The organism is Azospirillum sp. INR13 (assembly GCF_015390205.1).
GTDB lineage: Bacteria > Pseudomonadota > Alphaproteobacteria > Azospirillales > Azospirillaceae > Azospirillum.
On sequence record NZ_VUOI01000023.1, the window covers coordinates 1 to 56,722 of the forward strand.

Consider the following 56,722-nt stretch of genomic DNA (forward strand, 5'->3'; position numbering starts at 1 on the left):
AGCCGGAAGAACTGTTCATGGCATGACCAAGACGACCTGTTCCGCATCGCGGAGATGGTGTCCTGGGCATCGTCGCCTGCTGATCATCCTGCTGGTCATCCGCCCCCTGATCTCCCCGCCTTCGAGAAGCGGAGATGCAGTGAGGAGGACGAATGGACCGCCTGCTGACCATCAGGCCGGCATGCCGGCCGCACTCGCCGCCCCCACCGGCGCGCTGCCCAGGATCTGGCGTTGGAAGCGGCGCAGGCCGACGAGGAGCTGGAGCAGATGATCGACATCAACCGGGTGGAAGGCCGCGTCGCGCGTCGTCCCCTGCGCAAGGTCGGCGAGATCGTCGACAAAGCATCCCGAAGAAGCGTCTCGAATCCTGCGCAACTGGCTGTACCAGGAGAGCTGAGCCATGCCGCCTCCGTTGACATACCGTCTTTCGAGGGGGGTGCGGCGATGAGCGTGCGCAAATTCTCTCTTCGACGAGTCCTTCGACGTGGACGCCGTGCCCCGCATGACCCATGTGGAGGACGACGATCTGCTGCCGGAGGACGAGTTCGCCCTGCCGCCCGAGCCGGAGCCGGAACCGGAGTTGCCGCCCGCACCGACCTTCGGCGAGGAGGAGTTGGCCGCCGCCCGCGCCCAGGGCTACGAGGAGGGTCTGGCCGCCGGCAAGTCGGAGGGCACGGCCGCGGGATACGGCAAGGGCTTCACCGACGGCATGGCCGCCGGTCAGAACACCGGGTACGAGCGCGGCAAGGCGGAGGTCCAGGCGACGTGGACAACCGCATCGCCAACGCGCTCTCCCAGATCGCCGACGGGGTTTCCCGCCTGCTGGCGGAGCACGAGGCGGGCAGCGCCGCGCGCACGGAACAGCCGGTCCATCTGGCGCTGGCCATCGTCCGCAAGCTGCTGCCCGAATGGGCGCGGCGCGGCGGGATGGCCGAGGTGGAGGCGATGGTCCGCAACTGCCTGACCGACCTGATCGACGAGCCGCGGCTGGTCATCCGGGTGGCGGAGGATACGATGGGGCTGGTGCGCGACCATCTGGACCGGACGGTCGGAGCGAGCGGATTCGGTGCCAAACTGATGGTGATCGGCGACCCGTCGATCGCGCCCGGCGGCTGCCGCATCGAATGGGCCGAAGGCGGCATGGAGCGGGACACCGCCCAGCTGCTTGCCGAGATCGAGCGCCGTGCCGCGCACATGCTGGAGGCTCCGGCCCCCGTCTAAGGGGTGACCGGATTGAAGGAGGTCCGAGACCGACATGCCGAGCGACAATTTCTCGCTGAACGACCTGCACGGCGGCGATGGCGACGACTACGCCAGCCCCGGAATCGCCAAGGATCTGGAGGCGGTGTACGACATTCCCGTCCAGATCTCCGCGGTGCTGGGCAAGTCGACCATGCAGGTGGCGCAGCTGCTGAAGCTGGGCCGCGGCGCCGTGGTGGAGCTGGACCGCAAGGTCGGCGAAGCCATCGACATCTACGTCAACAACCGTTTGGTCGCCCGCGGCGAGGTGGTGGTGGTGGAAGACCGGCTGGGCGTGACCATGACGGAAATCATCAAGTCGGACCGGGGCTGATGGCGATTTCGTCCGACAGCACCGCATCCCGCGCCAAGACGGCCCAGCCGCAGCCGGCAGCACCCGCCGCCGCACCGGTGCGGGGCGTGCGGCTGCGCGGCGGGCTGGACGTGGCGACCCTGGTCGGGCTTGCCGCGGCGGCGGCGGTGATCCTGCTGGCGATCACCACCGGCGGCTCGGCGCGTGCCTTCCTCGACCCGCCGTCGCTGCTGATCGTGCTGGGCGGAACGCTGGCGGTCACCACCGCCTCCTTCTCGCTGGGCGACGTGGCGGTGGCGTGGCGGAGCGCGGCGGCGGTGCTGGTCCACCAGACGCTGGACCCCAAGGGCGTGGCGCGGCAGGTGATCCTGCTGGCGGAGGCCGCCCGCCGGGCCGGGCCGGAGACCCTGCGCAACGTCCTGCCGGAACTGCGCGGCGAGCCCTTCCTGCACCGCAGCGTCACCCTGATCACCGAAGGGCATCCGCCCGACACCATCGAGCAGATGCTGACCGGCGAGGTCGAGGCGACCGCGGGCGCCCTGGGCAAGAGCGCCGGCGTGCTGCGCCGCGCGTCGGAAGTGGCCCCGGCCATGGGGCTGATCGGCACGCTGGTCGGCCTCGTGCAGATGCTGGGCAGCCTGAGCGACCCATCGGCCATCGGGCCGGCGATGGCGCTGGCCTTGCTGACGACCTTCTACGGGGCCGTGCTCGGCAACGTCGTCCTTTCCCCGCTCGCCGCCAAGGTGGAGCGGTCGGCGGAGGAGGACGCGCTGGTCAAGACCCTCTTTACCATCGGCGCCGTATCCATCGCGCGCCAGGAGAACCCGCGGCGTCTGGAGATGCTCCTGAACGCCGTCCTGCCGCCTGGAAAGCGGATCCAGTATTTCGACCGGGAAGCCCCGAGAGTGGGAGCGTAAGGCTATGCGTCTGCTGATCGTTGGAACGTTGGAAGGCTACATCACCGCCGCCGGCAAGATCGCCATGAAGCGCGGGGCCAAGGTGTCGCACACCGACAGCATCGAAGGGGCGCTGAACGCCTTGCGTGCCGCCGCCGGTGCCGATCTGGTGATGATCGACGTCAAGCTGGACATCGCGACCTTCATCGACAGCCTGAAGTCGGAGCGGATCACCATCCCGGTGGTCGCCTGCGGCATCGGCACCGATGCGGCCGCCGCCGTGCGCGCCATCCGCGCCGGCGCCAAGGAATATCTGCCGCTGCCGCCCAACGCCGAGCTGATCGCCGCGGTGCTGGAGGCGGTGGCCGAGGAAAGCCATTCCATCGTCTGCAGCGATCCGGCCATGCTGGCCACCCTGCGGCTGGCCGAGCAGGTGGCGCCCAGCGACGCGTCGGTGATGATCACCGGCGAGAGCGGCACCGGCAAGGAGCTGATGGCCCGCTTCATCCACCGCAAGAGCCGACGGGCCAACGAGGCCTTCGTCGCGGTGAACTGCGCCGCCATCCCGGAAAACCTGCTGGAATCGGAGCTGTTCGGACACGAGAAGGGCGCCTTCACCGGCGCGGTGGCCCGGCGCCTGGGCAAGTTCGAGGAGGCCAACAACGGCACCCTCCTGCTGGACGAGCTGTCGGAGATGCATCCGCGCCTGCAGGCCAAGCTGCTGCGCGCCATCCAGGAGAAGGAGATCGACCGCATCGGCTCCAGCCAGCCGGTGAAGGTCAATGTCCGCCTGATCGCCACCTCCAACCGCAATCTGGAGGCGGAGGTCCGCTCCGGCAATTTCCGCGAGGATCTGTATTTCCGCCTGAACGTGTTCAGCGTGGCGATCCCGTCTTTGCGCGAACGCCCGGCCGACATCCCGATGATCGCCGAGCATTTCCTGAAGAAATACGCGGAGGCCAACGGGCTGGGCGACAAGCGCCTGACCGAGGACGCCCTGCTGATGCTGAAGACCCATCACTGGCGCGGCAACGTGCGCGAGCTGGAAAACACCATGCATCGTGCCGTCCTGCTGTCGCGGGGCGAAGAGGTCGGGCCGGAAGCCATCATGCTGACCAGCAAGCTGCTGGCGCCGGAAGGCAGCGCCCAGGCCTCCATCCCCGCCGACTCGCCGGTCGCCAACCCGTTCGCCGGCCCCGGCGGCACCGTGCCGGCCGCGCAACCGCAGCAGCCGTCCGCCCCGCTGGTGGTTCAGCCGCCGGGGTCGCTGCCGACCAGCTATGGCCCGCCGAAGGGCGGCAAGTCCGGACCCTATGGCATGGCCGCCAACAGCAGCGCGGCTGCCGCCGCCAGCGCCGGGACCAGCGGTGCCGGTCTGGCGGCGCTGATCGGCCGCACGGTGGCCGACGTGGAGCGTGACCTGATCCTGGAGACGCTGACCCACTGCCTGGGCAACCGAACCCATGCCGCCAATATCCTGGGCATCTCGATCCGCACGCTGCGCAACAAGCTGAAGCAGTACGGCGACGAGGGCCGCAGCGTGCCCGCGCCGGGCAACGACGAACGGGCGACGGCCTGACGGCCGGTCCGGGACCGGGCCCTGAGCGGCGGGAGCATCCATGGCGCTGACGGAACAGAATAACGGTGGAGGCGGCGGGGGCGGCGGTCCCGGCAACATGGCCGCCTTCGGCGAGATGTGGTCGGTCGCCAAGTCGTCGCTGAAGCGCGGCGACGTGGCGATGGCCATCGGCATCCTGATCGTCGTGGTCGGGCTGATCATGCCGCTGCCCAGCGTCATGCTCGACATGATGCTCGGGCTGAACATCACCATCTCCATCCTGATCCTGATGGTGGTGCTGTTCATCGAAAAGCCGCTGGAGCTGTCGTCCTACCCGACGATCCTGCTGATCACCACGCTGCTGCGCCTGTCCTTGAACATGGCCTCCACGCGCCTGATCCTGACGCAGGGGCATGAGGGCACATCCGCCGCCGGCCATGTGATCGAGGCCTTCGCCAGCCTGGTCATGGGCGGCGATTTCGTCATCGGCGTGATCATCTACGCCATCCTGACAATCGTGAACTTCAAGGTCATCACCGCCGGTTCGGGCCGCATCGCCGAAGTGGCGGCGCGCTTCACCCTCGACGCCATGCCCGGCAAGCAGATGGCGATCGACGCCGACCTGTCGGCCGGCATGATCGACGAAGGCACGGCGCGCGCGCGGCGCAAGGAGCTGGAGGACGAAAGCGCCTTCTTCGGCTCCATGGACGGTGCGTCGAAGTTCGTCAAGGGCGACGCGGTCGCCGGTTTGATGATCATGTTCATCAACATCATCGGCGGCGTCACCATCGCGGTGCTGCGCCACGACATGCCGGTGATGACGGCGCTGGACACCTTCACCAAGCTGACCATCGGCGACGGCCTCGTCTCCCAGATCCCGGCGCTGGTCATCTCGATTTCCGCCGGCTTCCTGGTGTCGAAGGCCGGCATGGGCGGCTCGACCGACAAGGCGGTGGTGGGACAGCTGACCGGCCACAGCCAGGCGCTGGCCCTGTCGGCCGGCGCCGTCGCCGTTCTTGCCCTGCTGCCGGGCATGCCGATCGTGACGCTGGCCCCGGTCATCGGCGCCGTGGGCTTCGCCGCCTGGTACATGCCGCGCCTGCGCGCCAAGAAGGAGGCCGAGGAGGCCGCCGCGGCGGAGGAGGCAGCGGCCGGCGCCGGGCCGGGCGGCATGCCCGGTGCCGGACCGGCTCCGGACGAACCGATCGCCACGGCACTCGCCATCGACCTGATCCGGCTGGAGCTGGGCTACGGCCTGCTGTCGCTCATCAACCAGCCGCAGGCGGGCAGCCACCGGCTGACCGACCAGATCAAGGGCCTGCGCCGGCAGATCGCCGGCGAGGTCGGCTTCGTCATGCCGGCGGTGCGCATCCAGGACAACCTGCAGCTTCCGCCCAACACCTACATCATCCGCGTGAAGGAGATCGAGGCCGGGCGCGGCGACATCCGGCCCAACATGCTGTTGGTGATGGACCCGCGCGGCGACGCCATGAGCCTGCCCGGCGAACAGACGGTGGAGCCGACCTTCGGCCTGCCCGCCATCTGGATCGAGCCGGGATACCGTGAGGAGGCTCTGTTCAAGGGCTACACCGTGGTCGACCCGTCGACCGTGGTCACCACCCACCTGACCGAGCTGATCAAGGACAACATGCAAGAGCTGCTGTCCTTCACCGAGACGCAGAAGCTGCTGGACGAGACCGACAAGGAACACCAGAAGCTGATCGCCGACGTGGTGCCGAATCAGATCACTGTGGGCGGATTGCAACGGGTGTTGCAGAATCTCCTTGCCGAACGCGTCTCGATCCGGGATCTTCCCACCATATTGGAAGGGGTATCCGAAGCGACCAGCCAGACCCGCAGCATCACCCAGATCACCGAGCATGTGCGGTCCCGCCTTGCCCGGCAGATCTGCGACGCGAACACGAACGAGATGGGCTTCATCCCGCTCGTCACCCTGTCTCCCGAATGGGAACAGGCGTTCGCCGAGTCTTTGGTGGGCGACGGGGACGACCGGCAGCTGACGATGGCCCCGTCCCGCCTGCAGCAGTTCATCACCTCCGTCCGCCAAACCTTCGAGCGACATGCCATGATGGGCGAGAGCCCCGTTCTGTTGACCAGCCCGCTGATCCGGCCGTTCGTCCGCTCCATCGTCGAGCGGTTCCGGCCGGCTACCGTGGTCATGTCCCAGAACGAGATCCACCCGAAGGCCCGCATCAAGACCCTAGGGCAGATCTGATGGTGCGCGCCGCTCTCTCCCCCCTGCCTGACGGAAGGCACCGCCGATGCGGCTGAAGTCCTTCCACGCCAAGACCATGTCCGACGCCATGCGGATGGTGCGCCAGTCGCTGGGCGACGACGCCATCATCGTCGCCACGCGCGAGGAGGAAGGCGGCGGCGTGCGCGTCACGGCGGCGGTGGAAGAGGACGACCTGCCGGCCGCCCCCGTCTCCGGCGGTGCGCGCGGCGGCCGGGCGAAGGCCCCGCCGAAGCCGGTCGAACCCGAGATCGACGTGGGCGAGGTGGTGGCCGACGCCCTGCAGCGCCACGGCGTCCCCGCCACCCTGGCCGAGCAGTTGATCGACGCCGCGTCGGGCCTCGACACCGAGGATCCGCGGCTGGCGCTGGGCTCGGCGCTCGATTCCTATTTCACCTTCAATCCGCTGCCGGACGGGCGCAGTCCGGTGAAGCCGCTGGCGCTGGTCGGGCCGCCTGGATCGGGCAAGACGCTGGTCGCGGCCAAGCTGGCGGCCCGCGCCGTCTTCAAGAAGCGGTCGGTCGGCGTCATCACCACCGACACGGTGCGCGCAGGCGGCGTGGACCAGTTGGCCGCCTTCACCCGGCTGATGAAGCTGAAGCTGGCGACGGTGGAAGACCCCGACGCGCTGGCCGGCGCCTTCGAAGTGCACCGAAAGACCGACCTCGTTCTGGTCGACACCGCCGGCCGCAACCCCTTCGACGCCGAGGACATGCAGGATCTCCGCGCCCTGCTCGGCGCCGGGGAGGTGGAGCCGGTGCTGGTCCTGCCCGCCGGGCTGGACGCGCTGGAGGCCGCCGACATGGCGCTGGCCTTCAAGGCGGTGGGCGTGCGGCGGATGCTGGTCACCCGGCTGGACATGACCCGCCGGCTGGGTAGCCTGCTGGCGATCGTCGCCCGCGCCCGGCTGTCCTTCTGCGACGCCAGCGTATCGTCCAAGGTGGCGGAGGGGCTGACCGCCCTGAACCCGCTGGCGCTCGCCCGCATGATGATCCCGGCCGAGGAGAAGGCGCCCGCCACCAAGGAGTCGGCGCCACGCCGCTCCGCCCGCACCGCGGACTGGGAAGAGGAAGACGACGGGCAGCCGGATCATGAGCCGGACCATACGCCCATGCGCAAACCGACCTTCGGGCGGGGCTATGAGCCGGAGGACGACGAGGCGGAGATCGAGCCGGCGCCGCCACCCCCGCCACCACGCAGGGCCACCGCCGCCAAGCCAACGAAACCCGCAACCGCAAAATCCGCAACCAAGGCAAAAGCCTCCAGTTCCCCCTCGTCGAGGACCCTGCCATGACCGATCCGGTGTTCCCGGCCGCCCTCAAGAACGTTCGCCCGCTGCGCGGCGCCAACGTCATCGCCGTGGCCAGCGGGAAGGGCGGCGTCGGCAAGACGTGGTTCTCCATCACGCTCAGCCACGCCCTCACCAAGGCGGGAATGAACACCCTGCTGTTCGACGGCGACCTCGGCCTCGCCAACGTCGACATCCAGCTGGGCTTTTCGCCCAAGAACGATCTGGGCGCCGTCATCAACGGCGAGGTGACGCTGGCCAAGGCGGCGCAGCGCTTCCCCGACACCGGGTTCGACATCATCGCCGGACGGTCGGGATCGGGCACGCTGGCGCAGTTGCCGAGCCAGCGGCTGTCCGGCCTGCGCAACGACCTGCTGGAACTGGCCAGAAGCTATGACCGGGTGGTGATGGACATGGGCGCCGGCGTCGACCGCACGGTGCGCACGCTCTCGGGTCCGGCCGGCACCACGCTGGTGGTGACGACGGACGAGCCGACCTCGCTGACCGACGCCTATGCCTTCATCAAGCTGACCCATGCCACCAATCCGTCGGCCGACCTGCGGATCGTGGTGAACATGGCGCAGAGCGTGAAGGACGGCGAACGCACCTACGGCACCATCCTGAAGGCCTGCCAGAACTTCCTGAAATACAAGCCGGCGCTGGCGGGCATCATCCGCCGCGACCTGAAGGTGCGCGACGCCATCCGCAACCAGACCCCGCTGCTGACCCGCTCGCCCGCCTGCGACGCGGCGCGCGACGTCGAGGCGATCGTGCAGCGGCTGCTGGCCGGCTCCAAGTAGCGGAACCGATGGGCGGGGCTCTCCCACCATCGGTCACGCCCGCTGCCGCCACCGCCGTGGCGGCCCCCGCCACGCCCGCACCCGTCACGGCCGAGGCCACGGTCGTCCGATTGCCCGAGCGGCTGCCGGAGGTGACCCGCCCGGTGGTGCTGACCGGCACGGTCGCCGGCCAGACGCCGGAAGGGCTGACCCGCGTGCGCACGTCGGCGGGCGAACTGCTGCTCGACAGCAAGGCTGAACTGCCGCCCGACAAGCCGGTCACCGTCCAGATCACACCTGGCGCCAGCACGCCAACGCCCACCACACCCGCGACGATCCCGGCCAAGCCCACGGCGCTGATCTTGCTGCAGGCGCTGGGGACGCCAACCGGCACGACGGGGGCCGGCACGGCGGCGGGCGGGACGGCCGCAGCCCCGCCCGCAGGCAGTCCGGCACCCGGAAACGTCGCGACTCCCGCCATCCTGCTGCCGACCCCCATCCCGGGCACGGTGCCGGCCCTGCCGCCTCTGCTGCCCGGCACGGTGGTGCCGGCGCTGGTGATCGCCGGCGGATCGGGCGCCAAGCCAATGCCGGCGACACCGGCCGGCGGCGCCGCACCGCAACCGGCACCCCCACCCCAGCCGGCGCCAACCCGGTCGGACCGGCCAAACCCGACGCTGCGGCACCCGCCACACCAGCACCCGCCACCCCTCCATGCCGGCACCGCCAATGGGCGGGGGAAGCGCGACCTTCGGCACACCGGTCCAGTTGGGCGGCGATGCGGCGCACCCCGGTGCCGGGTCTCCGGCGACATCGGACCGCCCCGCCGCCCCCGTCGCCGGTTCCTCTGCCGAGCCGCCCGACCTGCCACGCGGCGCCACGGTGGCGTTGAAGATTTTGACCGTCACACCGCCTCCGCAACAACCGCCACCGCTCGGGCCCCCCGAGGCCGGGGGACGAACCGGGCCAGGCGGAAACCAGACCGGCGCTCAGGCCGGCGGCCAACCCGCTCCGGAAGCGGCGGATCCCAACCTTCCGCCCGACACCCCGGTCCTGCGCGGCACGATCGCCGGCAGCACGCCGCAGGGTCAGCCGATCCTGGCGACCAAGCAGGGCATGCTGGCCCTCAACGTCCCGGCCAGCCTGCCGCCGGGCGCCAAGGTCACCGCGGCGCTCACCGACCTCGCCCAGGCGACCCAGGCGGCGGCACCCACCCTGCCCGGCCCGCCGGGGCCGCTCGGCGAGCGCGACTGGCCGGCGATGCGGCAGCTGATGGCGACGCTGGCGGCGTCGGACCCGGCACTCGCCAAGTCGATGCTGGCGACCATGCCGCAGCCGAACCGCAAGCTGACCGCGGCGCTGGGCTTCTTCCTGGCGGCGATGCGCGGCGGCGACGCCCGCGGCTGGCTGGGCGACGATGCCTCGTCCGCGCTGGACAAGGCCGGGCGGCGCGACCTGCTGGACCGGCTGGACAAGGATTTCGAGGGACTGCGCCGCGAGGCCGCGGAACCGCTGCCGGGCGACTGGCGCAGCTACACCATCCCGCTGATGGATTCGACCGGCCCGAAGCCGATCAGGCTGCATGTCCATCCCCTGAAGGAGGACGAGGAGGGCGACGGCAGGCCGCGCGGCAAGCCCGGAAGCCGCTTCCTCATCGATCTGGACCTCAGCCGCTTCGGGCCGATGCAGCTCGACGGGCTGGTGCGGCCGAACCATTTCGACCTGATCCTGCGCAGCCACGCCGCCCTGCCGCCGGAGCTGCGGGTGGAACTGATCCAGGTCTTCGCCGACAGCGTGCGGGCAGTGGGCTACAGCGGCGGGCTGTCCTTCCAGTCGGGTGCCCGCAGCTGGGTGAAGCTGACCCGCGCCGGGCAGGCCGGGCTTGGAGTTTCCGCATGAGACGAGAGCGCCTGACCACCCGCCCCTCCCCCGACGCCCGCCACGACTATCTGGTGGAACTGCGCGGCGAGCCGATGGCCGGCACGCGCCTGACCCTGCGTCTGGTGCCCGACCGGCTGGTGCCGGACCCGGCCTCCGTCGCCGCCTATCTGGCGGATTTCGCCGGTTTTGCGGAGGGGCTGGAGGCGCTGGCGCTCACCATTTTGGACGATCTCAACAACGAGCTGGTGCCGCGCTGGGTCGAAGTGGTGCTGGAGAGCGACACGCCGCTGCCCCATCGCGTGGCGATCGAGGACCGGCAGCCGACCTGGGACAATCCGCAACTGATGGGGCGGCTGCGGCGGATCTGAGGAAGCCCGGTCAATCCGAAGGCGGTGGCGGCACCTCGTCGCTTCCCTCCGTGCGGTCGCGGTAAAGGGCGGCACGGGCCAGCAGCATCAGGGTGATCGGCGTGGTGACCACCATCAGGGCGGTGATCAGCAGCTCGTGGATGATCGCTCGCGATTCCAGGACGGAGAAGAACAGCATCGAGGCCAGCAGGATGCAGCCGATGCCCAGCGTCGCACCCAGCGTCGGGGCGTGGACCCGCTGGTAGAAACTGTCGAAGCGCAGCAGGCCGACCGTCCCGATCAGCGTCAGGACGGCGCCGGTCAGCAGCAGCACCGCGGTCAGGACCGCCGCCCAGGCGGGAATTTCGGCCAGATGGGTCATTCGATCACCTCCCCGCGCATCAGGAACTTCGCCAGCGCCGCCGTCGACACGAATCCCAGCAGGGCGATGATCAGCGCCGCCTCGAAATACAGGATGCTGCCGGTGCGGATGCCGAAGGTCAGCAGCAGCATGGTCGCCGTGACATAGAGGGTGTCCATTCCCAGCACACGGTCCTGCGCCCGCGGCCCGCGCAGCACCCGGAAGGCCGCGAAGGCCATGGCGGTCACCAGCAGGATCTGGGTCAGAAAGATCGTTCCCATCAGAAGTTTGACGATCATTCGAACAGCTCCATCAACCGTGTCTCGTACCGCCCCTTGATGAGGTCGATCCACTCCTGCTCGTCCACAAGGTCGAGGATGTGCAGCAGGATGGTGTTGCGCGACCGGTCATAGGCGACCCACACCGTGCCGGGGGTGGCGGTCAGGATGCAGGCCAGCGTCGCCAGCCCGTAGGGTGCCCGTAGGTCGAGCGGTATGCGCAGGAAACCCGACACCCGCTCTCCCTTGCCCGGCCGCAGGATGATCTTCGCGACGGCGATGTTGGAGCGGACGATGTCCACCAGCACCAGCAGCAGGAGCGACACGGCGGCCCGCGGCCGGCGGAGCCGTCCTCCCGGAAGGCCGAGCGTGTTCAGCGTCGCGGCGGTCGCCAGCGACAGCACGCCGCCGAGGATGATCGTGCCCGGAGCCACGCTTTCGTTCAGCAGCAGCCAGACCCCCAGCAGGGTCGCGGTCATCATGGGGTAGGGAAGCCATCTGCTCATCGCCGGTCTCACTGGGTGCCTCCGGTCGTTCCGGGTGTGCGGGCAACGGACATCACGGCGCCGTTGTAGTCGCGCGGAGCATGCAGCGACCTCGCGGTGTCCTCCATGTAGCGCATCGCCGGCCCGGCCTGGACGGTCAGCGCCACATTGAGGGCGAGCAGAAGCAGGACCGGCGCGATCTCCGCCAGCCGCACGCGCGGCGCCTCCTCGGAGGGGGAGGCCCAGAAGGCATCGATGCCGGCACGCGTCATCGCCACCACCGTCGCCAGCCCGGACAGGACCAGCGCCGCCATCAGCACCCAGGTGGTCACCGGCACGTCCGGGCCGGCGGCCAGCAGCGGCGACAGGATGGCGAACTTGGCGAGGAAGCCCGAGAGCGGCGGCAGGCCGGCGAGCAGCAGCGCGCTGGACATGAAGCCGATGCCGAGGATCGCCATCGTCGCCGGAATGGCGACGCCGGCACCGCCGTCGTCGGAGTCCTCGTCATCGCCCTCGCCGTACGCCTCGCGGGTCACCGCCAGCACGTCGGCACCGACGGCGCGTCCGCGCTCCACCAGCTCCACCACCAGGAAGAAGCCGGCGACCGCAAGAACCGAACTGGCGAGATAGAACAGGGCGCCGCCGGTCACCGACAGCTGCCCGGCGCCGATGGCGGCCAGCAGGGTGCCGGACGACACCAGCACGCTCGCCCCGGCCAACCGCGCCATGTTCTGCGTCGCCAGCACGGCGATCGACCCGAAGCCGATGGTCAGCAGCCCGCCGACCAGCAGGACATTGCCGCCGAAGCCGGAGGAGGCGCCGGCCCCGTCGCCGAACACCAGCAGCCACAGCCGCAGCACGGCATAGACGCCGACCTTGCTGAGGATGGAGACGATGGCGGCAGAGGCAGCACCCAGGGTGGCATAGGTGTTGGGCAGCCAGAAGCCCAGCGGCCACATCCCCGCCTTGATCAGGAAGGCGACGCCCAGAATGGCCGCCCCGGCCTCCAGCAGTCCGCGATCCTCCGCCGCCAGCCCGGCGACCCGTCCGGCCAGATCGGCCATGTTGAGGGTGCCGGAGATGCCGTAGATCATACTGACGCCGATCAGGAACAGCAGCGACGCCACGAGATTGATAGCGATGTAGTGCAGGCCCGCCCGCACCCGTGCAAGGCCCGAGCCGTGCAGGGCCAGCCCGTAGGAGGCGGCCAGCATGATCTCGAAGAAGACGAACAGGTTGAACAGGTCGCCGGTCAGGAAGGCGCCGTTCAGCCCCATCAGCTGGAACTGGAACAGCGAATGGAAATGCGCGCCGGCCTTCTGCCAGCGCGGCAGCGAGAACAGCAGGGCGGCCACCCCCAGGATGCCGGTCAGCACCAGCATCAGCCCGGCGAAGCGGTCCAGAACCAGCACGATGCCGAAATTCGCCGGCCAGTCGCCCAGCCGGTAGACGCGGACACCGGCCGCGCCCTGGTCCGCGACCGTCATCGCCAGGACGGCCAGCCCCAGCAGCGCCAGCGCCGACGCCATGCCGATCACGGCCTTCAGCGTGCGCTGCCGCTCGTCGATCAGCATCATCACCGCACCGCCAGCATGGGCAGGACGATGGGCGCGATGGTCAGGTGATCCATCCAGCCGGTCACCGGCTCTTCTCCTTTCCGTCGACATGGTCGGTCCCGGTCAGGCCGCGGGCCGCAAGCAGCAGGACGAGGAACAGTGCGGTGGTGGCGAATCCGATGACGATGGCGGTCAGCACCAGGGCTTGCGGCACCGGATCGGCATGCATGGCGAGGTTGCCGGCCCGGCCGCCCTCCAGGATCGGTTCGGCGCCGGTGCGCAGGCCGCCGGTGGAGAAGATGAACAGGTTGACGGCATAGGACAGCAGCGACAGGCCGATGATCACCTGGAAGGTGCGGGGCCGCAGCAGCAGCCACACGCCGGAGCCGGTCAGCACGCCGATGCCGAGCGAAAGGATCAGTTCCATGTCAATCGTCTCCCACGGCGGTCGGCACCGGCCCGGATTGCACCGGTTCAGGCACGGCCGGCATCTCCGCCGGCCGCGGCGCCGCGGCACGATGGCCGCGCAGCGACTGGCGGGCCAGCGCGATCAGGATCAGGATGGTGGCGCCCACCACCAGGGCGAAGACGCCGATGTCGAACAGCAGGGCGCTCGCCACCGGGATCTTCCCCAGCACCGGCAGCTCGGCGTAGGCGAAATAACTGGTCAGGAAGGGCCGGCCGAAGATCCAGGCGCCGAGACCGGTGCCGGCGGCCAGCAGGATCCCGACTCCCATCCAGCGCATCGGCAGGACGCGCAGCCGCGCCTCCACCCACTGGGTACCGCCGAACATGTATTGCAGGATCATGGCGATCGCCACGGTCAGACCGGCCGCGAAGCCGCCGCCCGGCAGATCGTGGGCCGCGCAGGAGCAGGAACAGCGCCACCATCAGGATCAGCGGAAACAGAAGCCGCGCGATCAGCGTCGGGATGAACAGCCATTCCGCCGCCGTATCGCCCTCCTTGCGGTCGGCTGGGAAGCGTCGAAGGCGCTCTGGTCGCGCTGCTGTTCGGGAACGTCGACGCTGTCCGGCGCCGGGCGGAAGCGGCGCAGCAGGGCATAGGCGGTCAGCGCCACGGCGCCGAGCACGGTGATCTCCCCCATGGTGTCGAAGCCGCGGAAATCCACCAGGATGACGTTGACGACGTTGGTGCCGCCGCCCTCGCTGTAGGCGAGCTCCAGGAAATGCTGGGCCAGCAGTTCCGGCGGGAAGCGGGTCATCACGCCGAAGGAGAGACCGGCCATGCCGGCCCCGGCGGCGATGGCGATGCCGAGGTCGCGCAGGCGGCGGCCCAGGGTGACCGCCTCCGACCCGCGGGCGCCGGGAACGTCCAGCCGCTTGGGCAGCCAGCGCAGGCCCAGCAGAAGCAGGATGGTGGTGACGACCTCCACCAGCAGCTGGGTGAGCGCGAGGTCGGGGGCGGAGAACCAGACGAAGGTGACACAGACGACCAGACCGGCACCGCCCAGCAGGATCAGCGCCGCCAGCCGGTGGAACTTCGCCTGCCAGGCGGCGCCCAGCGCGAAGGCGGCGCCCAGCGCCCAGATCAGCGCCAGCACCGGATCGATGCCCCGACGGCACCAGGTTGCCCGGCCCCACCCCGCGCAGCCAGACCGTCCAGCCGGCGGCCAGCACCGCCACGCACGCCACCAGGCGGAGCTGCGGCTGCAGGCGGCGGGTGCCGACCAGCCCCTCCGCCGTGCGGGCGAGGCGCCAGGACAGGAAGACCATCGTCCGCTCGAACATGCGCCGCCCTTCCAGGCTGCGGATCAGCGGCGGCCCTTCGATCCCCTTGGCGAGATGGTCCTGGAGCAGGCGGTAGAGGCCGAGCCCGGCGGCAAAGGCGATCATGCTCATCAGCAGCGGCCGGTTGAAGCCGTGCCAGACCGCGAGGCTGTATTCGGGCGTCGCCGCTCCCAGCGCCGCGCGGGCGGCCATGTCGAGGTAGGGTCCCACGGTGGCCGCCGGCAGGATGCCGATGACGATGCACGCCAGCACCAGGATCTCCACCGGGAAGCGCATCCAGGCCGGCGGCTCGTGCGGCTTCATCGGCAAATCCACCGGGTCCGGCCCGAAAAAGGCGCCATGGATGAAGCGCAACGAATAGGCGACGCTGAAGGCGCTCGCCACCATCGCGGCGACCGGCAGCACGTCGAAGAAGACCGGCAGCGGCTCCTTGGCCGACAATGCCTCGGCGAAGAACATCTCCTTGGACAGGAAGCCGTTCAGCAGCGGCACGCCCGCCATGGCCCCGGCGGCGATCAGGGCGAGGCGGGCGGTGAAGGGCATGAAGCGGTTCAGGCCGGACAGGCGCCGGATGTCGCGCGTCCCCGTCTCGTGGTCGATGATGCCGGCGGCCATGAACAGCGAGGCCTTGAAGGTCGCATGGTTGATGACGTGGAAGATCGCCGCCACCAGCGCCAGTTCGCTGTTCAGCCCCAGCAGCAGGGTGATGAGGCCGAGGTGGCTGATGGTCGAATAGGCCAGCAGCCCCTTCAGGTCGTGCTGGAAGATGGCGACATAGGCGCCGAGCAGCAGGGTGGCGAGGCCGGCGGACCCGACGATCCAGAACCACGCCTCCGTCCCCGCCAGCACCGGCCACAGCCGCGCCATCAGGAAGACGCCCGCCTTCACCAGCGTCGCCGAATGCAGATAGGCTGACACCGGGGTCGGCGCCGCCATGGCGTGCGGCAGCCAGAAATGGAAGGGGAACTGCGCGCTCTTGGTCAGGGCGCCGAGCAGGATCAGCACCAATGCCGGCAGATAGAGCGGATGTGCGCGGATGCGGTCGCCCGCCGCCAGCACGGCGTCCAGCTCGTAGCTGCCGACGATGTGGCCCAGGATCAGGACGCCCGCGAACAGGCAGAGGCCGCCCGTCGCCGTGACGGTCAACGCCATGCGCGCACCGTCGCGCGCGGCGGCGGTGTGGTGCCAATAGCCGATCAGCAGGAAGGAGAAGAGGCTGGTCAGTTCCCAGAAGAAGGCGAGCTGGATCAGGTTGCCCGACAGCACCACCCCGGTCATCGACCCCATGAAGGCGAGGAGGAAGGCGAAGAAGCGCGGCACCGGGTCCTCGGCCGCCATGTAATAGCGGGCATAGACCACCACCAGCGTGCCGACGCCGAACACCAGCCCGGCGAACAGCCAGGCGAAGCCGTCCATGCGCAAGGAAAAGTCCAGCCCCAGCATCGGCATCCATTCCGCCGAATAGCGGACCACGCCGCCCGCCGACACCGTCGGATAGGCCGACCACACCATCGCCAGCCCGACCAGCGCCACGCCGCGGCCAGCCACGCCGCCGCATTGCGCGCGTGCGTGGGCAGCAGCCCGGCGACGAGCGCACCGGCGAACGGGAATGCAACGGCGATCAGGAGCAGCAGTGCGTCGGGCATGAAGTCCTACGGTCGAATGGATCGGCGGAGACGGGCGGGGTCAGAGGCCGGGCGGCGGGTCGTCGGGATCCTTGACGAGGTCCGGGTCAGCCGCGTCCCGCGCGACGGCCTGCAGGACGATCCGGGCGACGTCGTCGGGCGTCGCGGCACCGCGCAGCCGGCGCAGCACCTGCGGATCGCGCAACGCCCCGCAGATCTCCGCCATGGCGGCCAACAGCCCCTTGCGGTTCGATGCCGGCCACAGGGCCAGGAAGACGAGATCGACCGGCTCGTCGTCGCGCGCGTCGAAATCGACCGCACGCTGGAGCCGGGCGAACAGGACGACGGGCTCCGCCAGTTCGGCAAGTTCGGTATGGGGAAGCGCCACGCCCTTGCCGAGCGCGGTCGAGCCGATCTTCTCCCGCGCCTGCAGGGCGTCCAGGATTTCCGGCGCCGGCCGGGCGCTGCGCGCCGCTGCCGCCTCCGCAAGCAGGTCGAGCAGCGCCGCCTTGTTGGCGGGGGCGGCGTCGAGGACGACATCGGCTGTGGAAAAAAGCTCAGTAATGGCCATCCGGTTCTCCGCCATCTGGTTCTCCAATTTGGCCAAGGGACGTTGCCGACGGTGAAGACCGGCCGGGAACGGTGCCGCCGACCAGGACATCGCAGGGCAGTGCCTCGATCACCTCCGAGGCCGTGCTGCCCAGCAAGGCACGGGAGATGCCGCTGCGCCGGGCCGAACCCAGCGCAACCAGATCGTACCGCCCTTCCCGCGCCAGCTCGACGATCCGCCGCCCCGGAGAGCCGGCAAGGACGATCGTCTCGACCTCCGGCCCGCCGGCCGAGTTGCCGAGGACTTTCCGGAAATCGTGCGCGAAGTGCGCCGTGTCCAGTACCGGCATATCCGGGCCCGACATCGACCGGCCCGCAATTCCCGGCAGATCGACGACATGCAGCAGGTGGATGCTTCCCTCCCGCATCAGCATCCGCACGCCGTCCACCGAAGGGCGCGAGCGCTCGGAGAAGTCGACCGGCACCAGCGCCCGCAGATAGGGCTGGAGCGGCTTGTCGCGCACGATCAGCATCGGCGTCCCATCGGCGATGGCGATGCGCTCGACGGTGGAGGCCAGGAACAGGTCCGCCACCCGGTCGCGCTGGTGCAGTCCCACCACCAGAAGGTCGGGCAACCACAGCCCGGCATAGCCGGCGACCCGGTGTTCGACGGCCTCGCCGCGCACCGCGACCGCCTGGGACCGGATGTCCGCCCCGCCCGGCACGGCCAGGATGTGGCGCTGGAGTTCCGCTTCCACATGGTGCAGCGGCAGGCAGCCATAGGGACCGCCGGTGCCGTCGACGACATGCAGCGCCGTCAACTCCGCGTCGAACCGGCGGGCGAGTTGGACGGCACGCTCCAACGCGCGGTCCGATTTCGGTTCCAGGTCGGTTGCCAGCAGAATGCGCCGAAGGCTCGCCATCGGGACTTTCGATTAACTTGCAGGGACACCTTGATGATCGGAAGTCGGATGCAGTCTGTCCATGCCGGGAAATACGGACCTGAAAGGGTCGCGTGACACCCTGCCGAATGTCCGTAGTAATACGGGGCCGATCATTTCACTTGATGCGGTGGGCGCCGGTTGGCGATACCATCGGTCCATGCCACAGACTGTCCGCCGCCGATGGATGTTCATTCCGGCCTATCTGGCCGCCCATATGTTCCTGGATTGGATCAGCTTCATCCATGCGGTGTCGTCGATCAACATCACGCCGTGGAATCCGCCGGCCGGCCTGATGATGGGTCTGTCGGTGCTGCTGGGCCTGCGCGCGGTGCCGCTGGTCTGGCTGGGGCTGACCGCCGCCGACATCGTGGTCCGCGACCTCCCGGTCGCCCTGGGAACGGCCCTGCTGGCGAACGGAATCGTCGCCCTGGGCTATGGGGCGGCGGGTGGGATGCTGCGCAAGGTCATCGATCCGGGACTGTCCAGCCTGCGTGACATCGTCCTGTTGCTCGGCGGCAGTGCTGCGGCAGTTCTGGTCATCGGCTTGGGCTTCATCGCCGTCCACACGGCGGCCGGGCTGTTCGACTGGGCGCGCTTTCCGGAGGTGCTGCTGCGCTTCTGGACCGGCGAGATCATCGGCATCGCCGTCCTGACCCCCATGGTGCTGATGGCACGGCGCATGCCGGCGCTGCGCTGGTCCTGGGGCGGTGCCGCCGAGATTCTGGCCCAGGGCGCGCTGATCGGTTTCACCCTATGGCTCGATTTCGGTCCGCTGGCCTCGTCGCAGTACGAGCATTTCTACCTGCTGTTCCTGCCGGCCATCGCGGTCGCGGTGCGGCACGGGCTGGGAGGGGCGGTGCTGGCCTCGGCCGCCACACAGGCCGGCCTGATCGCCGCCATCCAGGTGGCCGGCGTCGACACCGCGCGCATGGCGCATTTCCAGCTTCTGATGCTGACGCTCGCCATCACCATCCTGCTGCTGGGCGCCGTGGTCAGCGAACGCCGCCGGGTGGAGGACAGGCTGCGGGTGCGGCAGTCCGACCTCGCCCACGCTTCCCGCCTGATCGAGGCGGGGGAAATGGCGGCGGCGCTGGCCCATGAACTGAACCAGCCGCTGGCGGCGACGATGGGCTATGCCCGCGCCGCCCGCAAGATCGCGCGCCTGGAGGAGGCGTCCCCCCGCCTGACCGAGATCCTCGACAAGACGGTCACCCAGGCGGAGCGGGCCGACCGCGTCATCCGCAGCCTGCGCGACTTCGTGCGCAAGGGCGACCGCGACCGCGCGCCGCTGCCGGTCGCCACGCTGATCGCCGACTGCCTGACGCTGGCCGGCCCGCTCGCCAGCCGGCATGCGGTGGAGATCGCGGCGGAGGTCGCCCCCGCCCTGCCGGCCATCGCAGGCGATGCGGTCCAATTGCAGCAGGCGATCCTGAACCTCGTCCGCAATGCGGCGGAGGCGATGACGCCCGACGCCACCCGGCCGGAGGAACAGCCGGGCCGTGAACAGTCAGGGCGGCGCCGCATCGTGATCTTCGCCTGTCCGGCGGCCCAGCCCGGTTTCGTCGCCATCGGCGTGCGCGACACCGGACCCGGCCTTGCCGAGGTGGTGGAGCGCAACCTGTTCGCGCCCTTCGTCACCACCAAGCCGACCGGCATGGGGCTGGGGCTGTCCATCGTGCGCACCATCGTCGATTCCCATGGCGGCACTTTGACGGCGCGCAGTGGCGGTGGCGGTAGCGGTGGCGCCGCGAATGGCGCAGAAGGCGGAACCGTGTTCCAGTTCACCATTCCCGTGCATGCGAAGGACAGGGAAGGAGAGTCTGCATGACGACCGAGAAACCCGTCGCCTTCGTGGTGGACGACGACGAGGCGGTGCGCGATGCCCTGGCGCTTCACCTGGATCTGGCCGGGCTGTCGGTGCGCTGCTGCGCCTCGGCGGCGGAGTTCCTGGATGCCGCGTCGCCCGACCAGCCCGGCTGCGCGATCCTCGACATCCGCATGCCGGGCATGGACGGGCTGGATCTGCAGCAGGAGATGGTCCGCCGCGGCCTGACCCTGCCGGTCATCATCATCACCGGCCATGGCGATGTGACCGCCGCCGTCCGCGCGTTCCGCGCCGGGGCGGTGGATTTCCTGCAGAAGCCCTTCGACGAGGATCTGCTGATCGAACGGGTGCAGGAAGCCTTCGAGCGCGATCTCGCCGCCCGCCGCGCCGATGTGGAGGCCGGAGAGATCCGCCGCCGGCTCGCCCTGCTCAGCCCGCGCGAACTGGAAGTGATGGAAATGGTCGCCGAGGGCCTGCCCAACAAGACGATCGCCCAGCGGCTTTCCATCGGCATCCGCACGGTGGAGACCCACCGCGCCCGCGTGCTGGAAAAGATGGAGGCGCGCAACGCCCCGGAACTGGCAAGGATGCAGATGCTGCTGGGCGGGCGGCGGGAGTAGGCGGATGCCTTACTCGCCGACCTCGGCCACCTGGGTCTCGGCCGGGCTGGTCCGCTCGGCCGGGGCGGGCGGATAGCGGTAGAAGGAATGGTCGCCGATGGAGGCGGTGCGCAGCCGCGCCTTTGCCCAGTCCGGCTTCTGGCGCCCGAGCGCCGCCTGGGTCGGCGGGCTGTAGAACAGCGAGGCGCGCGCGGTCGGATCGGGCATCTCGTCATCGTTCAGGCTCCAGGCGAGGCCGCGGGCGATACGCAACGCCTCCTGGTCGGGCGCCGTGCGCGGCTTCGGCCAGGACGGCATGCCGCCCGCCCGGATCACCTGCGCCTGACGGCGAATCTCCGCCAGGACGCGCCGGGCCTCCGCCCGGTTGGTGACGCGGGGGTCCTCCGCAACCTGTTGGGACTCTGCCTGCTTCCCGCGGGATTTCGCCGCCTTGACCGGCTTGCGGCGCTTCTGCGGCTCCACCTTCGCGGGCGGAGAGAAGGGTTCGAACTGGCCGGCGGCGACCACGACCCGGCAGGGCAGCGACGGCTGCGACGCCGATGCGGCCCGGTTGGCGACCACCCACATGACGGCGGCCATGGCGTCGGCGCCCTCGCCCCGCGCTTCGGCCCAGCCGGCCAGCGCGAGGCAGCGGCGCTCACGCTCCGCCTGCCAGGGGGTCAGCATGTAGACCGAAGAGCCGATGATCACCGGCTGCTTCGCCCCGCCCCGCTTCGGCAGGGCTCCCTTGGAATCGCCGACGAAGCGGGCGCAGCCGTCGTCGCCGGGCCGGCAGACCGGCCGGTCGGCCTGGAAGCCGGAATTGATGAGAGCACCGATGTCGGCACCGGTTTCCTGTGCGCCTGCGCCGACGGGAGCCATGACGGTCGCGAACAGCAGGGCGAGGAGGGAGTGGCGCATCCCGGTCTCTCCGGTCTGGGAAGGGGACTTCCTTCGACAGGAGGGACGGACTGCAAGTTCCGTGATTCGTCCACTTCCCTGACGGCTTAAGCCTGAGGGCGGCGGATGTAACCCGGTGGTGTCCCGAATGGGCTTTCCGGCGGCTTCGGGTGTCGGGTTCGGGCATGAACTCGATGGCGCAACCATGTCCAGGAATGGTCAAGCTATTGTTTTAGCTAAAACTTTCCGTCATCCCCGCGAAGGCGGGGATCCAGGGTTCCCGATGGAGGCTCTTATGGAAAGGCCTGGATTCCCGCCTTCGCGGGAATGACGGTCGAATTGACTTTCCAGTCCCAGGGTTCGGACTGATGCGGGGGCACGCATCGCGCAGTGTACTCATGCGAGCGGGCCGGCAAGCCTTCGGATCCCTCCGGCTTCCAGCCCGATCGGCAGAATGGGTGTTGTGGCGGAAAAGCCGGGGGCGTCAGCCGGGCTGGCGGCCCTCGTCCGGTTTGCCGCCCTCGCCGGTCCAGTCGTCGGTCAGATAGTCCTGGGAGCGGCTGATCTCCTCGACCTCCGCGCGGGAGGGAGGTTTCGGCACCTGGTCCTGACCGGACTTGCGGTCGTCACTGTCGTCAAAGCCTTCAGGCTTGCGGGGCATCGGTTCCTCCTGGATCGCCGGGGACTTCCCAGCAAACAGGAGTTGGCCTGCAAGATCACGAAACGGAGGAGCGGTCGAAGGAAACCCGCTCCCCCGGCCACATCAGTTGGCGGCGTCGGCCACCGTCACCGGCACGGTGCGCACCATTTCCAGGGCGACGGCGGCGCGGACTTCGTCGGCGGCCAGGACGGCGGGCGAATTCACGTTGGCGATGCCGGCGACGGCCGCGATCAGCAGGGCGCGATGACGAAGCGGACGACGGCGAACTTGGCGGCAAACTCGGCGTTGGCGGCGGCGAATTCGGCTTCATACGAGGTCATGATGATCTTCCTTCAATGTCGGTTTGGAGTTCCGGCGGCCGATGCAGCGGCCTGTTGAGGAAGATATTGGCACAATCATGCCGCCGCAAATGCAGAGACATCACATCCCTGCACTCGCCATTTCGCATCGCAGCATAGCGCTGTGAAAGACGTAATACGGAGTTTTTCTTGGGTTCTCCGTGCCGTTCGCAGCGCTCTACAGTGCTTTATGGGGGATTTCGTAGCGCTATTACTGGCTGCGGTCTGTCCAGATTAAAGACATGTGGGTCGGCTTGTGTCAATGGCAACGGCCGATGCGCCGAATTGGCGCAACCGCCGTCAGCGTCCTGGCGACAGCCGCTCGGCACTGGCCGTCAGCGTGTCGATCATCGCCTGCTGCGCCTCTTCCGTCGTATCGACCGGCACGACGAAGCAGATGGTGGCGATGCAGCGGCCGGCCGGATCGCGGATCGGAGCGGCAAGGCAGGTGGTGAAGCGGTCGACCAGGGCTGTGGTGCGGACATAGCCCTGGGTGCGGGCGCGGCGGATGTCCTCCAGGAACTCGTCCTCGGCGATGCGGCGGCCGTCGGGAAGGATGAAGTCCTCGGGCGGAATGAAGCGCAGGATCTCGTCGGCGGACAGATGGTCGACCAGCAACCGGCCGGACGCCGTCCAGGGGATCGGCACCTTGATGCCGATCTCGGAGCTGATGCGGAACATGCGCCGGCCGGGTTCATTCAGCACGACCAGATACTTGTCGCCTTCCAGCGTGCAGAACTGCGCCGTCTCGCCCACCGTCTCGGCGATGTGGGCGACCTCCACCCGTGCCTTGCGGATCAAATCGACGCTGTCGAGGTAATCGCTGCCGTAGTAATGCATCGCCGGCCCGAAATAGACCGTGCCCTCGCCGTCGCGCAGCTCCAGCCAGCGCGCCTCGACCAGCGTGTTGACCAGTTCGTACATGGTCGAGCGCGGGGTGCCGGTGTCGCGCGCGATGTCGGCGATGCGCGTGGGCGAGCGCCGGTCGTGCAGATGCTCCATCAGAGCGATGACGCGGTCGATGCCGCGGGCACGGCCCGTCGTCTTCTCTTCCGACTGCTTCTCGGCCACCTGCTTCTCCACCACGCCACCGCTCTTCATCTGATCCGCGCTCCCTCGTCGTCCCACAACCGATTAGCACGCGGATTTTCAGCTTGCGAGCGGTCTTTGTCCGATATACCGTTTGCCTGTCTGGAATACAAGACCGATGTCCGATATTTCGGACAAACGGTCGGGGAGGCAAAAATGACAGGGATCACGCGACGTCTGTTCAACACCGCCCTCGGCACGACGCTGGCCGCCGGCGGGCTTTCCTCTGGAATCCTGGGGACCTGGACCACCCCGGCGCTGGCCCCTACAAGCTGCTGGAACACAAGCCCGACCAGTATATCCGGCTGGTCCGCCACGACGGCTACGCCTCGCCCGCCGGCACGCCCAGCGGCTATGCCGGCAGCCGCAAGGCCGTCATCGGCGAGGTGCGCTTCGTCCCGGTGCCGAATGCCGCGACCCGCGTGTCGGGCGTGCTGGCCGGCCAGTACCAGTTCGCCGACAGCCTGCCGGCGGAAACCCTGCCGCGCATCAAGAGCGCGGCCGGCGTCAAGCCGGTGATCGTCAAGCCCTTCGGCTTCCCGCTGATGATCATGAACACCAAGACCGGCGTGATGGCGAACCCGAAGGTGCGTCAGGCGGTTCTGGCGGCGCTGGAACCGAACGACATGCTGCTGGCGGGCCTCGGCGATCCCGCCTTCGTCCAGTCGGAGGGGTCGATCTACGCCCAGGGCACGCCCTATTACGACGCGGCGAGCGCCAAGCCTTATGCCGACCATGCCGCCGGCAAGGCGGCGGACCTGCTGAAGGCCGCCGGCTACAAGGGCGAGCCGATCCGCATCATGACCTCGGTCCAGTACGAGTTCCTGTACAAGATGAGCATGGTGGCCCAGGCCCAGCTCGAAATGGCGGGCTTCAAGGTCGACCTGCAGGTGCTGGACTGGGCGACGCTGCTGCAGCGCCGCGGCGACGACAAGGGGTGGGATGCCTTCTTCACCTATCACACCTTCGTGCCGGAGCCGTCGCTGATCACGGTGCTGAACCCCAGCTATCCCGGCTGGTGGGACAGTCCGGCCAAGCGGGAGGCGCTCGCCGCCTTCAACCGCGAGATGGACCCGGCGGCCCGCAAGGCGAAATGGGTGGCGTTGCAGACGCTGTTCTACAGCGAAGTGCCCAGCGTGAAGGTCGGCGAGTTCTACAACCTCGCCGCCAGCAGCGACAAGCTGACCGGCTATACGCCGACCCCCTGGCCGTTCTTCTGGAACACCGAACTGAAGAGCTGAGGGGAGCTGATAACTCCCTCTCCCGCCCTGGGAGAGGGAAGGGGCCCAAGCGGAGCTTGGGAAGGGTGAGGGGTGAACCAAGGATCAAGATCCATGTTCGCATAGCCCCTCACCCTCCCCACTTCGTGGGTCCCCTCCCTCTCCCGGGACGGGAGAGGGGAATTCTGTGCTTTCCCTCGGTCCAGGACCGCAACCATGCTCGTTTACATCGTCCGCCGGTTCGCCGGCATGATGATCGTCATGCTGCTCGTCGCCATGGTGGTCTTCGTGATCGCCCGCGTGGTGCCGGGCGATCCCGCCGCCGTCATGCTGGGATCCTCCGCCACACCGGAAGACATCGCGGCTCTGCGCGGCCGGCTGGGGCTCGACGAGCCGCTGCTGACGCAGTTCCTGCTCTATCTGGGGCAGATCGTCCGCTTCGACCTGGGCGAGTCCATCTTCCTCAACCGCCCGGTGGCGCAGGCGCTGGCCGAACGGTCGGAGCTGACGGCGCTCCTGACCATGATGTCGGTGGGAATCGCCATGCTGATCGGCGTGCCCATCGGCATCCTGTCGGCGGCCAAGCGCGGCGGGCTGATCGACCAGACCGCGGTCGGGCTCGCCATGCTGGCGGCCAGCGTGCCCAGCTTCTGGATCGGGCTGACCCTCATCAAGTATCTGGCGGTCGACCATGCCTGGTTTCCGGTCGCCGGCTACGGCCCGCCCGAAGCCGACCTGCTGGAGCGGATGCGCCATCTGGTGCTGCCGGCCATCGCTCTCGGCATTCCGAACTCGGCGCTGATCCTGCGCTTCACCCGCACCAGCATGCTGGACGTGATGAGCAACGATTACGTCCGCACCGCGCGGGCCAAGGGGTTGCCGCCGCTGGTCGTCGTGCTGAAGCATGCGCTGCGCAACGCAATGATCCCGATCCTGACGGTGACCGGCCTGACCACCGCGGTGATGATCGCCGGCGCCATCGTGACGGAAACCGTGTTCGGCCTGCCCGGCGTCGGCAACCTGATCGTTTCGGCCGTGCTGCGCCGCGACTATCCGGTGATCCAGGGCGCCCTGCTGGTGGTGTCCGCGATCTATGTGCTGATCAACCTGACGGTCGACCTGCTCTATGCCGTGGTCGATCCGCGGGTCCGTTATTGAGAGGGAGGGTTTCCATGGCAAGCGTCCCCGCCGGTCACGGCAGCGTCCCCCTTCCCTCTTCCGCTCCCTCCCCTAATGGGCCGCACCGCAGCCGGTCGCCGGCCGCCCTGCTGATGCGCCAGCTGTTCCGGCGTAGGCTGGTGGTGCTGTCCTTCCTGATCATGGTGGCGATCCTGGCGGTGGCGCTGCTGGCGCCGTGGATCACGCCGTTCAACCCGATGAAGATGGACATCCTCGGCCGGCTGAAGGCGCCATCCGCCGCCCACTGGTTCGGCACCGACGAATATGGCCGCGACGTGCTGTCCCGCGTGATGCTGGGCGCCCGGCTGTCGCTGCTGGTCGGGCTGCTGGTCGTGGTGGTGGCGACGCTGATGGGCACGCTGCTGGGCTTGGCCGCCGGCTATATCCGGCCGCTGGACGGCGTGCTGATGCGGCTGACCGACGCGCTGATGGCCTTCCCCGACATCCTGCTCGCCATCGCCTTCATGGCGGCGCTGGGGCCGTCGCTCTACAATGTCGTGCTGGCGCTCGGCATCGTCTACACGCCGCGCGTCGCCCGCGTGGTGCGCGCCGCCTGCCTCGTGGTGCGCGAGATGCCCTTCATCGAGGCGGCGACGGCGCTCGGCGCCTCCACCCCGCGCATCGTCTTCCTGCACATCCTGCCCAACCTGATCTCGCCAATCCTGGTACAGGCCACCTTCATCTTCGCCTACGCCATCCTGACGGAAGCGGCGCTGTCCTTCCTCGGCGTCGGGGTGCCGCCGACCACGCCGACCTGGGGCAACATGATCGCCGGCGCCCAGCAGTATTTCCAGCAGGCCGACTGGCTGATCCTGTTCCCCGGCTGCGCCATCGTCCTGACCGTGCTGTCGCTGCAGATCGTCGGCGACGGGCTGCGCGACGCGCTCGACCCCGGCTCCAGAAGGCGAAATGAGATGAGCGTTTCCCTTCTCATCAAGGGCGCCCGCGTCATCGACGGCACCGGCGCCCCCTGGTTCCCGGCCGACGTGCTGGTGGAGGGCGGTCGCATCGCCGCAATCGGCCCGATGCTGGACGCGCCGGACGCCGAACCGCTGCAGGCGGCGGGCCTCTTCCTCTCCCCCGGCTTCATCGACGCCCATTGCCACGACGACCTGATCCAGCTGCGCCAGCCCGGCCGGCCGGAGAAGGTGGCGCAGGGCGTCACCACCGTGGTGGTCGGCAACTGTTCCTTCGGCCTGTACCCGCAAAGCCCGGAAAGCAGCGCGCCTCTACGCGAGCATTTCGGCAACCTGCTGGGCACCGTTTCGGATCAGGAGACCTTCGCCGACTTCGCCGGCTACCGCGCAGCGCTCGATGGGCGCGGCACCGCGATCAACCTCGTCTCGCTGGTCGGGCACGCCGCGCTGCGCCTCGCCGTCATGGGCTGGCAGAACCGCGCTGCCACAGCCCCAGAGCGCGAGGCGATGGCCACCCTGCTGGCCGAGCAGCTTCGCCAGGGCGCGCACGGCCTGTCGCTCGGCCTCGTCTATCCGCCCAGCGCCTGGGCCGACCGCGCCGAACTGGTCCGGCTGGCGGAGGTCGTGGCGGCACATGGCGCGCTGCTGACCGCCCATGTCCGCTCCTACGAAGGCGGGCTGATCGCCTCGGTGGACGAGTTCCTCGACCTGCTGAAGGCGGGCGGGGCGAGCGGCCTGCTCTCCCACCTGCAAGCGGCCGGAAAGCCCTATTGGGGCAGCCTGCCGCGGGCGGTGGAGCGGCTGGAGATCGCACGCAAGGGCGGCACCGACGTCAGTTTCGACATGTACCCCTATCCGGCCGGCTCCAGCACCATCCTGCAACTGCTGCCGCCGTCGGCGCTGGCGGGCGGGGTGGAGGCGCTGCTGGCCCGCATGGCCGATGCCGACGGGCTGGCGGCTCTGCGCCGCGCGGTGGAAGACGGCGAGGCGCCGGGCGATGCCGGCTGGGAATCCAAGATCCGCCTGATCGGCTGGGAGAATGTCCGCATCGGCGGCGTTTCGGCGGACGAGCTGCGCGAGTTGGAAGGACTGTCGCTGGCGGAAGTCGCGGCCACTCGGTGGGAATCGCCCTTCGACACGCTGGTCCGGTTGATCGCCCTCGACCGCGGCCGCACCAACATCGTCATGTTCCAGCTGGCCGAGGTCGATCTGGAAACCGCCCTGTCGCATCCGCTGCACATGCTGGGATCGGACGGGCTGCCGCGCGAGACCGGCAAGCCGCATCCCCGCGCCTTCGGCAGCTTCCCGCGCTATCTCGCCCGCGCCATCACGGGCGAAGGCAAGCTCGGGCTGGAGGATGCCGTCCGCCACATGACCGCCGTTCCGGCGCAGCGTTTCGGCCTGTCCGACTGCGGGCTGATCCGGCCGGGCATGGTGGCCGACCTGACCCTGTTCACCGCCGACGTGGCGGACCGCGCCACCTTCCAGGACCCGACGCGCCCGCCCCACGGCATCACCGACGTGCTCGTCGCCGGACAGTTCGTCCTGCGCGACGGCGGGCACACCGGCGCACGTCCGGGCAAGGCCCTGGCCCGCGCCTGATCTTTCAACCTGTGAGGACCGAATGACCAACCGCAAGCCGATCTTCGCCGAAAAGGGTGCGAAGCCCGCCGGCCAGTACAGCCACGCCATCGTCGCGAACGGCTTCGTCTATGTGTCGGGCCAGGGGCCGCACCATCCGGAGACCGGCGCGCTGCCCGAGGATTTCGCCGGCGAGGTGCGCCAGACCCTGCGCAATCTGGAAATCATCCTGAAGGCCGCCGGCACCGACCTCGCCCATGTGGTGAAGGTCAACAGCTACCTCAGCGACCTCGGCCGCTTCCAGGAATACAACGCGCTCTATTCGGAGTTCTTCCCGACCGAGCCGCCGGCCCGCACCACCATCGGCTGCCAGCTGAACAACATCCAGGTCGAAATCGACTGCATCGCCGTGCTGCCCCAGGCTTAAAATAGGGCGGCGTAACATTCCGAGCGGCCGATCCCGCCAGGGTCGGCCCCTTTCCCAAATCTGCGTTCCGGAGCGGTCCCATGCGCGTCGACGATCTCGACACCCCCGTCCCCGTCATCGACCTCGACCGGGTCGAGCATAACCTGACCAAGATGCAGGCCTATTGCGACCGGCACGGGTTGGCGCTGCGCCCGCACATCAAGACCCACAAGCTTCCCCAATTCGCGCTGCGCCAGATCGAGCTGGGCGCCGTCGGCATCACCTGCCAGAAGATCGGCGAGGCGACGGTGATGGCGGAGGCCGGCTGCAAGGACATCCTGCTGACCTACCCCATCGTCGGCGCCGCAAAGGTGAAGCCGCTGGCAGACCTCGCCGGCAAGACCAAGCTGACGGTGGCGCTCGACAACGCCGTCGCCCTCGACACCGTGGCCGCCGCCGCGGCCGCGGCCGGTGTGGAGATCGGCATCCTGGTGGAGTTCGACAGCGGCGACGGCCGCTGCGGCGTGCAGACCCCCGACGAGGTGCTGACGCTGGCCCGCCGCGCCGCCGGCAACGGGCTGACCCGCTTCCGCGGCCTGATGACCTACCCGCGCGGCCCCCGCACCGTGCCCTTCGTCGCCGAGACGCGCGCCCTGCTGGAGGGCGCCGGCATTCCGGTCACCACCGTGTCGGTCGGCGGCACCCCCGGCTGCTGGGACACCCACGAGCTTCCCGGCGTGACCGAGCTGCGCGTCGGCACCTACATCTATCACGACCGCGCCACCGTCGGCGCCGGGGTGGCGACGCTGGACGAGTGCGCCGTGCAAGTACAGGCCACCGTGGTCAGCCGCCCGACTCCCGACCGCGCCGTTCTGGATTGCGGCAGCAAGACCCTGTCGAGCGACCGCGTCGCCCCATCGGTGGGCGAGGGCTTCGGCCTGATCCTCGACTACCCCGACGCGGTGATCGTTCGCGTCAACGAGGAGCATGCGGTGGTCGACCTCAGCAAGAGCGCGCAGCGGCCGGAGATCGGCGACCGCGTCCGCATCCTGCCCAACCATGTCTGCGTGGTGACCAACCTGCACGACCGCATGGCGATCAGCCGCAACGGCGAGGTCGCCGGCGACTGGCCGGTGCCGGCGCGCGGCTGCACCCGTTGACCTCAAACCCTCGGATCCGGCCATGGACGCTGACCTCACGCTCGACATCCGCAACCTGCAAACCCACTTCACCGCCGATCCCGGCGTGTCGAAGGCGGTGGACGGCGTGTCCTTCGCCGTGCGCCGCAACGAGACGCTGGCCGTCGTCGGCGAATCCGGCAGCGGCAAGTCGGTGACCAGCCTGTCGGCGATGCGGTTGATCCCGACGCCGCCGGGCATCATCGCCGGCGGCGAGATCCTGTTCCGCGGCCGCGACGGGCAGGTGCGCGACCTCGCCCGCCTCAGCGAGCGCGCCATGCGCAGCGTCCGCGGCAACGAGATCGGCATGATCTTCCAGGAGCCGATGACCTCGCTGAACCCGGTCTACACCGTTGGCGACCAGATCGGCGAGGCGCTGCGCTACCACCAGGGCCTCGACCGCCGGGCGGCGCGGGCGGAGGCGCTGACCATGCTGAAGAAGGTCGGCATCCCGGCGGCGGAGCGGCGGCTGGACGAGTATCCGCACCAGATGTCGGGCGGCATGCGCCAGCGCGTGATGATCGCCATGGCGCTGGCCTGCCGCCCCACCCTGCTGATCGCCGACGAGCCGACCACGGCGCTCGACGTGACCATCCAGGCGCAGATCCTCGACCTGATGCGGCGGCTTCAGGAGGAGACCGGCACCTCGATCCTGTTCATCACCCACAATCTGGGTGTGGTGGCCGAAGTGGCGCACCGGGTGGTGGTGATGTATGCCGGCCGCATCGTCGAGGAAGGCGATGTCCGCTCCCTGCTGAAATCGCCCAGGCACCCCTACACCCGCGGGCTGCTGGCCTGCATGCCGCATCTGGGCCAGCGCCGCGGCGACGGCGGCCGGCTGCACGCCATCCCCGGCAGCGTGCCGAGCCCGGTGAACCGCCCCCAGGGCTGCACCTTCGCCCCGCGCTGTGCGCTGGCCGAACCCGCCTGCCTCGCCGCCGAACCCGTTCTGGAGCCGGTCGGCCCCGACCATTCCGCCCGCTGCCGCCGCTGGAGAGACGTGCAATGAGCATCGATACCGTTACCGAACAGCCCCTGCTGAGCGTCCGCAATCTGGAGAAGCGCTTTCCTGTGCGCGGCGGGCTGCTGCAACGGCCGGTCGGCTGGGTGAAGGCGGTGGACGACCTGTCCTTCGACCTGAACCGCGGCGAGGTGCTGGGGCTGGTCGGCGAATCGGGATCGGGCAAGACCACTGCCGGGCGCAGCATCCTGCGGCTGATCGAGCCGACCGGCGGCTCCATCCGCTTCAACGGACAGGAGATCACCGGCTTGGGCACCGCCCAGATGCGGGCGCAGCGCCGCCGCATGCAGATCGTCTTCCAGGATCCCTATGCCAGCCTCGACCCGCGCCAGCGCGTGCGCGACGTGATCGGGGAGGCCCTGACGATCCACAACATCGGCACCCGCGCCGACCGCCGCGACCGCGTGGCGGCATTGCTGGAGAAGGTCGGGTTGAGCGCCGACGCCATGGACCGCTTCCCGCACGAATTCTCCGGCGGCCAGCGCCAGCGCATCGGCATCGCCCGCGCGCTGGCGGTGGAACCCGACTTCATCGTCGCCGACGAGCCGGTGTCGGCGCTCGACGTCTCGGTGCAGGCGCAGGTGGTGAATTTGCTGGGCGATTTGCAGCGCGAGCTGGGGCTGGCGGTGCTGTTCATCGCCCATGATCTGGCGGTGGTGCGCTACATCAGCGACCGGGTGGCGGTGATGTATCTCGGCCGCCTGATGGAGATCGCGCCGAGCGACAGCCTCTACGAGCGCCCGCGCCACCCCTACACCATGGCCCTGCTGTCCGCCGCTCCCGACCCGGACCCCGACGCGCCGAAGACCCGCATGCTGCTGGACGGCGACGTGCCGAGCCCGATGAACCCGCCGTCCGGCTGCGCTTTCCGGACGCGGTGCCCGTTTGCGCTGCCCGCTTGTGCGGAGCCGGAAGCCCGGGCGCTGCGCGAGGTGGCGCCGGGGCATTCGGTGGCGTGCATTCGGGATGATGTGGGGGTGGGGTGAGAGGGTGGTTGAGCCGGAAGCGGACCATGATACCATTGCAAAACGCAGCTGTTGCGAGCTTTTGGTGAAGCCATTAAGCATAAATAGGCGAAGACGATACATAAGGAAGATCATTTTTCTAGTCGCTTGCAAAGAGTTTTGCTATTTAGGTGCGTGACAATCGGGGATGAGCCATGCCCTTTGTTGAGCCCGGTGGGTATAGTAAGGGTGAGTTAGATCGTGCCGGGGAGCGCATCCGGATTGGGGCAGAGACTCCGAATGACCTCGCCCTGTTGGATAATTGGCGTGCTTCGCATCTGTATGTGCTGAACACATTCCAATCTTCCCTGCGGTTCCGCCGAGCCCGATCTGCTCGTGGGGATACCATTACGATTGCACAGCGGCTCAAACGGCGCCCTACAATCATCGACAAACTTAGGCGAGAGCAAGGAATGTCGCTCTCACGGATGCACGATATTGCGGGATGTCGTCTCATTTTTCCTGATATTGAAAGCCTAAACCATTTTCGAGGAGGTGTCCTTTCGTCCCGAGCAGCGCACGAACTAGTTGGTGGGAAGGAACGATACAACTACATCGATCATCCCAAACCGTCTGGTTATCGTGGCATTCATGACGTTTATAAATACAATGTAGGCTCAACAGGGGGCGTTAAGTGGAACGGGCTACGACTCGAAATCCAATACCGTACAGTTGTTCAACATGCATGGGCAACGGCCGTTGAAATCAGTGATATCGTTAACGCTACAAGGCTAAAATTTAGTCAAGCGAACGCATCAATCTCTCGTTTGTTTTTGCTCTGCAGCGAGATATTGGCGCGTGTACATGAGGGGCGTGCAGGGTATTGTGCGGATCTTACCAACCAAAATCTTCTCTCTGAATATCAGGGACTAGAAGATGACTTGCATGCAATTCTCCGCTTAAGAAATCTTACTTCGTCAGAATTTCAGAATTTTGCTCGCTCATCACGCCTTTTCATTCTCATCAACTACACTTCCGGTGAGAAGGAAGGAAAGCTTGAAGCCGAAGGATTCTCAGACAACGCCAGTGCCGCAGCTAGGTACTCGGAGGTTGAGGCCAAACTTCAAGATGTCGCTGACGTAGTGCTGGTGGGAGCTAGTCAACAAGACGCGATCAAACTCGCCTACACAAATTACTTCTCAGATGCATCAGGATTTATTTCTATATTAGATAGCGCCCTGCAAGCGTTCCGAAATTAATACTTAGATTTATGATAATTTTATGTTATGATGCTTAATTTCTTTTCAGCTGGCACTATACAATCCGAGCCAGACATTTTGGATGTCCGCTTCGGGTCAGAAGCCGACACACACCTCCAGCCTCCCTCACCCTCACCCCCGCCGCGCCGCCTCAATCGCCGCCACGTCGATCTTCGACATCCCCATCATCGCCTCGAACGCCCGCTTGGCCTCCTCTCCGCCGGCCGCAAGCGCATCGGTCAGCACGCGCGGCGTGATCTGCCAGGAGACTCCCCAGCGGTCTTTGCACCAGCCGCAGGCGCTCTCCTGGCCGCCGTTGCCGACGATGGCGGTCCAATAGCGGTCGGTCTCTTCCTGGTCGTCGGTGGCGATCTGGAACGAGAAGGCCTCGCTGTGGGGGAAGGCCGGGCCGCCGTTCAGGCCGAGGCAGGGGAGGCCGGCGACGGTGAACTCGACCGTCAGAACGTCGCCCGCCTTGCCGGACGGGTAGTCGGCGGGGGCGCGGTGGACGGCGGTCACCGCGCTGTCGGGGAAGGTCTCGGCGTAGAAGCGGGCGGCGGCTTCGGCGTCCTTGTCGTACCAGAGGCAGATCGTGTTCTTGGCGACGGCCATAGCGTGTCCTTTCGCGCTGGAACCGGTTCCGGCTTGTTGCCGTGTGCTGCTGGATATGGTTTTACCACCGCAAGTGTCGTGATGGCGATAGGCCGGGCGTCCAGGGGCGCCATTCTTGACGCCGCCCTCGCCCCGGGCATAGGATCCCGCCGTCTGAAACAGGTTAGGCTCGGGACGGTTGGCCCGGCCCCTGCCTTGCGGGTCCTTCCGTTGCCCAAGGGTCGGCCCTGGGTAACGGCCCAAGACTATCAGGGGGCGCGCATGATGCGGGCGCCGATAGCAGGGGCATGGACATGAAGCCGATAATTTCCGTTCTGACGCTGGGCGTCGCCGACCTCGACCGGGCGCTTGCCTTCTATCGCGACGGCCTTGGCCTGCCCACCGACGGCATCGTCGGCCGCGAGTTCGAGCATGGCGCGGTCGCCTTCTTCGATCTGTCCGGCGGGCTGAAGCTGGCGATCTGGGCGCAGGACGACATCTGCCACGACACCGGCTTGGCCAAGACTCCCGTCAGTTCCACCGCCGTCACCATCGGGCACAATGTCATGCTGAGGAGCGAGGTGGACGATCTGATGGATGCGGCACGGCGCGCCGGCGCCGAGATCGTCAAGGGCGCGCAGGACACCTTCTATGGCGGCTATGCCGGATATTTCCGGGATCCGGACGGGCATCTGTGGGAGGTCGTGTGGAACCCCCACCTGCTCCCCGCCGACGACTGACCGGCGGCGATGACCGGCTCCGCACACCGGACCGGCCGTGGTCCGGTGCCGGGAAGCGGCTCAATAGGGTTTCACCACCGCAAGCGTGACGATGGCAATGGCCCCGGCGATGATGGCCAGCGGGGACAGGCGCAGCAGGCGGGGGACCGGCCGTCCGGACGGATGGATGAGCCGGCGCAGTCCGGCGGCGAGCGTGCCGTGCAGGGCGGACAGGGCGATGACGATCGCGACCTTCGCCACCAGCCAGGGCTCCAGGCCCCAGCCGCCGATCACCACCAGCGTCAGGCCCAGCAGCCATGCCAGCCCCATGGCCGGTGAGGTGACGCGGCGGTCCCAGCGGCCGGCCGCGCGCAGGATGCGGGCCGGCCCCTCCTCTGCCGCGGTCACGGGATCGAGTGCGCTGATCAGGATGGCGGCAAAGAACATCCCCGCCATCCAGACCGTCACCGCCGCGACATGGAGCCCGATGACCCAGATGTAATCCACCGCCACCCCGTCTACTGTCCGGCCTGCCCCCGTCAGGCACCCACTTGCAGGATGATCTTACCGCGGCCGTGGCCGGAATCGAGCCGTTCGTGCGCCTTGCCGACCTGCTCCAGCGGCAGGACGGCGTCTACGATCACCTTGGCCTGCCCGCGTTCGAACAGCGGCGCCATCTCGCGCAGGCGGGCGCCCTCGCGGGTCAGGAAGGTGCCGTAGAGGGTCTGATTCTTCACATAGAGCGCGTCGAGGTCGCCGGACGGCGGCAGGATGGTGGCGATGCGGCCGAAGGGTCGGGTCACCTGCGTGCTCATCGGCACATTGCCGCCGGCGGTGTCGAAGGCGGCGTCCACCCCTGCCCCGCCCGCCTCGCGCAGGATTTGGTCCACCACGTCGGTGTCGCGGTAGTCGAGCGTCACGTCGGCGCCGAGATCGCGCATCGCCTCGTGGTTGGCCTTGCTGGCGGTGGCAAGCACGCGGGCGCCTGCCGCCTTGGCGAACTGGATGGCGAAGCTGCCGACGCCGCCGGCCCCGCCATGGATCAGCACCGTCTCGCCGGGCCGCACCGCCAGACGCCGCACGATGGCCTCCCACGCCGTGCCACCGGCCAGCGGGATGCCCGCCGCCTCGACATGGCTGAGCGACGCCGGCTTGTGCGCGACGATGGACGCGGCGGCAACGGTGTATTCGGCGTAGCTGCCGTTGGGGTTGCCGAAGATCTCCGGCGTGTAGAACACCTCGTCGCCGGCCTTGAAGCCGGTCACGCCGGGGCCGACCTCCTCGACCACGCCCGACACGTCGTAGCCCAGCACTGCCGGGAAGAGGATGCCGGCCCAGCTGCCGGAGTGGCGAATCTTGGCGTCCACCGGGTTGGTCCCCGACGCCACCACCCGCACCAGCAGTTCGCCCGGCCCAGCCACCGGGCGCGGCCGGTCCTGCAGTTCGAACACGTCGGGACCGCCGAACCGCGAAATCACCATCGCACGCATGATGTCGTCCTCCGTTCCGGGCGTTGCACAGTGGAAGCAGCAACGTGGCAAGCCGCCCGCCGCCTGTCCAGCGGGGGAAAGGGACAGCGCAGGACGATGGCAGTCGGGCGGGGGTCGGGAGTGCGCGATACTCGAGGAGCCTCGCCACGCGTCCCCCTCACCCTAACCCTCTCCCCGGGGGGAGAGGGGACGTTCCCGTCGGAGTGTCAGCCGATCCGGAACTCCTCGCGGTGGATCGCCGTCATCGCCAGCCCCTCCGGCCCGATGGCGCCGCGGTACATGCCGGAGCAGTTGAAGGGCAGCGCCACCCGGCCGTCGCGGTCGATGGCGATCAGGCCGCCCGAACCGCCGATCACGCCCAGTTCGTCCACCACGTCGCCGGCGGCGCGCTCCAGGGTCTGGCCGGCCCAACGCATGCGGGCGTCGATCTCGTGAGCGGCGCAGCGGCGGATGAAATGCTCGCCATGGCCGGTGGCGGAGACGGCACAGGTGATGTTGTCGGCAAAGGTGCCGGCGCCGATCACCGGGCTGTCGCCGACCCGGCCCCTGGCCTTGGCGGTCATGCCGCCGGTCGAGGTGGCGGCGGCGAGGTTGCCGTCGCGGTCGCGCGCGACGGCGCCGACGGTGCCGTGGCGGCGCTGCTCATCCCCGTCATCCGGGGCGCCGGAGCGGCGGCGTTCCAGTTCGACCTGAAGAGCGTCCCAGCGCGGCTGGGTGAAGAAATAGGGCGCCTCCTCCATCGGCAGACCCCTGGCGGCGGCAGAGGGCCAGCGCACCCTCGCCGATCAGCAGGACATGCTCGCTGTGCTCCATCACCGCGCGGGCCGCGAGGATGGGGTTGCGCGGGCCGAACAGCCCGGCCACCGCACCGGCGGCGCGGTCGCGGCCGTCCATGATGGCGGCGTCCATCTCCTGCACGCCCTCGGCGGTGAAGACGGCGCCGCGGCCGGCGTTGAACAGCGGCTCGTCCTCCAGAGCCATGACAGCAGCGGTGACGGCGTCGAGCGCGCTGCCGCCGTCGGCCAGCACCTCGTGCCCGGCGGCCAGCGCCCGGCGCAGGCCGGCATGGTAGCCCTCGGTCAGCACGGGGGTCAGGGCGTTGCGCTTGATGGTGCCGGCGCCGCCATGGATGGCCAGCGCGAAGGGCTGCGGTTGGGTGAAGCTCATGGGTGCGGGTCTCAGCGCAGGGCAGCCGACATGGCCGACAGGGTGTTGATCCAGCCGAGCACGGCGGCCATGCTGGCGGCCGGCAGACGGACGGTGACGGGGTCGAGGCGTTCGGAAACGGGGATCAGTGCCGCCAGATCGGCCAGCGCCGGGCTGTTCATCTCGATCTCCAGCCGGTAGGGCGAGCCATCGGCTTGCGGCGGAACGCGGAAGGGCGGGATGGATGAGGCTCGGCGGACGGCGCGGCATGCTGCCTCGCGGATGCGGTCGCGGGCGACCGTGGGTGCCACGGAGCGGGCGGCGCGCTGGCCGAGCGCCTGCTTGACCACCACCCGCTCGGATTCGGGGAACAGCGGCGCCATCTCGGCGGCGAAGCGGTCGTCGCCGGTCAGCAGGATCACCGGCACGCCGATCTCGCCGGCATAGGCGCCGTAATTGCCGGCCTCCCCCAGCTCCAGCCCGTTCACCCGGACGCGGCCGAAGGCGAAACTGTTGGTGGTGTGGGCGAGGATGCCGTATTGCCGGGCCGAGGTGTGGAAGCCGACGCACATCACCCCTGCGGCGTCAGGCTCCAGCCCGGCGAACATGCCGATGGGCTTGGGACGGCCCAGGATCAGCTCGGCGGCCGGGTGAATCTCGTCCGGCAGCAGGTTGACCATCGGGCCATGGCTGTCGTTGACCAGGATTTCGGTCGCACCACCCTCCAGCGCGCCTTCGATGGCGGCGTTGACCTCGGCGGTCATCAGGCGGCGGGCGCGTTCATACTCGGGGTTGCCGGGCGTCACCTGCTGCTGGGAGACGACGCCGGCCACGCCTTCGATATCGGCGGAGATGTAGAGCTTCACGGAGTGCTCCCGGAGGTGAGCGTGTCTGACAGGCAGGGCCGGGTGGCGCCGTCGCGGCCGACCACCGGCGCGGCGGCGGCCAGCGCGTCGAGCACCGCTTCCTGCGTCGCGTCGGCCATCGCCTCGAACAGGGCGTCGATGCGGCGTTCGTTCAGCATGCGCAGCGGCACGATGTCGGCCCGCTCGTCATGGCCGATGCGGTTGGCGGTGGTGAAGCCCAGCGCGATGTCGCCGCTGCCATGGCCCCAGAAGGACCCCACCCGCGCCAGCCCGACCCCGGCGCGGCGGATCACCCGGCGCAGCTGGCGGTGGTCGAGCGGCACGTCGGTGGCGGCGATGACGATGACGGAGCCCTTTCCGGCGAATCGTCCTTTGCCGACGGGGCGACGCGGCGGCCATCGGGAAGGCGCAGCTCCCCCGGCCGGCCGAAATTCGCCAGCACCAGCACGCCCAAATGATGGCGCTTGCCGTCCAGCTTCAGCCGGCGCGAGGAGGTGCCAATGCCGCCCTTGAAACCGAAGCAGGACATGCCGCGCCCGGCGCCGATGGATCCGACAGCAACCTCGGCGCCGTCCGGTTCCGACAGCGCGGCGGCCAGCGCGGCGGCGGCATGGGCCTCGGTCAGCGCCAGCGCCTGGATGTCGTTCAGCGGACCGTCGTTGCACTCCATCACCACCGGATTGACGGTGGCGGTGGTGCGGCCGATGTCAGGGTTGGCGGCGATGGCGTGGCGGACCAGCGCGGTGGACGCGGTGCCGACCGACAGGGTGTTGGTCAGCAGGATCGGGGTTTCCAGCGCCCCCAGTTCCTCCACCTGCATCAGGCCGACGCTCTTGCCGAAGCCGTTCAGCACCTCCGCCGCGGCAACGGCCTTGTCGCGGTAGAGGTTGCCGCCATGGGGCAGGATGGCGGTGACGCCGGTCTGGATGTGCCCGTCATCCAGCGTGACATGGCCGACGCGCACGCCCGGAACATCGGTGATGGTGTTGCGCGGCCCCGGCGTCAGCCGGCCGCAGGCGAGCCCGAAGGCCCGCGCACGCTTCATGCCGTCAGCGGAGTTTGGGGTCGAGGGCATCGCGCAGTCCGTCGCCGAGCAGGTTGAAGGCCAGCACCGTCAGGAAGATGGCGAGGCCGGGATAGAAGGTGACGTGGCTGGCGACACCGATATAGCTGCGCCCATCGGCCAGCATGGCGCCCCATTCCGGGCTGGGCGGCTGGGCGCCGAGACCGATGAAGCTGAGGCTGGCCGCCGTCAGGATCGAGGTGCCGATGCGCATGGAGACATAGACGATCACGCTGGGCAGCGTGCCCGGCAGAATGTGGCGGACCATCAACAGCCGGTCGCGCACGCCGATGGCGCGGGCGGCGTCGACATAGACGGCGCGCTTCAGCGACAGCGTGCTGCCGCGCACGAGGCGTGCGAAGACCGGCACGCTGAAGATCGCCACCGCATAGATGACGTTCTCGATGCCCGGACCCAGGATGGCGACGATGCCGATGGCCAGCAGGATGCCGGGAAAGGCCAGCAGAACGTCGCAGACGCGCATGATCAGGCTGTCGATCCAGCCGCCGCGGAAGCCGGCGATCAGCCCCAGCGCCACGCCGGCCACCCCGCCGAGCAGGACCGACAGCAGCCCGACCGACAGCGAGATGCGGGCACCCCACAGGATGCGGCTGAAGATGTCGCGGCCATAGGCGTCGGTGCCGGCCCAATGAGCGGCCGACGGGCCTTCCAGGATGCGGTCGTAATCGAAGGCCGCCGGATCGAAGGGCGCGATCCAGGGAGCGGCCGCTGCCGCCAAGGCCAGCGCCAGCAGACAGATGCCGGCGGCCATGGCGGTGCGGTTGCGCCGGAACTTGCGCCAGAACTCGCGCAGCGGCGAACGGACGGCTTCGTGAGCTGCGGCGGCCACGCCGGTTGCGTCTGTCATGGTCATGAGTAGCGAATCTCGGGGTTGGCGAAGGCGTACAGCACATCGACCAGCAGGTTGATGATGATGAACTCCAGCGAGAACAGCAGGATCTCCGCCTGGATGACGGTGTAGTCGCGGTAATTGACGCTATCCACCAGCAGCCGGCCCAGCCCCGGCCAGGAGAACACCGTCTCCACCACGATGGACCCGCCGAGCAGGAAACCGAACTGCAGGCCGACCATGGTGATGATCGGGATCAGCGCATTGCGCAGCGTGTGCTTCCACACCACCAGCCGGGCCGGCACGCCCTTGGCCCGCGCGGTGCGGACGTAATCCTCGCGCGCGATCTCGATGAAGGCGGAGCGGGTGAAGCGCGCCATCACTGCGGCGACGCCGAGGCCGAGCGTCAGCGACGGCATGACGAAATGCTGCCACGTGCCATAGCCGCTGGTCGGCAGCCAGCCGAGCTTGACCGAGAACAGGTCGATCATCAGCAGGCCGAGCCAGAAGGACGGGAAGGCGATGCCCGACACCGCGACGATCATGCCGGCATGGTCCTGCCAGCGCCCGCGCTTGGTCGCCGACGCCACGCCGATCAGCAATCCTGCCAGCGTCGCCCACGCCATGGCGGCGATGGTGAGATAGAGCGTGGGCATGAAGCGTTCGCCGATCTCCTGAGACACCGGCCGCTTGGTCTTCATCGAGCGCCCGAACTCGCCCTGCACCGCATTGCCGAGGAAGCGTCCGTACTGCACCCACAGCGGCTGGTCGAGGCCGAGATCCTGGCGCACCAGTTCGACGTCCTGCTGGGTCGCATCCGGACCGGCAACCAGCCGCGCCGGATCGCCCGGCAGCAGATGGACGAAGCCGAAGACGAAGACGGAGATCACCAGCAGAACCGGCAGGATGCCGGCGACACGGCCGACGAGATATTTCAGCATGGGGCGGAGGTCCTGGTGGAGGCCTGGGTGGGCGGACGAAAAGTCCCCTCTCCCCCCTGGGGAGAGGGTTAGGGTGAGGGGGCAGCACGGGCATGAGCCCGTGCCAGGGGATGGCGAAGGGGCAGTATGCCCCTTCGCGGCGCGCGAAAGCGCGCCGGCCCCCTCACCCTCCCCACCGCTATGCGGCGGGTCCCCTCCCTCTCCCCGGGGGAGAGAGGGCGATTTTTCACATCACTGCAGATCGGCCTCTTCCATCTGCAGGCCGCCATCGGCGACGTAGTAGAAGCCGGTCAGCTTCTTCGACTTGCCTGCCAGCAGGTTCTCGACGCCGAGGAAGATCCACGGCGCGTCTTTCCAGATCTGCTCCTGGGCGACGCGGTAGGCTTCGGCGCGCTTGGCATTGTCGGCGGTGCCGATGCCGGTCTCGATCGCGGTGTCGACCGTGTCGTTCTTATAGTACGCCACGTTGAAGAACTTCGGCGGGAAGCCCTTGCCCCACAGCAGCGGGCGCAGGCCCCAGTCGGCGTCGCCGGTCGAGGCCGACCAGCCGCTATACTGCATCTGCACCGTGGCATCCTCCGGCTTCTCGACGCTCCAGACGCGGGAGGCCTCGACACCGGCTTCGAGCGGCGTGACGGTCAGCTTGACACCGACCTGGGCCAGTTGCTGCTGCACGAACTGCATGCCGCGGATGAAGTTGGTGCTGTTGCGGCCGATCATCTCGGCCTCGAAGCCGTTGGGGTAGCCGGCCTCGGCCAGCAGCGCCTTCGCCTTGGCGAGGTCGTAGGTGTACTGGTTCGGCTGCGAGACGTGGAAGCCCAGCTTGGACGGGATCGGCGAATCCAGCGGGCCGGCATGGCCGCGATAGACCACCTTCGCGTAGGCATTCTTGTCGATGGCATGGTTCAAAGCCTGACGGACGCGCGGGTCGTTGAACGGCTTCTTCATGGTGTTCATCGCCACATAGCGGGCGATGATCGACGGGGCGTCGATGATCTCCAGCGCCTGGTTGGCTTCCACCATCTTCACCATTTCCGGCGGCAGCGGATAGATGAACTGCGCCTCGTTGGTCTGCAGCATGCGATGCGGCTGCCGTTCTCCGGCACGCTCTTCAGCGTCACGCTGTCGACCTTCGGCAGGCCGGGCTTCCAGTAGTTGGCGTTCTTCTCGACCTTCAGCGTATCCGCTTCCCAGCTGACGAACTTGTAGGGACCGGTGCCGACGGGATGGCGGCCGATCTCCTTGCCGAAGGTCTCCAGCGCCTTCGGGCTGTGGATCATGGCGCCGGGGTGGGCGAGGTTGTTGTTCAGCGCGCCGAAGGGCTGCGACAGCTTGAGCGTGATGGTGTAGTCGTCGACCACCACCGTCTCGGCCAGCATCGCCAGCAGGCTCTGGCGCTTCAGCCGGTTGGCCGGGTTGGACAGGCGGTCGAAGTTGGTCTTCACCGCCTGGGCGTTGAAGGGCGAGCCGTCATGGAAGGTGACGCCCTTGCGCAGGCGATAGGTGTATTCGGTGGCCGTGTCGTTGACCGTGAAGCTCTCCGCCAGCAGCGGGACCAGCTTCATCTCCTTGTCGAAGCCGAACAGGCCCTGCATCATCGTGCGGCTGGCCGACTGCGACAGGGTGTCGTTGATGTCGGCCGGGTCCAGCGTGGTGATGTTGTCGGGGATGCCGACCACGAGATTCTTGGCGGCGAAGGCCGGACCGGCCAGCGCGGTGCCGGCGAGCAGGCCGGCCAGCAGGGGAAGAGCGAAACGCGTCACGTGATGTCTCCCTTTTCTTGATTCAGAAGTCGCCGCCGACGGACTCAAAAGTCGCCGCCGACGGCATGGCGGGCGACGAAATGGTCGTCGCCGACCGGCACCAGCGGCTGCACCGCCGGCTCGTCGCCGATGGCGCGGATCGGACTGGGGATCTCGCCGGTCAGCAGCCGCAGGTCGCGGGTGCGCCGGCTGGGATCGGCGATCGGCACCGCCGCCATCAGGCGGCGGGTGTAGGGGTGCTGCGGATTCTCGAACACGGCACGGCGGGGGCCGAGTTCGACGATCTGTCCGAGATACATCACCGCGACGCGGTGGCTGACCCGCTCCACCACCGCCATGTCGTGGCTGATGAACAGGTAGGACAGGCCGCGCTTGGCCTGCAGTTCCATCAGCAGATTGACGATCTGCGCCTGGATCGACACGTCGAGCGCCGCCACCGCCTCGTCGGCGATGATCAGCTTGGGATCGCAGGCGAGCGCGCGGGCGATGCAGATGCGCTGGCGCTGGCCACCGGAGAATTCATGCGGATAACGGCGCGCATGCTCCGGCTTGAGGCCCACCTGGGTCAGCAGCTCGGCCACCCGCTCCTCGATGGCGCGGCGGCGCGACACGCCCGGCTTGGATGTGGGCACGTAATCGTGGACCAGCATCGGCTCGGCGACGCTGAAGCCGACGGTCATCCGCGGGTTCAGCGAGGCGAAGGGATCCTGGAAGATGTACTGGATCTTCTCCTTCAGCTTCGCCTGACCGTTGGAATCCAGTGTCGCGGTGTCGAGGCCGTCGAAACGGATGCTGCCGGAGGTGGCGGACTGAAGCCCCATGATGGTGCGGCCGGTGGTCGACTTGCCGCAGCCGGACTCGCCGACCCAGCGCCAGAGTCTCGCCCGGACGGACGGCGAAGCTGACCTTTTCCACCGCATGGACGCGGGCCTTCAGCGATCCGAAGATGCCCTTGCGCACGTCGAAGCGGGTGGTGAGGTCGCGCACCTCCAGAAGCGGGGCGTCGGCGGCGCGCACGGTGTCCTGCACCGGCGGCGGGGCCGGCGGCGCTGCGTCCGCCTTCGCGTCATCGACCACCAGCAGCGGGAAGCGCATCGGCAGATCCTGACCGCGCAGCGCGCCCAGCTTCGGCACGGCGGACAGCAGCGCCTTGGTGTAGGGGTGCTGCGGCGCCTGGAAGATGCGCTCGACCGTGCCCTCCTCCACCTTGCGGCCGCGCCACATCACGACGACGCGGTCGGCCACCTCCGCCACCACGCCCATGTCGTGGGTGATGAAGATGACTCCCATCCCCATCTCGTCCTGCAGCAGGCGGATCAGACGCAGGATCTGGGCCTGGATGGTCACGTCCAGCGCGGTGGTCGGCTCGTCGGCGATCAGCAGGGAGGGCCGGCAGGACAGCGCCATGGCGATCATCACGCGCTGGCGCATGCCGCCCGACAGCTGGTGCGGGTGGCGGTCGAGCAGCCGGGCCGGTTCGGGAATCCGCACCTTCTCCAGCATGCGCAGCGCCTCCGCCCGCGCCGCCTTGCGGTCGAGACCCTGGTGCAGCATCACCGCCTCGGCGATCTGGTCGCCGATGGTGAAGACCGGGTTCAGCGACGTCATCGGCTCCTGGAAGACCATGGCGATGTCGTTGCCGCGCATGTCGGTCAGCGCTTCGGCCGGCGGGGATGCCAGATCGCGCTCGCGCCCGTCGCGGCCCTTGAAGCGGACGCGCCCGCCGACGATACGGCCGCCGGCATAATCGACCAGCCGCATCAGCGACAGCGAGGTCACCGACTTGCCGGAGCCGGATTCGCCGACGATGGCGACCGTCTCGCCCGGCGCCACGGTGAAGCTGACGTCGTCGACCACCCGCACGGGGCCATGCTCGCCGTCGAAAGCGACGCTCAGCCCCTCCACCGACAGCAGGGCCGGCGCGGTGTCGACCGCTTTCACGGCAGCCGAAGGGCTCATCGGCCAGTCCCTTCTCGTCCCAGCCTCTCGGCGAACAGCGCGAAGAGACGGCGCCACACCATGCCCGGCGTGCCGGTGCCGACCGGCTTGCCGTTCAGGCTGGTGACGGGGGTGATCTCCTTGGTGGTGCTGGCGATCCAGATCTCGTCGGCCGACTCCAGCTCGGCCGCAGGAATGTCGCGCTCCTCCAGCCGCAGTCCGGCCTCGGCGGCCAGCCGCAGGATGACGACGCGGGTGATGCCTTCCAGGATGCGGTTGTCGTTGATCGGGGTGGCGATGACGCCGTCCTTGACCACGAAGATGTTGGTGGCTGCGCCCTCGGTCACGAGACCGTCGCGCAGCTGCAACGCATCGACCACGCCGGCATCGGTCGCCGCCTGCTGCGCCAGCACGCTGCCGAGCAGCGCCACCGTCTTCAAATCGCAGCGGCCCCAGCGGATGTCGGGGATGGTGATGGCGGCGACTCCCTGGTCGCGCCATGAGGCCGGGGGGCGCTTCAGCGGGCTCGCCATGCCGAAGACCGAGGGGGTGACGCCGGCCGGGAAGGCGTGGCCGCGACTGGATGCTGCGCCGCGGGTGACCTGGAAATAGACGGTCAGGTCGCCGTCGATACCGGACTCCGCCGCCAGCCGCTCCATGATGCCCAGCCAATCACCGGCCGACAGGGTGCAGTCGATGCGCAGTTCGGACATGCCGCGCTGCAGGCGGGCGATGTGCGCCTCCGGCTCGAACAGGCGGCCGTTGTAGGCGGCGGTCACCTCATAGAGGCCGTCGGCGAACAGGAAACCGCGGTCCAGCGGCGACACATGGACCTCGTCCAGCGGCAGGTAACGCCCGTTCCAATAGGAGATCGTCATCGCTTTTCAGCTTCTTTGGCGCGTGGAAAGGAAAGCCCCGCTCATTCCGTCGGCCGCTTGGTTTTCGGCACGACATGGAGGTAGGGCAGGATGCGTTCGGCGACGTCGGCGGCCTGTCCGACGCTGTCGGGACCGGAGCGGGACAGCGCGGTGCCCAGCGCCACGATCAGCGCCATCAGCCCGGTGGGGGAGCTGTGGCGCACGCCATGGTCGGCTCCGGCCAGCAGGGTGACGTCGGCAAGCGGGACGATCGGGCTGTCCGGCGCGTCGGTCAGCGCGATGGCCTTGGCCCCGCGCTCGCGGCACAGCTGCAGATGCTCGATGGTCCGGCGCGAATAACGCGGCGAGGTGATGGCGATCACCAGATCGCCGGGCTTCACCGTCATCAGCCGGCGGATGGTGCGCTCGGTGCCTGCGAACTCGATGGCTTCGCGGACATGGTCGACATAGGGTTCCAGCACGTCGGCCAGGAACAGGGCGAGATAGGCGCTGTCGCCCAACCCCAGCGCCACGACGCGATTGGAGTCGCGGATCAGGCGGATCGCCGCCTCGCACTGTTCGGGCTGCAGAAGCTCCAAGGTGCGGGCAATGTTGCCGGCGTCGCTTGCCAGCGATTCCCGCATGATCTCGGCATTGGAAGTGTCGCGCTGCACGGCGACGCGCAGCTTTTCCACCGGAGCGAAGGTGGATTCGAAAGCGCGCAGCAGATCCTCGCGGAACTCCGGGTAGCCTTCATAGCCGAGGAAGCGGGCATAGCGATTGACGGACGCCACCGACACTTCCGCCGCCGCCGCCAGCTCGCCGATCTTCAGCGTGGCGGTGCGGAACGGATAGGCCAGAGCCCATTCCCCCACCTTGGCGAGCGCCGCCGGCAGCTGCGCCTGGCAGTTCTGCATCCGGATCAGCAGCGATCCCGTCTGAATGGGTGGCTCCATCCCCTCGATGCTCCTCCGGACAGCCCAAGCTCGGCTTGCGTGAGCACCGAGTTACAGGATTTCCACATTCCTGTAAATTCATTTTCACATAATGGCGTATGCCAAAGGGCGACGCACCGCGGGCGACGCCCAGGAGGAGCCTAATACGGACAGTGGAGAAGCGCCGGCTACTGCGGCGCGGTGCGCAGAACCTGAGCGGGCTCCGTCAGCCATTCTTCCAGCCGCTGCGGCCCGGCGGCATCGGCAGGCGGCGATGCCGGAGCGGGCGGAGGAACGGATGCGGATTGCGGCGGACGGTCGAGCGGAGCCCCGGCGCTGACGGTGCCGCGGTCGCCGATCTGCGCCTGGAAGCGGCGGCCATCGGCGGTCACGAACTCGCCGGGGCCGGTGGGACGGTTGCGGTAGAACTCGCCGACATACCTGTTTCCGCTCGGGAAAATGAGCGTGCCGAAGCCGGTGCGGCGATCGTCCCGCCATTCCCCCTCATAGGTGCGCCCGTCCGCCAGACATGGGTCGCCTCTCCCGAAACCAGCCCGTCCTTGAAATTGCCGTCGAGGCGGCGGCCGTCCCGCCATGCGATGCGGGCCCGGCCCTCGATCCGTCCGTCGGCGAGAGCCGCGTCCGCCCGTCCCTCATAGCGGCCGTCATGGAACCAGGTCAGCACGCCGGGTCCGCTCGCCCAGCCGTCCACACAGGCACCGGACCAGCGGATGGTCTTGCGCCGGTCGGGATACTGGTCGCGATAGCGGCAGTCGGAGCCTTCCAGCGTCACCGCCTGCTCCGCCAAAGCGGAGGCCGGCAGGGCGACCATCAGGCCGGGAAGGGACAGGGCGTCGCGGCGCCGCGCAGGCCGGCGCGGATCGTCAACGCCCGGATGGCGGGGGCGGCAGGGCGGCGGGGAAAGCCCGACGGGACAGGCATGGACGCCTCCCATTCATGTGCAGGGGAATGACGCAAACCCCAACCGCCGTGGCCGGATTCGGTTCCGGGCCGTCGGCAAACGGCAGGCGCGGTCATAGGTTTCGCTATTCCTGGCCGGTTTCCTTATCGTTTGTTAACGATGTTTGCCGCAATGATCGGACTCTGTGAACACGCGCAATCATGAAGGGTAGCAATGGCTCAGAAGGTTCGTGAGGACTACCGGACCCTCACCGGCCCGGAAAAGGCCGCCATCATGATGCTCGCGCTGGGCGAGGAGCATTCGTCCAAGCTGTTCTCGCTGATGGACGACGAGGAGATCAAGGAACTGTCCCAGGTGATGGCCAACCTGGGCACGGTGTCGGCCAACCTGATCGAGCGGCTGTTCGTCGAGTTCGCCGAGCAGATGTCGTCGAGCGGCACCGTTGTCGGCTCCTTCGATTCGACCGAGCGGCTGCTGCTGAAGACCCTGCCGAAGGACAAGGTCGACCAGATCATGGAGGACATCCGTGGTCCGGCCGGCCGCACCATGTGGGACAAGCTGACCAACGTCAACGAGTCGGTCCTGTCCAACTATCTGAAGAACGAGTATCCGCAGACCGTCGCCGTCGTGCTGTCCAAGATCCGCTCCGACCATGCCGGCCGCGTCCTGGCGCAGCTTCCGGAAAGCTTCGCGATGGAAGTCATCATGCGCATGCTGCGCATGGAGGCGGTGCAGAAGGAAGTCTTGGACGATGTGGAGCGCACGCTGCGCACCGAGTTCATGACCAATCTCGCCCGCACCAGCCGCCGCGACAGCCACGAGATGCTGGCGGAGATCTTCAACGGACTGGACCGCACCACCGAGCACCGCTTCATGGCGGCGCTGGAGGAGCGCAACCGCGACAGCGCCGAGCGCATCAAGTCGCTGATGTTCACCTTCGAGGATCTGTCGAAGCTCGACCCCGGCGGCGTCCAGACCGTCCTGCGCACGGTGGACAAGCAGAAGCTGGGCACCGCGCTGAAGGGCGCGTCGGAGTCGCTGAAGGACCTGTTCTTCTCCAACATGTCCGAGCGCGCCGCCAAGATCCTGCGCGAGGACATGGCCGCCATGGGTCCGGTGCGCGTCCGCGACGTGGACGAGGCGCAGATGTACATGGTGCAACTGGCCAAGGACCTCGCCGCCCGCGGCGAACTGGTCCTGGCCGAAGGCAGCGGCGAGAACGAGCTGATCTACTGAGCGGCTTGTCGGGCGTGCCCCGTTTGCCGCAACATTGAATATGCAGGTCCTGGTTGTTTTTATCGTCCGTCATTCCCGCGAAGGCGGGAATCAAGACTTTGCGAGCGCTTCCACTGGAAACTTTGGATCCCCGCCTTCGCGCATAGGCGCTAACTTACAGGGTTCTGCCCATTTCCCAATGGGCCGGCACTTCTTTCGGCGTCATCCCCGCGAAGGCGGGGATCCAGGCTTACCCATTGGTTCTGCTTTGGAAGCACTGGATCCCCGCCTTCGCGGGGATGACGGTCGATAAGGATGGGCTTGGCTTCGACAGCAATCGAACCTGTAAGTTAGCGCCTATGCGCCTTCGCGGGGATGACGCTAGCCCTCATTTCGAAAGATGTTGCGGTGCATGGGTTCATACGCATCGAACGTGCGCTCCCATAAGCGACGGGCGGCGCTGATTTTTCCCTGTTTGTAACATTGGAGGTTTGACGGATCGCTCGGAACGGTGAACCCTTGGGGTACCGAACAGGCAGGATCAGGGAGGCGGACGTCACGATGCCTTGGCCATGGGCTGCTCGCGCAGGCTCCGGCCGGGCCGGACATCCGGCTTCCGCCACCGTCCGACCGGCCGTAAGGCCGGCGGTCGCCGCTTCGGCCAACAAACAGGGAGCTTCCGAACATCATGACCGCTGACATGCTGCAATCCCGTCTCGTCGCCCGCATGGCCGGCCCGATCGTCGCCGGCCTGCTGGGGCTGGGCGTCGCCGCCGGGCCGCTGGCAGCACTCGCCGAGACCTGGGACATGCCGACCCCCTACCCCGACACGAACCTGCACACCATCGTGGTGAAGCAGTTCGCGGAAGACGTGAAGGCGGCGACCGGCGGCAAGATCCAGATCACCGTCCATTCCAACGGCTCGCTGGTCCGCCATCCGGAGATCAAGCGCGCCGTCCAGTCCGGACAGGCCCAGCTGGGCGAAGTGCTCATCAGCTCCTGGGCGAACGAGGACCCGCTGTTCGGCCTCGATTCGGTGCCCTTCCTCGCCACCGACTTCCAGGCCTCGCGCAAGCTCTACGACGTTTCCAAGAGCTATCTGGAGAAGAAGCTGGAGCGCCAGCGCCTGAAGCTGCTCTACTCGATTCCGTGGCCGCCGCAGGGCCTCTACGTGAAGGACGAGATCCAGTCGGTCGACGGGCTGAAGGGGCAGAAGTTCCGCGCCTACAACCCGGCCACCACCCGCATCGCCGAACTGAGCGGCGCCATCCCGGTGAAGATCGAGGCGGCGGAGGTCGCGCAGGCCTTCGGCACCGGCATCGTCACCGCGATGATCACTTCGGCCGCCACCGGCGTCGACACCAAGGCCTGGGACTTCGTGAAGGTCTATTACGACGTCCAGGCCTGGCTGCCGCGCAACATGGTCTTCGTCAACGCCGAAGTGTGGAAGGGGCTGGACGCCAACACCCAGAAGGCCGTCCAGGACGCCGCCGCCAAGGCCGAGGCCGCCGGCTGGGCCGAGTGGGAGAAGAAGACGGCGGAGCTGAACAAGACCATGGCCGGCAACGGCATGAAGGTGCTGCCGCCGTCCGACACGCTGAAGGAAGGCCTGTCCGCCATCGGCAAGACCATGACCGAGGAATGGACCAAGGCCGCCGGCGCCGACGGCGAGGCGATCATCTCCGCCTACCGCAAGTAACCGGACGCAGGAGGCGAGCGGTGCCCCGGCCGTCCCGACGGGGCATGCCGGCCGGGACGCCGCCGCCTCCACGCCTCTTCGCTTCGACCGACCGCAGGAGGTGGTTGCGCCATGCGCACCGCACTGTCCATTCTTTACCGAACCGCCGAGATCCTGGGCGCGGTCGCGCTTGCCGCCATTGCCGTGCTGATCGTCACGCAGGTGGGGAGCCGCCTCGTCGGCCGCATGGTGCCGGGAGCCGACGAGCTTGCCGGCTATTGCATGGCCGCGTCCTTCTTCCTGATGCTGGGGGCCGGCGCTGCGCCGCGGCTCCCACATCCGCGTCGGCGTGCTGGTCGAGCGGCTGCACGGCGCGCCCCGCCGCGCCTTCGAACTGGCCTGCCTCGCCTTCGGCACGGCGCTCAGCGCCTATTTCGCCTGGTACTGGGCGCGCATGACTTATGATTCCTATGATTTCGGCGACCTCAGCCAGGGCGTGCTGCCGATCCCGCTGTGGATCCCGCAGGCGCTGATGGCGGCCGGGCTGGTCGTGCTGGTCGTCGCCCTGGTCGACGATCTTCTGGCTGTGCTGCAGGGCAGGAAAGCGTCCTACCAGCAGGCCGGCATGCAAAGCGAGGCTGAGCGATGGATCAGACGACCGCATCCATCGTCGTCGTGGTGACGATGTTCCTGATGCTGGGGGCCGGCGTGTGGGTGGCGCTGGCGCTGGCCGGCGTCGGCTTCGTCGCCATGATGCTGTTCACCGCCCGGCCGGTGGGCATGGTGATGGCGACCAACATCTGGGGCGCCAGCACCTCCTGGACGCTGACCGCACTGCCGCTGTTCATCTGGATGGGCGAGATCCTGTTCCGCACCCGCATCTCGTCCGACATGTTCAAGGGACTGGCGCCCTGGACCGGCTGGCTGCCCGGCCGGCTGATGCATGTGAACGTCATTGGCTGCTCGATCTTCGCCGCCGTGTCCGGCTCGTCGGCCGCCACCGCCGCCACCATCGGCCGCATGACCATTCCGGAACTGAACCGGCGCGGCTACGACCCGATGATGACCATCGGCACGCTGGCGGGCGCCGGCACGCTGGGGTTGCTGATCCCGCCATCGATCATCATGATCGTCTATGGGGTGGCCGCCGACGTGTCCATCGCCCGGCTGTTCATCGCCGGCGTCATTCCCGGCATCGTGCTGTCCGGCCTGTTCATGGCCTATGTCGGCGGCTGGTCGCTGCTGAACCCCGGCCGGGTGCCGCCCCCCGAACCGTCGCAGAGCTTCGCCGACAAGATCCGCGACACCGGCGCGCTGATCCCGGTGATGCTGCTGATCGCCGCGGTTCTGGGCTCCATCTATGTCGGCATCGCCACCCCGACGGAGGCCGCCGGCATCGGCGTGCTGGGATCGCTGGTGCTGGCACTGGCGACCGGCACGCTGAGTTGGGCGACTTTCCGCGACAGCCTGTTTCGGCGCCGCCCACACCTCCTGCATGATCGGCTTCATCCTGGCGGGTGCGGCCTTCCTGACGGTGGCGATGGGCTATACCGGCATCCCGCGCCTGCTGGCCGAGTGGATCACCACGATGCAGCTGTCGCCGGCGGCGCTGCTGATGGCGCTGACCGTCTTCTTCATCGTGATGGGCTGCTTCCTCGACGGCATCTCCATGGTGGTGCTGACCACCTCGGTGATCCTGCCGATGGTGCAGCAGGCGGGCATCGACCTGCTGTGGTTCGGCATCTACATCATCATCGTGGTCGAGATGGCGCAGATCACGCCGCCGGTCGGCTTCAACCTGTTCGTGCTGCAGGCGATGACCGGCAGGAACATCTTCACCATCGGCAAGGCCAGCCTGCCCTTCTTCCTGCTGATGATGGTGATGGTCACCCTGCTGTGGCTGTTCCCCGGCATGGTGACGTGGCTGCCGTCGATGATGATCGGGTAAGGAGCGTGGGCGTGGAGATCCGCTTCACCACCGCAGGCGACACCGCCTTCAACGTCGAGTTCGGCGAGGCCATCGACCGGCCGACCAATGCCCGCGTCATGGCGCTGCACGCCCGGCTGAAGGCCGAACCGCCGCCGGGTCTGGTGAAACGGTGCCGACCTTCGCTCGCTGCTGGTGGTCTACGACCCCGTCGCCACCAGGCGGCGGGAGATGCAGGCGGCGGTGGAGGCGGCGCTGGCCGGCAGCGACGCCGCCGCGGCCGAAGGGCGGCTGTGGCGCCTGCCGGTCTGCTACGCTCCCGACCTCGGCCCCGATCTGGCGGAACTGGCCGCCGGGATGGGGCTGACCGTGGAACGGGTGGCGGAGTTGCACGGATCGGCCGAGTATTTCGTCTACATGCTGGGCTTCATGCCGGGCTTCGGCTACATGGGCGACCTGCCCGCCGAACTGGAACGGCCGCGCCGGACAGAGCCGCGGGTGCGGGTGCCGGCCGGCTCGGTCGCCGTCGCCGGGCGACTGACCACCGTCTATCCGTGGGAGAGCCCCGGCGGCTGGCACCTGATCGGCCGCTGCCCGGTTCCGCTCTACGACGCCGGCCGGGCCGATCCCGTCCTGCTGGCGGCCGGCGACCGGGTGCGTTTCGAGGCGGTGGACCGCGCCGCCTTCGACGGCATCGCGCAGGCGGTGGCAAGCGGCCGCTTCGATCCCGCCAGCCTGAGGGCCGCATCATGAGCGTCTTTCTGACGGTGGTGCGGCCGGGCCTGTTCGCGACGATCCAGGATCTGGGCCGCTTCGGTTTCCAGGAGTTGGGCATGCCGGTGGCCGGCGCGCTCGACCCGGTGGCGCTGCGGCTGGCCAATGCGCTGGTCGGCAACCCGCAAGGCATGGCGGGGCTTGAGATCGCCCTGCTCGGACCCGTGCTGCGGGTGGACGCTCCCGCCGTCCGCGTCGCCGCGGTTGGGCCGCTGGCGATGACGCTGGAGCGCGAGGGGGAGGCCTCCCGGCCGCTGGAGTCCCACCGCAGCCACAGCCTGCGCCAGGGCGACCTGCTGCGGCTGGGGGCGGTCGACGGGGCGTCGGTGGCCTATCTGGCGGTGGCCGGCGGCTTTGAGCTGGCTCCGGTGATGGGCAGCCTGTCCACCTATGTCCGGGCCGGCATCGGTCCGCTCGGCGGGCGTCCTCTGGGCCAGGACGACCGGTTGCCGCTTGTCCGCGACAGCGCGCCCGATGGGCCGCCCGATGAGCAGGAATTGGAACTGCCGCAGCCGCCGGAGTATGGCGTCGGGCCGTTGCGGGCCGTGCTCGGGCCGCAGGACGACCGCTTCACCGAGCACGCTTTGGCGACCTTCCTGTCGGCGACCTATCATGTCGGCAAGCAGGCCGACCGCATGGGCCTGCGTCTGGAAGGGCCGGCGCTTGCAGCATCGCGGGTCGGCCGACATCCCGTCGGACGGTCTGGTCACCGGCTCCATCCAGGTGCCGGGCAACGGACAGCCGATCCTGCTGCTGAACGACCATCAGACCGCCGGCGGCTATGCCAAGATCGCCACCGTGATCTCCGCCGACCTGCCCCGCGCCGGCCGCCTGCGTCCCGGCGACCGCCTGTCCTTCCAGGCGGTGACGGTGGACGAGGCCGAAGCGATTCGCCGCCGGCAGGAACAGGCGATATCCGGCTGGATCCGCGCCATCCGCCCGGTGCGCCCGGCCGGCGGCATCGATCTGGAGGCGCTTTATGCGGAGAACCTGATCTCCGGCACGGTGGACATCGTCAATGGCGGCAGCGATCTGCCGCTGGTTTGAGGGGGAGTTAGACTCCCACCTATCCTCCCCCGCTGGGCGGGGGAGGGACTGCCGCCGCTCTCCCAAAAAAGTACTTGTCCCCTCCCCCGCCCAGCGGGGGAGGGTTAGGGTGGGGGCAAATGCTCAGCACCGCTGGCGCCAAATGCGGCAATTGCCTGCGCCTGCCGCTCATTTCAGCATCATCAGGGCGCCGCCACCCGTCTGCCCAAAGACCAATAATACACTTAATGCATTGATAAAGCACCATAAATCCGGAAACGGCATGCACTTTGCTATCTAACGATCTGCAAAGTGCAACGCGAAACGGACGGTACAGCCATGGTCGGAGCCTCGCAAAGCAGCCAGTCGGCCCAGCGTGGGCAGACGCTTCTTCTCGACGGGATCACCCAGCGCTACGGCAACACGCTGGCCGTCAACGACGTGACGCTCGACATCAAGGGCGGCGAGCTGGTCGCTCTGCTCGGGCCGTCGGGTTGCGGCAAGACGACCCTGCTGCGGATCATCGCCGGCTTCATGGCCCAGACGAAGGGCCACGTCATCGTCGGCGGCGAGGCCATCGACGGGCTGCCGCCCAACCGGCGCGCCGTCGGCATCGTCTTCCAGAACTACGCGCTGTTCCCGCACATGACGGTGGCGGAGAACGTCGCCTATGGGCTGGACGCCCGCGGCGTCGACCGCGCCACCCAGCGCAGCGAGGCCCAGCGCATGCTGGATCTGGTGAAGCTGGGCCATCTCGGCGACCGCATGCCGCGCCAGCTGTCCGGCGGGCAGCAGCAGCGCGTGGCGCTGGCCCGCGCGCTGGCGGTGAACCCGTCGATCCTGCTGCTGGACGAGCCCTTTGCAGCGCTCGACAAGAACCTGCGCCTCGACATGCAGATCGAGGTGAAACGCATCCAGCGCCTGTCCGGCATCACCACCATCCTCGTCACACACGACCAGGAAGAGGCGCTGTCGATGGCCGACCGCGTCGCGGTGCTGAGCCAGGGCCGGCTGGAGCAGTTCTCCCCGCCGACCGAGATCTACGATGCGCCGGACAGCCTGTTCGTCAACACCTTCGTCGGCTCCGCCAACCTGCTGGGCGGCGTTCTGCTCGAGGCCGACCGCAGCGGCGGCACGGTGCGGCTGGATGCCGGCGGCACCATCGAGACGCGCGCACCCAAGGGCGAGGTCCGCCCCGGCGGCCGCGTCACCGTCTGCCTGCGGCCGGAGCATCTGCGCGTCGATCAGGCGGCGGCCGGCGCCGACACGCTGAACGGCGTGGTGGAGATGGGGCTGCCGCTGGGCGCCACCATCGTCCATGAGGTGCGCGTCGCCGACGGTTCCGCCGTGAAGGTGTCGGAACCGCGCATCGACCGCGCCGCCCTGTTCGCCCCCGGCACGCCGGTGCGCCTCGCCCCGGTCGCCCCCCGCCTCGCCTCGGTCTTCGCCGCGGCCTGATCCGTCTTTTCCTCCTCCCCATCGCCTCCCCGACCCGACAGGAGTGATCCATGCTGCTGACCCGCCGCACCCTGATGCAGACGGCCCTGACGCTGGGCGCCATGCACGCCTTCCCCGGCCTGACCTGGGCGCAGGCACGCCCGCTGGTCTTCGCGACCTTCACCGGCAGCTGGGAGGAGGCGCACAAGGCCGTGCTCGTCCCTGCCTTCCGCAAGGCGACCGGCAACGCCGACATGGTGCTCGACCCCATGCTGTCGGTCGACCAGATCGCCAAGGTGAACGCGGCGAAGAACAACCCGCCGATCGACGTCATGCTGCACGATCCGGGGCCCGCGCTGCAGGCCATCGCCCAGGATCTGGTCGAGCCCTATCCGGTGGAGAAGAGCGCCCATTACAAGGATCTGATTCCGGAGGCGCAGGTGGCGATGGGGCCGGCGCCCTTCTTCCAGGTGGTGGGCATCACCTACAACCCGGAAACGGTGAAGACGCCGCCGACCTCCTGGGCCGATCTGTGGAAGCCGGAATTCAAGGGCCGCGTCGGCATCACCAACCTGAACTCGACGCTCGGCACCGGATTCATGGTGGAACTGGCCAAGATGCATGGCGGCTCGGAATCCAACATCGACCCCGCCTTCAAGGCGCTGGAGGCGTTGCGCCCCAGCCTCGCCGCCGTCGCCGCCAACCCCGGCCAGCTTGCCACCCTGTTCCAGCAGGGCCAGATCGACATCTCGCCGGGCAATTTCAACGCCATCCAGATCCTGAAGGCGCGCGGCGTTCCGGTGGAGTTCGTCATCCCGAAGGAAGGCGCCATCGCCTTCAAGACGACCATCCACATCGTCAAGAACTCTCCCAACAAGGAGCTGGCCTTCAAGCTGATCGAAGCCGCCCTGTCGCCGGAGGTGCAGGCCCAGCTGATGGAGGAGCCGTTCCTGATCGTGCCGACCAACACCAAGGTCGCGATCAAGGGCGAACTCGCCAAGACGCTGGCCAAGGACCATGCCGAGATCGCGAAGAAGTTCGTCTTCCAGGATTGGGCCAAGATCAACGAACAGCGCAGCGCCTGGATCGAGCGCTTCAACCGCGAAATCCGGGTGTAAAGACGCGAACGACCCGCTGAAGCTCTCCCTCTCCCGCCCCGGGAGAGGGAAGGGGCCCATGCGAAGCATGGGAAGGGTGAGGGGTGATCCAAGGATCGAGAGAGAATCCATGTTCGGATCGCCCCTCACCCTCCCCGCCTTCGGCGGGTCCCCTCCCTCTCCCGGGGCGGGAGAGGGCATCTCAAGAGGAACCCCACAATGGCCGCGACGCTGCGCAACGTCACCACCTACGACCTGAAACTGGCGG

53 protein-coding genes and 7 pseudogenes (1 of these 60 cut by a window edge) are annotated in these 56,722 nt (G+C 68.4%); 31 read left to right on the forward strand and 29 right to left on the reverse strand.

Going from position 1 to position 56,722, the window contains the following annotated elements:
- Positions 1-171 precede the first annotated feature (171 nt).
- Positions 172-402, reverse strand: coding sequence for a hypothetical protein (locus F1643_RS15890; RefSeq protein WP_194914202.1), 231 nt, complete (start codon positions 400-402; stop codon positions 172-174).
- Between the two features lie 363 nt (positions 403-765).
- Here F1643_RS15890 and F1643_RS24965 point away from each other — a divergent pair, with 363 nt between their 5' ends.
- The 9 genes from F1643_RS24965 (at position 766) to F1643_RS15935 (ending at position 10,576) form a co-directional block, all read left to right on the forward strand.
- Complete coding sequence (locus F1643_RS24965; protein WP_370540637.1) at positions 766-1,221, forward strand: FliH/SctL family protein; 456 nt, start codon at positions 766-768, stop codon at positions 1,219-1,221.
- 34 nt (positions 1,222-1,255) lie between these two features.
- Positions 1,256-1,573 (forward strand): flagellar motor switch protein FliN, encoded by a 318-nt coding sequence (fliN, locus tag F1643_RS15900; RefSeq protein ID WP_111069733.1) that lies wholly within the window; start codon positions 1,256-1,258, stop codon positions 1,571-1,573.
- The gene (locus F1643_RS15905) at positions 1,573-2,469 is read left to right on the forward strand and encodes a motility protein A (protein ID WP_194914203.1); all 897 of its coding nucleotides are present in this window, start codon (positions 1,573-1,575) and stop codon (positions 2,467-2,469) included. The genes fliN and F1643_RS15905 overlap by 1 nt, the downstream gene beginning before the upstream one ends.
- Positions 2,470-2,473: 4 nt before the next feature.
- Entirely contained in the window at positions 2,474-4,027 is a 1,554-nt protein-coding gene (locus F1643_RS15910) for a sigma-54 dependent transcriptional regulator (protein WP_194914205.1), read from the forward strand.
- A gap of 40 nt (positions 4,028-4,067) precedes the next feature.
- Positions 4,068-6,242, forward strand: a complete 2,175-nt coding sequence (flhA, locus tag F1643_RS15915) for a flagellar biosynthesis protein FlhA (protein WP_194914207.1) — start codon at positions 4,068-4,070, stop codon at positions 6,240-6,242.
- Positions 6,243-6,288: 46 nt separating this feature from the next.
- Complete coding sequence (locus F1643_RS15920; protein WP_194914209.1) at positions 6,289-7,554, forward strand: GTPase; 1,266 nt, start codon at positions 6,289-6,291, stop codon at positions 7,552-7,554.
- Positions 7,551-8,348: a MinD/ParA family protein gene (locus F1643_RS15925; RefSeq protein WP_108546967.1), complete on the forward strand. Its 798-nt coding sequence runs from the start codon at positions 7,551-7,553 to the stop codon at positions 8,346-8,348. The genes F1643_RS15920 and F1643_RS15925 overlap by 4 nt, the downstream gene beginning before the upstream one ends.
- A gap of 708 nt (positions 8,349-9,056) precedes the next feature.
- On the forward strand, positions 9,057-10,226 hold the full coding sequence (locus tag F1643_RS23490; protein ID WP_255542869.1) for a hypothetical protein: 1,170 nt from the start codon (positions 9,057-9,059) through the stop codon (positions 10,224-10,226).
- Complete coding sequence (locus tag F1643_RS15935) at positions 10,223-10,576, forward strand: hypothetical protein (RefSeq protein WP_194914212.1); 354 nt, start codon at positions 10,223-10,225, stop codon at positions 10,574-10,576. Before F1643_RS23490 ends, F1643_RS15935 begins: the two co-directional genes overlap by 4 nt.
- A 10-nt stretch (positions 10,577-10,586) precedes the next feature.
- On the opposite strand, the gene mnhG is transcribed toward F1643_RS15935, so the two are convergent.
- From mnhG to F1643_RS15975, 10 genes and pseudogenes are all read right to left on the reverse strand, one after another.
- A complete protein-coding gene (gene mnhG, locus F1643_RS15940) occupies positions 10,587-10,937 on the reverse strand; it encodes a monovalent cation/H(+) antiporter subunit G (RefSeq protein WP_194914213.1) in 351 nt (116 codons plus the stop codon).
- A complete protein-coding gene (locus F1643_RS15945; RefSeq protein WP_149224327.1) occupies positions 10,934-11,215 on the reverse strand; it encodes a K+/H+ antiporter subunit F in 282 nt (93 codons plus the stop codon). Before F1643_RS15945 ends, mnhG begins: the two co-directional genes overlap by 4 nt.
- Positions 11,212-11,700: a Na+/H+ antiporter subunit E gene (locus F1643_RS15950; RefSeq protein WP_149224328.1), complete on the reverse strand. Its 489-nt coding sequence runs from the start codon at positions 11,698-11,700 to the stop codon at positions 11,212-11,214. The genes F1643_RS15945 and F1643_RS15950 overlap by 4 nt, the downstream gene beginning before the upstream one ends.
- Positions 11,701-11,708: 8 nt before the next feature.
- Positions 11,709-13,256 (reverse strand): monovalent cation/H+ antiporter subunit D, encoded by a 1,548-nt coding sequence (locus F1643_RS15955; RefSeq protein WP_255542870.1) that lies wholly within the window; start codon positions 13,254-13,256, stop codon positions 11,709-11,711.
- A gap of 61 nt (positions 13,257-13,317) precedes the next feature.
- Complete coding sequence (locus tag F1643_RS15960; RefSeq protein WP_194914214.1) at positions 13,318-13,662, reverse strand: Na+/H+ antiporter subunit C; 345 nt, start codon at positions 13,660-13,662, stop codon at positions 13,318-13,320.
- A 1-nt stretch (position 13,663) separates the two neighbouring features.
- On the reverse strand, positions 13,664-14,044 hold the full coding sequence (locus F1643_RS23495; RefSeq protein WP_255542880.1) for an MnhB domain-containing protein: 381 nt from the start codon (positions 14,042-14,044) through the stop codon (positions 13,664-13,666).
- 111 nt (positions 14,045-14,155) lie between these two features.
- Positions 14,156-14,797, reverse strand: coding sequence for a hydrogen gas-evolving membrane-bound hydrogenase subunit E (mbhE, locus tag F1643_RS23500; protein ID WP_370540638.1), 642 nt, complete (start codon positions 14,795-14,797; stop codon positions 14,156-14,158).
- Positions 14,798-15,452: 655 nt separating this feature from the next.
- Positions 15,453-16,496: pseudogene (locus F1643_RS23505) on the reverse strand (proton-conducting transporter membrane subunit); the annotation flags it as partial.
- Between the two features lie 174 nt (positions 16,497-16,670).
- The gene (locus tag F1643_RS15970; protein ID WP_194914215.1) at positions 16,671-17,180 is read right to left on the reverse strand and encodes a PTS sugar transporter subunit IIA; all 510 of its coding nucleotides are present in this window, start codon (positions 17,178-17,180) and stop codon (positions 16,671-16,673) included.
- Positions 17,167-18,081, reverse strand: a complete 915-nt coding sequence (locus tag F1643_RS15975; RefSeq protein ID WP_194914216.1) for a universal stress protein — start codon at positions 18,079-18,081, stop codon at positions 17,167-17,169. The genes F1643_RS15970 and F1643_RS15975 overlap by 14 nt, the downstream gene beginning before the upstream one ends.
- Positions 18,082-18,259: 178 nt before the next feature.
- On the opposite strand from F1643_RS15975, the gene F1643_RS15980 reads away from it, so the two are divergent.
- Positions 18,260-19,930, forward strand: coding sequence for an ATP-binding protein (locus F1643_RS15980; RefSeq protein WP_255542871.1), 1,671 nt, complete (start codon positions 18,260-18,262; stop codon positions 19,928-19,930).
- Positions 19,927-20,547, forward strand: a complete 621-nt coding sequence (locus F1643_RS15985) for a response regulator transcription factor (protein WP_194914217.1) — start codon at positions 19,927-19,929, stop codon at positions 20,545-20,547. The genes F1643_RS15980 and F1643_RS15985 overlap by 4 nt, the downstream gene beginning before the upstream one ends.
- A 9-nt stretch (positions 20,548-20,556) precedes the next feature.
- On the opposite strand, the gene F1643_RS15990 is transcribed toward F1643_RS15985, so the two are convergent.
- The 3 genes from F1643_RS15990 to F1643_RS16000 form a co-directional block, all read right to left on the reverse strand.
- Complete coding sequence (locus tag F1643_RS15990) at positions 20,557-21,447, reverse strand: cell wall hydrolase (RefSeq protein ID WP_194914219.1); 891 nt, start codon at positions 21,445-21,447, stop codon at positions 20,557-20,559.
- A gap of 463 nt (positions 21,448-21,910) precedes the next feature.
- Positions 21,911-22,087 (reverse strand): hypothetical protein, encoded by a 177-nt coding sequence (locus tag F1643_RS15995; RefSeq protein ID WP_194914220.1) that lies wholly within the window; start codon positions 22,085-22,087, stop codon positions 21,911-21,913.
- 638 nt (positions 22,088-22,725) lie between these two features.
- On the reverse strand, positions 22,726-23,526 hold the full coding sequence (locus F1643_RS16000) for an IclR family transcriptional regulator (RefSeq protein WP_194914221.1): 801 nt from the start codon (positions 23,524-23,526) through the stop codon (positions 22,726-22,728).
- A 53-nt stretch (positions 23,527-23,579) separates the two neighbouring features.
- Between F1643_RS16000 and F1643_RS16005 the strand changes: the two genes are divergently transcribed.
- The 8 genes from F1643_RS16005 to F1643_RS16045 all read left to right on the forward strand — a co-directional run bounded on the left by F1643_RS16005 (position 23,580) and on the right by F1643_RS16045 (position 33,219).
- The gene (locus tag F1643_RS16005) at positions 23,580-24,755 is read left to right on the forward strand and encodes an ABC transporter substrate-binding protein (RefSeq protein ID WP_255542872.1); all 1,176 of its coding nucleotides are present in this window, start codon (positions 23,580-23,582) and stop codon (positions 24,753-24,755) included.
- 195 nt (positions 24,756-24,950) lie between these two features.
- The gene (locus tag F1643_RS16010; RefSeq protein ID WP_194914222.1) at positions 24,951-25,892 is read left to right on the forward strand and encodes an ABC transporter permease; all 942 of its coding nucleotides are present in this window, start codon (positions 24,951-24,953) and stop codon (positions 25,890-25,892) included.
- Between the two features lie 14 nt (positions 25,893-25,906).
- Positions 25,907-28,432, forward strand: a complete 2,526-nt coding sequence (locus F1643_RS23510) for an ABC transporter permease subunit (RefSeq protein WP_255542873.1) — start codon at positions 25,907-25,909, stop codon at positions 28,430-28,432.
- Between the two features lie 22 nt (positions 28,433-28,454).
- On the forward strand, positions 28,455-28,838 hold the full coding sequence (locus F1643_RS16025) for a RidA family protein (protein ID WP_094304977.1): 384 nt from the start codon (positions 28,455-28,457) through the stop codon (positions 28,836-28,838).
- Between the two features lie 80 nt (positions 28,839-28,918).
- Positions 28,919-29,977: a D-TA family PLP-dependent enzyme gene (locus F1643_RS16030; protein WP_194914223.1), complete on the forward strand. Its 1,059-nt coding sequence runs from the start codon at positions 28,919-28,921 to the stop codon at positions 29,975-29,977.
- A 22-nt stretch (positions 29,978-29,999) separates the two neighbouring features.
- Complete coding sequence (locus F1643_RS16035; protein ID WP_194914224.1) at positions 30,000-31,004, forward strand: ABC transporter ATP-binding protein; 1,005 nt, start codon at positions 30,000-30,002, stop codon at positions 31,002-31,004.
- Complete coding sequence (locus F1643_RS16040; RefSeq protein WP_194914225.1) at positions 31,001-32,002, forward strand: ABC transporter ATP-binding protein; 1,002 nt, start codon at positions 31,001-31,003, stop codon at positions 32,000-32,002. The genes F1643_RS16035 and F1643_RS16040 overlap by 4 nt, the downstream gene beginning before the upstream one ends.
- Positions 32,003-32,175: 173 nt before the next feature.
- Positions 32,176-33,219: a RelA/SpoT domain-containing protein gene (locus tag F1643_RS16045; RefSeq protein WP_194914226.1), complete on the forward strand. Its 1,044-nt coding sequence runs from the start codon at positions 32,176-32,178 to the stop codon at positions 33,217-33,219.
- Between the two features lie 132 nt (positions 33,220-33,351).
- Here the strand turns inward: F1643_RS16045 and F1643_RS16050 are convergent, their stop codons facing one another.
- The gene (locus F1643_RS16050; protein WP_194914228.1) at positions 33,352-33,831 is read right to left on the reverse strand and encodes a VOC family protein; all 480 of its coding nucleotides are present in this window, start codon (positions 33,829-33,831) and stop codon (positions 33,352-33,354) included.
- A 293-nt stretch (positions 33,832-34,124) separates the two neighbouring features.
- On the opposite strand from F1643_RS16050, the gene F1643_RS16055 reads away from it, so the two are divergent.
- Positions 34,125-34,550 (forward strand): VOC family protein, encoded by a 426-nt coding sequence (locus tag F1643_RS16055; RefSeq protein WP_194914230.1) that lies wholly within the window; start codon positions 34,125-34,127, stop codon positions 34,548-34,550.
- A 60-nt stretch (positions 34,551-34,610) separates the two neighbouring features.
- Here the strand turns inward: F1643_RS16055 and F1643_RS16060 are convergent, their stop codons facing one another.
- From F1643_RS16060 to F1643_RS24970, 14 genes and pseudogenes are all read right to left on the reverse strand, one after another.
- Positions 34,611-35,042 carry a CopD family protein gene (locus F1643_RS16060; RefSeq protein WP_370540639.1) on the reverse strand — a complete coding sequence of 144 codons (432 nt, stop codon included), beginning with the start codon at positions 35,040-35,042 and terminating at the stop codon, positions 34,611-34,613.
- A gap of 26 nt (positions 35,043-35,068) precedes the next feature.
- Complete coding sequence (locus F1643_RS16065) at positions 35,069-36,019, reverse strand: zinc-dependent alcohol dehydrogenase family protein (protein ID WP_194914232.1); 951 nt, start codon at positions 36,017-36,019, stop codon at positions 35,069-35,071.
- Positions 36,020-36,225: 206 nt separating this feature from the next.
- Entirely contained in the window at positions 36,226-36,759 is a 534-nt protein-coding gene (locus F1643_RS23515) for an isoaspartyl peptidase/L-asparaginase (RefSeq protein WP_255542874.1), read from the reverse strand.
- Complete coding sequence (locus F1643_RS23520) at positions 36,671-37,186, reverse strand: isoaspartyl peptidase/L-asparaginase (RefSeq protein WP_255542875.1); 516 nt, start codon at positions 37,184-37,186, stop codon at positions 36,671-36,673. Before F1643_RS23520 ends, F1643_RS23515 begins: the two co-directional genes overlap by 89 nt.
- An 11-nt stretch (positions 37,187-37,197) precedes the next feature.
- The gene (locus F1643_RS16075) at positions 37,198-38,031 is read right to left on the reverse strand and encodes a M55 family metallopeptidase (protein WP_194914234.1); all 834 of its coding nucleotides are present in this window, start codon (positions 38,029-38,031) and stop codon (positions 37,198-37,200) included.
- Positions 38,028-39,106: pseudogene (locus F1643_RS16080) on the reverse strand (P1 family peptidase). Before F1643_RS16080 ends, F1643_RS16075 begins: the two are co-directional and overlap by 4 nt.
- On the reverse strand, positions 39,081-39,968 hold the full coding sequence (locus F1643_RS16085; protein WP_206692523.1) for an ABC transporter permease subunit: 888 nt from the start codon (positions 39,966-39,968) through the stop codon (positions 39,081-39,083). Before F1643_RS16085 ends, F1643_RS16080 begins: the two are co-directional and overlap by 26 nt.
- On the reverse strand, positions 39,965-40,885 hold the full coding sequence (gsiC, locus tag F1643_RS16090) for a glutathione ABC transporter permease GsiC (protein WP_194914236.1): 921 nt from the start codon (positions 40,883-40,885) through the stop codon (positions 39,965-39,967). Before gsiC ends, F1643_RS16085 begins: the two co-directional genes overlap by 4 nt.
- A gap of 231 nt (positions 40,886-41,116) precedes the next feature.
- A pseudogene (locus tag F1643_RS16095) lies at positions 41,117-42,483 on the reverse strand (glutathione ABC transporter substrate-binding protein).
- A gap of 209 nt (positions 42,484-42,692) precedes the next feature.
- A pseudogene (locus F1643_RS16100) lies at positions 42,693-44,607 on the reverse strand (ABC transporter ATP-binding protein).
- Positions 44,604-45,464 (reverse strand): D-amino acid aminotransferase, encoded by an 861-nt coding sequence (locus F1643_RS16105; RefSeq protein ID WP_194914239.1) that lies wholly within the window; start codon positions 45,462-45,464, stop codon positions 44,604-44,606. Before F1643_RS16105 ends, F1643_RS16100 begins: the two are co-directional and overlap by 4 nt.
- Positions 45,465-45,505: 41 nt before the next feature.
- A complete protein-coding gene (locus F1643_RS16110; RefSeq protein ID WP_194914240.1) occupies positions 45,506-46,399 on the reverse strand; it encodes a MurR/RpiR family transcriptional regulator in 894 nt (297 codons plus the stop codon).
- Between the two features lie 167 nt (positions 46,400-46,566).
- Positions 46,567-46,770 carry a hypothetical protein gene (locus tag F1643_RS23525; RefSeq protein WP_255542876.1) on the reverse strand — a complete coding sequence of 68 codons (204 nt, stop codon included), beginning with the start codon at positions 46,768-46,770 and terminating at the stop codon, positions 46,567-46,569.
- A 12-nt stretch (positions 46,771-46,782) separates the two neighbouring features.
- Positions 46,783-46,974 (reverse strand): annotated as a pseudogene (locus F1643_RS24970) (hypothetical protein); the annotation flags it as partial.
- A gap of 539 nt (positions 46,975-47,513) precedes the next feature.
- Between F1643_RS24970 and fliG the strand changes: the two are divergent.
- The 11 genes and pseudogenes from fliG to F1643_RS16160 form a co-directional block, all read left to right on the forward strand.
- On the forward strand, positions 47,514-48,536 hold the full coding sequence (gene fliG / locus F1643_RS16120; protein WP_014188857.1) for a flagellar motor switch protein FliG: 1,023 nt from the start codon (positions 47,514-47,516) through the stop codon (positions 48,534-48,536).
- A 667-nt stretch (positions 48,537-49,203) separates the two neighbouring features.
- Positions 49,204-50,214, forward strand: coding sequence for a TRAP transporter substrate-binding protein (locus F1643_RS16125; protein WP_255542878.1), 1,011 nt, complete (start codon positions 49,204-49,206; stop codon positions 50,212-50,214).
- A gap of 328 nt (positions 50,215-50,542) precedes the next feature.
- A complete protein-coding gene (locus tag F1643_RS21770; RefSeq protein ID WP_206692524.1) occupies positions 50,543-50,875 on the forward strand; it encodes a TRAP transporter small permease subunit in 333 nt (110 codons plus the stop codon).
- Between the two features lie 11 nt (positions 50,876-50,886).
- A pseudogene (locus F1643_RS24975) lies at positions 50,887-51,603 on the forward strand (TRAP transporter large permease); the annotation flags it as partial.
- A gap of 85 nt (positions 51,604-51,688) precedes the next feature.
- Positions 51,689-52,141: a TRAP transporter large permease subunit gene (locus tag F1643_RS24980; RefSeq protein WP_370540640.1), complete on the forward strand. Its 453-nt coding sequence runs from the start codon at positions 51,689-51,691 to the stop codon at positions 52,139-52,141.
- Between the two features lie 174 nt (positions 52,142-52,315).
- Positions 52,316-52,873 carry a 5-oxoprolinase subunit PxpB gene (gene pxpB, locus F1643_RS16140; RefSeq protein WP_370540641.1) on the forward strand — a complete coding sequence of 186 codons (558 nt, stop codon included), beginning with the start codon at positions 52,316-52,318 and terminating at the stop codon, positions 52,871-52,873.
- Positions 52,874-52,953: 80 nt separating this feature from the next.
- A pseudogene (locus tag F1643_RS23535) lies at positions 52,954-53,484 on the forward strand (biotin-dependent carboxyltransferase family protein); the annotation flags it as partial.
- A gap of 22 nt (positions 53,485-53,506) precedes the next feature.
- Positions 53,507-53,941: a hypothetical protein gene (locus tag F1643_RS23540; protein ID WP_255542886.1), complete on the forward strand. Its 435-nt coding sequence runs from the start codon at positions 53,507-53,509 to the stop codon at positions 53,939-53,941.
- A 318-nt stretch (positions 53,942-54,259) separates the two neighbouring features.
- The gene (locus F1643_RS16150; RefSeq protein WP_194914242.1) at positions 54,260-55,378 is read left to right on the forward strand and encodes an ABC transporter ATP-binding protein; all 1,119 of its coding nucleotides are present in this window, start codon (positions 54,260-54,262) and stop codon (positions 55,376-55,378) included.
- A gap of 50 nt (positions 55,379-55,428) precedes the next feature.
- Entirely contained in the window at positions 55,429-56,475 is a 1,047-nt protein-coding gene (locus tag F1643_RS16155) for an ABC transporter substrate-binding protein (protein ID WP_194914243.1), read from the forward strand.
- Between the two features lie 198 nt (positions 56,476-56,673).
- On the forward strand, positions 56,674-56,722 hold the 5' end (the start) of the coding sequence (locus tag F1643_RS16160; protein WP_194914244.1) for an ABC transporter permease. It continues 809 nt past the right edge of the window; 49 of the gene's 858 nt are visible here — the first part of the coding sequence; its start codon is at positions 56,674-56,676; its stop codon lies off the right edge, out of view.

Bases quoted from the DNA above. Each gene is read 5' to 3' on its own strand.
- F1643_RS15890 (WP_194914202.1), bottom strand. From the start codon at position 402: ATGGCTCAGCTCTCCTGGTACAGCCAGTTGCGCAGGATTCGAGACGCT.
- fliN (WP_111069733.1), top strand. From the start codon at position 1,256: ATGCCGAGCGACAATTTCTCGCTGAACGACCTGCACGGCGGCGATGGC.
- F1643_RS15905 (WP_194914203.1), top strand. From the start codon at position 1,573: ATGGCGATTTCGTCCGACAGCACCGCATCCCGCGCCAAGACGGCCCAG.
- F1643_RS15910 (WP_194914205.1), top strand. From the start codon at position 2,474: ATGCGTCTGCTGATCGTTGGAACGTTGGAAGGCTACATCACCGCCGCC.
- flhA (WP_194914207.1), top strand. From the start codon at position 4,068: ATGGCGCTGACGGAACAGAATAACGGTGGAGGCGGCGGGGGCGGCGGT.
- F1643_RS15920 (WP_194914209.1), top strand. From the start codon at position 6,289: ATGCGGCTGAAGTCCTTCCACGCCAAGACCATGTCCGACGCCATGCGG.
- F1643_RS15925 (WP_108546967.1), top strand. From the start codon at position 7,551: ATGACCGATCCGGTGTTCCCGGCCGCCCTCAAGAACGTTCGCCCGCTG.
- F1643_RS23490 (WP_255542869.1), top strand. From the start codon at position 9,057: ATGGGCGGGGGAAGCGCGACCTTCGGCACACCGGTCCAGTTGGGCGGC.
- F1643_RS15935 (WP_194914212.1), top strand. From the start codon at position 10,223: ATGAGACGAGAGCGCCTGACCACCCGCCCCTCCCCCGACGCCCGCCAC.
- mnhG (WP_194914213.1), bottom strand. From the start codon at position 10,937: ATGACCCATCTGGCCGAAATTCCCGCCTGGGCGGCGGTCCTGACCGCG.
- F1643_RS15945 (WP_149224327.1), bottom strand. From the start codon at position 11,215: ATGATCGTCAAACTTCTGATGGGAACGATCTTTCTGACCCAGATCCTG.
- F1643_RS15950 (WP_149224328.1), bottom strand. From the start codon at position 11,700: ATGAGCAGATGGCTTCCCTACCCCATGATGACCGCGACCCTGCTGGGG.
- F1643_RS15955 (WP_255542870.1), bottom strand. From the start codon at position 13,256: ATGATGCTGATCGACGAGCGGCAGCGCACGCTGAAGGCCGTGATCGGC.
- F1643_RS15960 (WP_194914214.1), bottom strand. From the start codon at position 13,662: ATGGAACTGATCCTTTCGCTCGGCATCGGCGTGCTGACCGGCTCCGGC.
- F1643_RS23495 (WP_255542880.1), bottom strand. From the start codon at position 14,044: ATGATCCTGCAATACATGTTCGGCGGTACCCAGTGGGTGGAGGCGCGG.
- F1643_RS15970 (WP_194914215.1), bottom strand. From the start codon at position 17,180: ATGGCCATTACTGAGCTTTTTTCCACAGCCGATGTCGTCCTCGACGCC.
- F1643_RS15975 (WP_194914216.1), bottom strand. From the start codon at position 18,081: ATGGCGAGCCTTCGGCGCATTCTGCTGGCAACCGACCTGGAACCGAAA.
- F1643_RS15980 (WP_255542871.1), top strand. From the start codon at position 18,260: ATGCCACAGACTGTCCGCCGCCGATGGATGTTCATTCCGGCCTATCTG.
- F1643_RS15985 (WP_194914217.1), top strand. From the start codon at position 19,927: ATGACGACCGAGAAACCCGTCGCCTTCGTGGTGGACGACGACGAGGCG.
- F1643_RS15990 (WP_194914219.1), bottom strand. From the start codon at position 21,447: ATGCGCCACTCCCTCCTCGCCCTGCTGTTCGCGACCGTCATGGCTCCC.
- F1643_RS15995 (WP_194914220.1), bottom strand. From the start codon at position 22,087: ATGCCCCGCAAGCCTGAAGGCTTTGACGACAGTGACGACCGCAAGTCC.
- F1643_RS16000 (WP_194914221.1), bottom strand. From the start codon at position 23,526: ATGAAGAGCGGTGGCGTGGTGGAGAAGCAGGTGGCCGAGAAGCAGTCG.
- F1643_RS16010 (WP_194914222.1), top strand. From the start codon at position 24,951: ATGCTCGTTTACATCGTCCGCCGGTTCGCCGGCATGATGATCGTCATG.
- F1643_RS23510 (WP_255542873.1), top strand. From the start codon at position 25,907: ATGGCAAGCGTCCCCGCCGGTCACGGCAGCGTCCCCCTTCCCTCTTCC.
- F1643_RS16025 (WP_094304977.1), top strand. From the start codon at position 28,455: ATGACCAACCGCAAGCCGATCTTCGCCGAAAAGGGTGCGAAGCCCGCC.
- F1643_RS16030 (WP_194914223.1), top strand. From the start codon at position 28,919: ATGCGCGTCGACGATCTCGACACCCCCGTCCCCGTCATCGACCTCGAC.
- F1643_RS16035 (WP_194914224.1), top strand. From the start codon at position 30,000: ATGGACGCTGACCTCACGCTCGACATCCGCAACCTGCAAACCCACTTC.
- F1643_RS16040 (WP_194914225.1), top strand. From the start codon at position 31,001: ATGAGCATCGATACCGTTACCGAACAGCCCCTGCTGAGCGTCCGCAAT.
- F1643_RS16045 (WP_194914226.1), top strand. From the start codon at position 32,176: ATGCCCTTTGTTGAGCCCGGTGGGTATAGTAAGGGTGAGTTAGATCGT.
- F1643_RS16050 (WP_194914228.1), bottom strand. From the start codon at position 33,831: ATGGCCGTCGCCAAGAACACGATCTGCCTCTGGTACGACAAGGACGCC.
- F1643_RS16055 (WP_194914230.1), top strand. From the start codon at position 34,125: ATGAAGCCGATAATTTCCGTTCTGACGCTGGGCGTCGCCGACCTCGAC.
- F1643_RS16065 (WP_194914232.1), bottom strand. From the start codon at position 36,019: ATGCGTGCGATGGTGATTTCGCGGTTCGGCGGTCCCGACGTGTTCGAA.
- F1643_RS23515 (WP_255542874.1), bottom strand. From the start codon at position 36,759: ATGGAGGAGGCGCCCTATTTCTTCACCCAGCCGCGCTGGGACGCTCTT.
- F1643_RS23520 (WP_255542875.1), bottom strand. From the start codon at position 37,186: ATGAGCTTCACCCAACCGCAGCCCTTCGCGCTGGCCATCCATGGCGGC.
- F1643_RS16085 (WP_206692523.1), bottom strand. From the start codon at position 39,968: ATGACCATGACAGACGCAACCGGCGTGGCCGCCGCAGCTCACGAAGCC.
- gsiC (WP_194914236.1), bottom strand. From the start codon at position 40,885: ATGCTGAAATATCTCGTCGGCCGTGTCGCCGGCATCCTGCCGGTTCTG.
- F1643_RS16105 (WP_194914239.1), bottom strand. From the start codon at position 45,464: ATGACGATCTCCTATTGGAACGGGCGTTACCTGCCGCTGGACGAGGTC.
- F1643_RS16110 (WP_194914240.1), bottom strand. From the start codon at position 46,399: ATGGAGCCACCCATTCAGACGGGATCGCTGCTGATCCGGATGCAGAAC.
- fliG (WP_014188857.1), top strand. From the start codon at position 47,514: ATGGCTCAGAAGGTTCGTGAGGACTACCGGACCCTCACCGGCCCGGAA.
- F1643_RS16125 (WP_255542878.1), top strand. From the start codon at position 49,204: ATGACCGCTGACATGCTGCAATCCCGTCTCGTCGCCCGCATGGCCGGC.
- F1643_RS24980 (WP_370540640.1), top strand. From the start codon at position 51,689: ATGATCGGCTTCATCCTGGCGGGTGCGGCCTTCCTGACGGTGGCGATG.
- F1643_RS23540 (WP_255542886.1), top strand. From the start codon at position 53,507: ATGTCGGCAAGCAGGCCGACCGCATGGGCCTGCGTCTGGAAGGGCCGG.
- F1643_RS16150 (WP_194914242.1), top strand. From the start codon at position 54,260: ATGGTCGGAGCCTCGCAAAGCAGCCAGTCGGCCCAGCGTGGGCAGACG.
- F1643_RS16155 (WP_194914243.1), top strand. From the start codon at position 55,429: ATGCTGCTGACCCGCCGCACCCTGATGCAGACGGCCCTGACGCTGGGC.